The following is a 56,608-nucleotide window of genomic DNA, read 5'->3' as shown; positions in this document are numbered from 1 at the left end:
ACGTAGGCGAAGCCCGCCGCCTCGAGGAGCCCGAGGAGCGCACCGTCCTCACCGCTCGCCCCGTGCACCGCGGGCCAGACGACGTCGGGACGCTTCTGCAGGAGCGTCGAGAGGAGGCCGGCGTCCGGTTCGTGCAGGGAGACGCGGTGGCCCATCGCGGAGAGACGATCCGCCACGCGACGGCCCGACCGCAGGGAGACGTCGCGCTCGTGGCTGATGCCACCGCTGATGACGACGATGTCGAGTGTACGGTCGAGCACAGAGAAATCGGTCATGACCAGGGCTTTCTTATCGAAGGAGCGGTGTCAGGAGACGTTCGGCGGCAGGACGGCGTCACGCTTGCTCGCGTCGGCGTTGCTCAGCCGGCCCGTGCCCGCGAAGGTCGACAGCAGATCGAGCTCTCCGTTGATGACCGTGGCGAGGCGGCGGATGCCGTCACCGATGCGCTCCGGCGTTGGGTAGCAGAACGAGAGGCGGATGTTCTGACGTCCGTCTCCGTTGCCGTAGAACGCGGTACCCGGCGTGTACGCGACGAGCTCCTTCACTGCGCGCGGCAGCATCGCCTTGGAGTCGAGCTCCTCGGGCAGCGTGACCCAGACGTAGAAGCCGCCGTTCGGGTTCGTCCAGCTGAGGCCGGGCAGATGGGTCTGCAGGCCCTTCAGCATCGCTTCCTTCCGCTCACGATAGACGCCGCGGAAGGTGTCGATCTGTCCGCGCCAGTCGGCCGTCTCGAGGTACTTCGAGATGACCAGCTGGCTGAAGGACGACGGACTGAGGACGGCCGCCTCGTTGGCGAGGATCAGCCGCTCGCGGATCGCGTGCGGAGCGAGAGCCCAGCCCACCCGGAAGCCGGGAGCGAGCGTCTTCGAGAACGTGCCGAGGTAGATCACTCCGTCCTCCTCCAGCGAGCGCATCGCCTTCGGCGGGACGTCCTCGAAGTAGAGGAGGCCGTACGGGTTGTCCTCGAGCACGAGGATTCCCTCGGACTTGCAGATCTCGAGGATCTCGACGCGGCGCTCCCAGCTGAGGGTCACGCCCGCGGGATTGTGGAAGGTGGGGATCGTGTACAGGAACTTGATCGTCTTGCCGGCGGCGCGCACGCGGGCGATGTGCTCGCGGAGGGCGGCGGGGATGAGCCCGTGCTCGTCCATCGGGACGTGCTCGACCTCGGCCTGGTACGACCGGAAGATGACCATCGCGGTGACGTAGCTGGGGCCCTCGGAGAGGACGACGTCCCCCGGGTCCAGGAACAGCTTCGAAACGAGCTCCAGGGCGTGCTGAGAGCCCGTGGTGACCACGATGTCGTCCGCGCTGGCGGAGATGCCCTCGAGGGCCATGACGTCGAGGATCTGCTCGCGCAGGACGGGGACGCCCTGGCCCGACCCGTACTGCAGCGCGACGGGCCCCTGCTCCCGCATCACGGTGTCGATGGCGCCGGTCACCAGGTCCTGGGGGAGCGCGGACACGAACGGCATGCCGCCGGCGAGCGAGACCACTTCGGGGCGTGACGCGACGGCGAACAGGGCTCGAACCTCGCTGGCGGCCAGACCGGCCGTGCGCTCCGCATAGGAGTTGTACCAGGGGTCGAGGTTGGTGCCGCGGTTGGTCACGATGGTTCCGCTTCGCTCGGTGGACAGGGTCTCTCCGGCCAGAGCCGGGTGGATCCACAGTACCGGCCGGTCCTGTGCTGCGGCGGGGCGGTCGGGCGCCACCGCAGGGAGCGTGGCCTGCGTCCCAGCGGGGCTGTTTCACGTGAAACAGCCCCGGGAACGAGGAGAGCCCCCGTCACGACGTGACAGGGGCTCTCGGAGACCGCAGAGGGCGGTCAGGGGTGTGAACTCAGAGGAACGCGGCCAGGTCGGCCTCGAGGGCCGGCTTCGGCTTGGCGCCGATGACGGTCTTCACGACCTCGCCCTTCTGGTAGACCTTCATCGCCGGGATCGACGTGATCTGGTACTTCGCAGCGGTCTGCGGGTTCTCGTCGACGTTCAGCTTGACGATCTCGATCTTGTCGCCGTGCTCGGCCGAGATCTGGTCGAGGATCGGTGCGACCATGCGGCAGGGGCCGCACCACTCGGCCCAGAAGTCGACCAGGACGGTCTTCTCGGAGTCGAGGACGTCGGACTGGAACGATGCGTCGGTGACGCTCTTCGCGGTGGACATGGTGTTCTCTCCTTCACGAGTCGGCGGGCTGCCGGCTCCGATGTGCGATGACCGGACGGTCAGCGGGTGATGAGCTCGGCCCGGGGTGAGCCTTCGGTGTGGGCGGTGCCATCGGCGAGCGAAGCGAGGTAGTGCTCCGCGTCGAGGGCGGCGACCGTTCCGGATGCCGCGGCGGTGACGGCCTGACGGTAGGTCGGGTCGATCACGTCGCCCGCGGCGAAGACGCCGGGAACGGAGGTCTGGGAGGAGCGGCCGACCACCGAGATGGTGCCCTCGGTGGTGAGGTCGAGCTTGCCGTGCACGACGTGCGTGCGCGGGTCGTTGCCGATCGCGATGAACAGGCCGTCGAGGTCGAGGTGGGACTCGGTGCCGTCGACCGTGTCGCGCAGCTTCACGCCGTCCACGTGGTTCTCGCCGGTGATGCCGGTGACCTCGGCGTTCCAGATGAACTCGATCCTGTCGTTGTCGAAGGCGCGCTTCTGCATGACCTTCGAGGCGCGGAGCGAGTCCTTGCGGTGGATCACGTAGACCTTCGCGGCGTGCTTGGTGAGGAAGGTCGCCTCCTCCATGGCGGAGTCGCCTCCGCCGACGACGGCGATTGTCTTGCCCTTGAAGAAGAAGCCGTCGCAGGTGGCGCACCACGAGACACCGTGTCCCGATAGGCGGTCCTCGTCGTGGAGGCCCAGCTTGCGGTAGGCGGATCCGGTCGCGACGACGACGGTCTTCGCCTCGATGCTCTCGCCGGAGCCGAGGTGGACGGTCTTGATCTCACCCTCGAGATCGAGGGAGGTGACGTCGTCGTAGAAGGTCTCGGCGCCGAACTTCTCGGCCTGCGCCTGCATCGAGGTCATCAGCTCGGGGCCGAGGACGCCGTCGGGGAAGCCGGGGAAGTTCTCGACGTCCGTCGTGTTCATCAGGTCGCCGCCGATCTCGACCGACGAGGCCACGACCACCGGGTGCAGCTCGGCGCGCGCCGCGTAGATGGCGGCGGTCCAGCCGGCGGGGCCGGATCCGATGATGACGATGTCGCGCACGGCAACTCCTCGGGGTCTGTACGAGCGGTGACGGGTGGGGCGGGAGCCGAGCACCCGGAGCCGGTCGCTCGAATCGTTCCGCGGCTCCGTGGGCTACAACACATCCTAGGCGGGCACTATTCCGCGGGCCCGGGAGTGCCGGTCGTGCCACGCGCCGCTCGATGCAGCAGCCCAGGAAATGCACTCTGACCAGGCGTTTACCGGAGCAGCATCAGCGGCCCAGTCGGCGGAGCACCGGAGCGAGGACGGCGCGCAGCTCCGGCACCCGGAGGAACCAGAGGACCGCGAAGTAGACGAGCGCCATCACGGTGCCGATCGCGGCCATCGAGAGCAGCGGCTCCACGTAGTTCGAGACGGCGAAACCGCCCGCGCGCGTGCCGCCGAGGGCGACCAGGACGCCGTAGCCGGCGGCGGCGGAGGGCACCGCGGCGAGGACGAACTGCGCGAGCCTGACGAGGATCCGCCTGCCTCCGCGGCCGCCGAGCCGGCGGCGCAGGAGGAGGGCCGCCACGAGGGCCTGCACGCAGATGCCGAGCGAGGTCGCAGCGGCGATGCCGACGGCGGTGCGGTCGGCGGGGAGCCGGAGCACGATCAGGTACCCGGCGACCGCCACGACGACCTGCACCAGGGTGAACAGGAACGGCCGCGCTCCGTCGCTCAGGGCGTAGAACGCGCGCTGCATGATGGCGATCGAGGAGAACAGCGGCAGGGCGATCACGTAGGCCATGGCGATCGCTCCGATGGCCTTCGCGTCCGCGAACGAGTCGGTGAAGACGGAGCCGAACGGCACCGCGACCACGACGATCGCGGCGGCGGCGAAGACGAGCATCATCAGCACCAGGCGGAGCGAGGTGGAGACGTCCGAGCGGAACTCCTTCATCTCCCCCCGCGCGGTGTGGCCGCTCATCTTGGTGAAGTACGCCATGGCGATCGAGATCGCGATGACCGAGTGGGGCAGCATGAAGATCAGCCACGCCTTCTGCAGCGCCGCGGCCGAGGGCCCCTCGCCGGACGCGGTGGAGGAGACCTGGCTCTCGACGATGCCGGCGACGATGGTCAGCAGCACCGTGGCGAACGACCACAGCGACATCCGCCCGGCCGTGCCGAGACCGACGCCCCGGAAGCGGAAGTCGGGGCGGTAGCTGAGGCCGACCCTCCGCCAGAAGAGCATCAGGAACAGCGACTGGACGACGATGCCCAGTGTCGCGCTCCCGCCGAGGAGGGTGACCATCGCCGGGGACCACGAGTCGACCGGACGGTTCCCCTCCGGATCGGCGCCGAACAGCACCATGAAGGCGACGAGCCCGGCGATCACCACGACGTTGTTCAGCACGGGCGCCCAGGTGAAGGGGCCGAACGAGCCGCGGGCGTTGAGCACCTCGCCGAGGATCGTGAAGAGGCCGTAGAAGAAGACCTGCGGCAGGCACCAGAACGCGAAGGCGACGGCCAGCTGGTACTGCTCCGGTCCGTAGCCGGGCGCGTAGAGGCGCACGAGCAGGGGAGCGAGGACCGTGGCGGCGATCGTGGTCACCAGGAGCAGGCCGAGCGCCAGGGTCAGCAGGCGGTTGATGTAGCCGCGGCCGCCGTCGGCGTCGAGGCCCGCCCGCACGATCTGCGGGACGAGGACGGCGTTCAGAGCGCCGCCCGCGATGATCGAGTAGATCGTGTTGGGCAGCAGGTTCGCCGTCGTGAAGGCGTCCGCGCCCGGCGCGACCGCGGCTCCGATCGTGTTCGCCATGACGATCGACATGATGAAGCCGAGGATCCGCGAGACCATCGTGCCGGAGGCGAGGACGGCGCTCGCGCGTCCGAGGGAGAAGCTAGCCACGCGGGTCCGATCGCTGGTCGTCGAGATCGGGCTGGACCTCGAGCACGGCGTTCGGGTCCTCCTCGTCCTCAGGGGTGTCGCCTCGACGGCGACGGCGGATGTTGCGGAGGATGCCGGCTCCGAAGACGACGACGAGCGCGATCCCGATGACCAGGGTGCCGACGGTCTCCCAGTCGGCGCGGACGCTGGTCGTCATGCCCGTGGGGGTGCCGATGGGGACGCCCTGCGCCGAGGTCAGCTGCAGGCCGAGGCTCGTCTCGCCGTTGCCGACCCGGGCCTTCACGGGGATGAGGACGCGGCCCTGCGAGCGGGCGTCGATCTCGGTGGTCTCGATCGCCTCCTCGTCGATGTCGAGGACGGCGTTCGAGGTCGAGGCCTGGATGCGGACGGCGATCGGCCAGGGGAGCTCGTTGCGGACGTACACGGGGATGCTCGAGTCGCGGGAGACCTGCAGGATGCTGCCGGTCGCGTCGATCGACACCAGCGAGAGCGTCCGGTCGGCCTCGGTCATGGCCACGCCGACGGCGTCGCCCCAGCCGCTGCCGTCTCCGCGCCAGGTCACCGAGAGCAGCGCCAGCACGTCGTTGCGGCTCTTGCCCGACAGCAGCTCCGGCTCCTGCAGCACGGAGGAGAACGCCTCGACCTCGGAGCCGGCGTCGAGCAGGTCGCGCACCCGGTCGAGCCGCGACTCCGACTCCGGCGAGTCGACGACGCTCGCGCCCTCGGTCGCGGGGACGGCGAGGGCGGTGGAGAGGGCGACTCCGCGGGCCCAGGGCAGCGACTCGATCGCGTCGAGGGTCTCGGAGAGGCGCGCGGCGCCGATCGCCGAGCCGCGACCGAGGGTGAGCACGACGTCCGGCGCGGTCCCCTCCTCCTGCACCTCGGCGAGATCGGTGGCGATCTCGGACATGCGGGCGCGCCACTCGGTGTCGTCGGTGGCAGTCGCGGCCGCGTCGAACGCCTCGGTGAGGCGCGAGTCGGCCACGACCAGGTCCGAGTCGCCGACGGTGGCGCGCGAGGTCGTGGTCACCTCCTCCGGCAGCAGGAGACCGGATGAGGGGACGACCGTGCGGTTCATGCCGCTGGCCGCGTAGACGTCGAGGTCCGACCCCCGGAGAGTGCCCTCGTCGGGCCAGGCGACGCTGCCGAGGGAGGTGCTCCAGTCGGAGGCGAGCAGCGACTCGGTGCTCGGACGCGCCGGCAGGTCCTCGGCCGGCTGGTCGGAGTCGACGGCGACCGTGGGCGCCGGGCTGGCGGTGCCGGGGACCGCGGCGAAGCGGGTGTCGTCGATCGCGTACTCGAAGGAGGTGGGAGAGAGGAGGACGGAGAGCCCGGCCTGCGCCTGGGCCGAGACGTCGGCGTCGGCGTACGGCAGGGCGAAGCGCTCGTTCGGCACGGACTGCAGCCGGTCGAGCCAGTCGAGGGCCGACTCCGGAGCGGCGCTGCCGAGGATCCGGATCGAAGCGAGGATGCGCGGGTCGACCCCGATCGTGACGCCCTTCCCCGCGACCGCGTCGAGCTGCCGGGTGAGGGTCCCCGTGCCGTCGGTGTAGTCGGCGAGGGCCTCGGCCGAGAGCAGGCCGTCGGCCGTGTCCGGGACGGTGAGCGGGACGAGGACGCTGACGCCGGTCTCGCGCTCCGGGGCCACCGCGTCGTCGGTCAGCTCGACGGCGGTGCGAGCGGTCGAGACGACACCACCCGGACCGGTGACCGTGACGAGGACGGCGTGGGTGCCGAGCGCGGTCCGGTCGTTGGAGAAGGGGATCTGGTCGACCGGCACGGTGAGGCCGGCCTCGGCGGTGCTGGAGGGCAGCAGGCGCAGCTGGGCGGTCGCACGGACCGGGTCGGTGTCGTTGTCGGCCTCGGCGTCGAGCCAGTCGTGCAGCTCCGCGCGGGTGTCGAGGGTGGCGTAGGAGAGGGCGACCGTCACGTCGGCGCTGTCGATCGCCTCGGTGGTGCCGTTGCGCACGGCGATCGAGAGCTCGAGGTCCTGGCCGGGCCGCAGGACGCCGTCACTGCCGGCCCCGGCGGTCGTGGTGACGGTGCCGGGAGCGGGCGTCGAGGTCGCCGTCGCGGCGGCGACCGGGGCCGCGAGGGCGGGGGAGGCCACGCCGGTCAGGCCGAGCGCGAGAGCGGCGGCACCTGCCGAGCGGAGCAGGAGGAGGGCCGCCCGCGAGCGGCGGGAGCGGAGGGAGGGGTCGCGCCGATGCATCGGACTCACTCGGCCTCCATGCGGGTGATTCTACGGGCAGCCCTCCTCGGGGCAGGCGGTGCGTCCGCTGTGCAGGCGGTTCCCCCCCGTAACCCCCTGGCACGGTCACCCGCTGCCGGGACACCCCCCGCCACTAGGATCGTGCGAATGCACAGCGTCCAGACCGCTCTCGAGACCCTCCGCGCGCTCGCGGGGACGCCCACGGTGACGCGGCTGGCGGAGGCGTTCGCAGCCCAGGGCCACGAGCTCGCGCTGGTCGGCGGCCCGGTCCGCGACGCCTTCCTCGGCCACGGCGTGCACGACCTCGACTTCACCACCTCCGCACGCCCCGACGACATCGTGCGGATCGTCGCTCCGATCGCCGAGGCGCACTGGGACATCGGCCGGGCCTTCGGCACGATCGGCGCTCGCGTGGCCGGCGAGACGGTCGAGATCACGACCTACCGCAGCGACAGCTACGACGGGGTGAGCCGCAAGCCCGAGGTCGAGTTCGGCGACTCGCTCGAGGGCGACCTGGTGCGGCGCGACTTCACGGTCAACGCGATGGCGCTGCGGCTTCCGGAGGTCGTCCTCGTCGATCCCTCGGGAGGAGTGGAGGACCTGCTCGCCGGCCGGCTGCGCACCCCCTCCCCCGCCGACCTCTCCTTCGGCGACGATCCGCTCCGGATGCTCCGCGGCGCGCGCTTCACCTCGCAGCTCGGCTTCCGCACCACCGACGAGGTCGAGTGGGCGATGGCCGAGCTCGCCGGACGGATCGACGACGTCTCGGCGGAGCGCGTGCAGGAGGAGCTGCGGAAGCTCCTCGCGACCGCCACGCCCCGTGCCGGCCTGGAGCTGCTCGTCGACACCGGTCTGGCCGGTCGCTTCCTCCCGGAGCTGCCCGCGCTGCGCCTGGAGCAGGACGAGCACCACCACCACAAGGACGTCTACACCCACAGCCTCACCGTGCTGGAGCAGGCGATCGCGCTGGAGGAGTCGCGGCACCCCGGAGCCGCGCCCGACGTCGTGCTGCGGCTCGCCGCCCTCCTGCACGACATCGGGAAGCCGGCCACGCGGCGGCTCGAGCCGGGCGGAGCGGTGAGCTTCCACCACCACGACCTGGTCGGCTCCAAGCTCGCGATCAAGCGGATGCGCGCACTGAAGTTCGACAACCAGACGACGAAGGACGTGGCCCGCCTCATCGAGCTGCACCTGCGCTTCTTCGGGTACACGGACGGCGCGTGGACCGACTCCGCGGTGCGCCGCTACGTGACCGACGCCGGGCACCTGCTCGAGCGGCTGCACATCCTCACCCGCGCCGACGTGACCACGCGCAACCGCCGCAAGGCCGACCGGCTCGCGCACGCCTACGACGACCTCGAGGCGCGCATCGCGGAGCTCGCCGAGAAGGAGGAGCTCGCCTCCAAGCGCCCCGACCTCGACGGCACGCGGATCATGGAGATCCTCGGCCTCGCCCCGGGCCCCGAGGTCGGGCAGGCGTACCGGTTCCTGTTGGAGCTGCGGCTCGAGGAGGGTCCGCTCGGCGAGGAGGTCGCGACGCAGCGGCTCCGCGAGTGGTGGGCGTCGCGCTGAGGCGCTGAGCCGGGCCCCGTGCTCGCCTCGCCCTGCGCCCGGGATGGTGCGCCTCGAGCGGATCCGTCCGGCGCGTCGCGGCGGTCCTGTTGTAGTCTGTACAGGTTGTCCACGACCAGACGCACTCGCGTCCGCGGGAGTGGGCAGATGCTACATACCCTCCTGTCACGGAAATACCGTGGCCGTTCAGTCCGAAGGAGGTGGGTTAGTGACGCATCAGTACGAGATCATGGTCATCCTGGACCCCGAGATCGATGAGCGCACCGTCGCTCCGAGTCTCGACAAGTTCCTCAACGTCATCCGCACCGATGGTGGATCCATCGACAAGGTCGACGTCTGGGGCCGCCGTCGTCTGGCGTACGAGATCAACAAGAAGTCCGAGGGCATCTACGCCGTCGTCGACTTCACGTCGACCTCCGCCGCAGCGAACGAGCTCGACCGTCAGCTGAAGCTGTCCGAGGCCGTCATGCGCACCAAGGTGCTGCGGGCCGAAGAGGGCATCGCCCAGGTCGCGGCCGCCGCGAAGCTCGCCGACGAGAAGGCCGCCCGCAAGGCCGCCAAGGCCTCGGCCGCTCCCAAGGCGTAGCGCTCATGGCCGGCGAGACGATCATCACCGTGGTGGGGAACCTCACCGCCGACCCCGAGCTGCGCTACACGCAGGGCGGGCTCGCGGTCGCGAACTTCACCATCGCCTCCACGCCGCGCACCTTCGACCGTCAGGCGAACGACTGGAAGGACGGCGAAGCGCTGTTCCTCCGCGCCTCCGTCTGGCGCGAGTTCGCCGAGAACGTCGCAGGAACGCTGACCAAGGGCAGCCGCGTCATCGCGACCGGCCGCCTGAAGCAGCGCTCCTACGAGACGAAGGAAGGCGAGAAGCGCACCAGCATCGAGCTCGAGATCGACGAGATCGGGCCCTCGCTGCGCTACGCGACCGCGCAGGTCACGCGCGCCTCCGGTGGAGGCGGACGCGGCCAGGCCGGTGGCGGCCAGGGCAACGGCGGTCAGATCGGCGGCGGCCAGGGCGGCTTCGGCAGCGGCGGTCAGGGGGGCTCCGGCAACGCCGGCGGCAACCGTGGCGGTCAGGCCGAGGAGCCGTGGGCGCCGAGCGCTCCCGCCGGTGGCGACGTGTGGAGCACGCCGGGCAGCTACAACGACGAGACGCCGTTCTGAGCCTCGGCTCGGACGCTCTCCTCACCTGAATCACGCCTCCCCCGCACCGCGATCGCTCGCGGCGGGGCAGGGGCGAACCAGAATCTAAGGAAACCACTATGGCTGGAAAGAGCAGCGGCGACCGCCGCAAGCCGATCCGCGGCAAGGGCGCGAAGAACGCGGCCCCCGCGAAGTCGGTCCGCGTGGGTGTCATCGACTACAAGGACGTCGCGACCCTCCGCAAGTTCATCTCGGAGCGCGGGAAGATCCGCGCCCGTCGTATCACCGGCGTCTCCGTTCAGGAGCAGCGCCTCATCGCCCGTGCCGTCAAGAACGCCCGCGAGATGGCGCTCCTGCCCTACGCCGGCAGCGGAAGGTAGGTAACGGTATGTCCAAGGTCATCCTGACCCACGAGGTCGACGGACTCGGCTCGGCCGGCGACGTCGTCGACGTGAAGAACGGGTTCGCCCGCAACTACCTCATCCCGCAGGGCTTCGGCGTCGCGTGGACCCGCGGTGGCGAGAAGCAGGTCGAGCAGATCAAGTCGGCGCGAGCCGCTCGTGAGCACAAGACCATCGAAGAGGCCCAGCACACCAAGCAGGTCCTCGAGGCCAACCGCGTGAAGCTGACGGTCAAGGCCGGCAAGGACGGCCGCCTGTTCGGCTCGGTGAAGACCTCCGATATCGCGAACGCGGTGGCGGCGGCCGGATTTGGCGAGCTCGACAAGCGCAAGATCGTCATCTCGAACGCGATCAAGCACGTCGGCGAGCACGAGGCCGTGGTGCGTCTGCGTGACGACATCCAGGCCACTGTGAAGCTGCAGGTGGTCGCGGCCAAGTAAGGCCGCGAGAACGCCGCGGAGGGCGGTGCGACGGGACTTCCGAGTCCCTCGCACCGCCCTTCGTCGTTCCCGTTCTCCACAGCTCCATCCACATACACCCTTCAGCGGGACCAACCTTCACTGTGGTCTTGAGACTCGTTTCCCCACACACCTGTGGAAAGCGGTGAATGCCTGGTCAGAGGCCAGAAAAAACTTGCTGAGAGCCGCTGATCCCACAGGGTTGTCCACATGTTGCCCACAGTGGGCCCGGCGTTTCCCCTCGGTTCTGCACAGCTCTCTCCACAGGGCGGTTTGCGTGCCGCGGGCGGCGGTCCGTAGGGTGGCGCAGCGCCCCGCGAGGGGTGCGGGCAGGCGCCCGTGCGCCGCTGTCGGAGGTCGCTGGTAGACCGGATCCCGGCACCGGCTCGACCGGACGCGCAGCACCCGACAGGAGGAGGCGAAGGCATGACGATCGCGCACCTGGCGGTACCCGGCTCGGACGGACGGGACGGTCGCGGAGACCGCGGCGAGTCGCGCGGGAACGAGCGGACCCCTCCGCACGACCTCCTCGCCGAGCAGTCGGCGCTGGGCGGCATGCTGCTCTCGAAGGACGCGGTCGCCGACGTCGTCGAGAGCGTCAAGGGCACCGACTTCTACATCCCCAAGCACGAGATCGTCTTCGACGCGATCCTCGCCCTCTACTCGCACGGCGAGCCCACCGACGTCATCGCGGTCACCGACGAGCTCACGAAGCAGGGCGAGCTGCAGCGGGCCGGCGGCGCCGACTACCTGCACACGCTCACCTCGATGGTCCCCACCGCGGCCAACGCGGGCTACTACGCCTCCATCGTCGCCGAGCGCGCTCTGCTGCGCCGCCTCGTCGAGGCGGGCACCCGCATCGCGCAGATGGGCTACCAGGGCGAGGGCGAGGTGCTCGACCTCGTCAACACGGCGCAGGCCGAGATCTACAACGTCACCGGCTCCGAGACGGCGGAGGACTACGTCCCGCTGACCGACGCGGTGACCGTCGCGATCGACGAGATCGAGGCGGCCGCTCACAAGGACGGCAGCTTCACCGGCGTCCCCACCGGCTTCGCCGACCTCGACGACCTGACCAACGGCTTCCACGCCGGGCAGATGATCATCGTCGCCGCGCGCCCCGCGCTCGGAAAGTCGACGCTGGCGCTCGACTTCGCCCGCGCCGCCGCGATCAAGCACAACATGGCCACGATCTTCTTCTCCCTCGAGATGGGGCGCAGCGAGATCGCGATGCGCCTCCTCTCGGCCGAGGCGTCCGTGCCGCTGCAGCACATGCGCAAGGGCACGGTCGACCAGCGCGACTGGACGACCATCGCCTCCACCCGCGGCCGGATCAACGACGCGCCGCTCTACATCGACGACTCGCCCAACATGACCCTCGTCGAGATCCGGGCGAAGTGCCGCCGGCTCAAGCAGCGGGTCGGGCTCAAGATGGTCGTCATCGACTACCTGCAGCTGATGACCTCCGGCAAGAAGGTCGAGAGCCGCCAGCAGGAGGTCTCGGAGTTCTCGCGTGCCCTCAAGCTCCTCGCGAAGGAGCTGCAGGTGCCGGTCATCGCGCTCTCGCAGCTGAACCGAGGCCCCGAGCAGCGCGCCGACAAGCTCCCCGCCATCTCGGACCTCCGCGAGTCCGGCTCGATCGAGCAGGACGCCGACATGGTGATCCTCCTGCACCGCGAGAGCGCCTACGAGAAGGACAACCCGCGCGCGGGCGAGGCCGACCTCATCGTCGCCAAGCACCGCAACGGCCCGACCCGCACGGTGACCGTGGGCTTCCACGGCCACTTCTCGCGCTTCGCCGACATCCCGGCGGTCTGACGTGTGCTACCGACAGGGGCGAATCCCGGTCATGATCTTCCCGATTTGACCTACTCAGTGCGAGGTGCATGTAAGGGCACCGAGGCAAGACCGAACTGCGGCTGGAACCGTACTGTTCAGCGTGCCGTGCAATAGCATCGATGACGGCAGACTGCTTCCGATCGCGTCCGAATACAATCGGCGTCGGATCGATCTCGGCCACTCCCCACACTTGCCGGTGAGCCAATTGCCGAAGCGCTCTCCTTGCATCGAAATTGTCGGCGCTCCTCAGCGGGGATGCCATCATCGGACACGCCGCCTCACCGGAACAGCAGGTGAACGCCAGCCGCGCCGTGCTCTGAACGGATCCGAACCGGTTGTCGAGAATCCGAGATGTCGCGTCACTCGATCAATAGGTCAAGGGCGCTCCTGGCAACATCGATGAACTTCGATCGATAGAGCTCCAGTGGGTCACCGGGTTGTTCGGATACGCCCAGGGCAACCACGGAATAGACGGCGAGCTGCACTTCGCAGACTCGTCGAATCAAACCAAACATGTACGGTGCTTTGTTTCTAGGCGCGAAAATTGGCGCGACGACCGACGGCGCGAACGACGACATACAACCGTGCATGTATGTTTGGTTCATGGTATTCGGAGTGCTCGTCCTCGTGTTCGCTGCTGCTGCCGTCGTCGCAGCCGTCGAATGCGCCGCCCGAGGGCGACTCGGCCCGAACAACCTGGTCGGGATCAGAGCAGCCTCGGTCATGGCTTCCGATGAAGCCTGGCAGCGGGGCCATCAGGCAGCCCGACCCTGCGTGTGGATCGGCGCATTCTTGGCAGTCACGGGGGGCTCGCTCAGCCTCGTGGTCGACCCCACGCACTCGAACGCGTTCGTGCTCGCAGGCCTGTCGGCGTTTCTGATCTTCGTGCTGCTCGGAAGCGCGATCGCCGTGCGCGCGGCACGCCAGGTCCCCCCGCCGGGCGTCGACGACGACCGGCGAGCAGCGCCCCTCCCCTAGCGTCCAGCACGATGCACTCCGGGAGAGCACCATCCCTGTCGATCCGGTGACACCTTGGCTGATCTACGGCACGGGCTCGGTTGCAGCGGAACTCGCGATGCAGGCAAGGCGCCGGGGCATGCCGTTCCTCCTCGCCGGGCGCGACGGCGCGAGTCTCGACATGCTGGCTGACCGGTACGGCGTCGCGAGGATGCAGCTCGACCTCCGGCAGCGTGCGAGCTCCCTGACGCAACACCTCGACGGCGTCAGCGGGGTGATCAACGCAGCCGGACCATAGTCCTCCACCGCGCAGCCGCTCATGGAGGCCAGCGCGGAAGGTTGCGTCTCCCACGCTGACCTGTCGAATGAGGGCCGCACACACGAGTACGCGTGGAAACGGGATGCCCACTGGCGAGAATGCGGCATCGCCGTGGTACCCGGCGCGGGGTTCGGCACGTATCTGGCCGAAGTGCTCGCCGAGCATGCGCTCCGAACGATAGACCAGCCGCAGAAAGTCAGCCTGACGAGCCTCGCGAGTGGCAGGACTTCGAAGTCACCAGGCGTCACAGCTTCGTCGCAGGCAGTTCTCGCTTCAGGAAGCTGGCGCTTCCGGTCCGGGACGCTGGTCAGGCTGAGAGGTGGAAGAGCAGGTGAGACCTCTGAGACGAGCTCTCACCTGACACTGCACACCGGCGACCTGTTCGCTCTGCGGAGGACGACGGCGGCGACCGACATCCAGGTGTTCGCCGAGCTCGGGTTGCCTCGCGGCCAGCTCCTCCTGCTACTCCCGCTCCTGCGAGTGCTGTCTTCGCTGCACGGAGTTCGCCCTCTCAGGCTTCCATCACATCGGCGAACGCGGCCTCGGATGCTCACGTCGACCGCGAGCACCATCATCAAGCCGCGTCTCCGAGTCACCGTGGAAGGCAGCGCCGGCGATCGTGCATCGTTCGTTCTGACTGCTGGGTCTGGAACAGCCTTTGCGGCTGCGATCTACCTGGAAGTACCGGCAGCCCTCGCAGCCGAGGCACGGTCCGGGTGCATGACGCCGCTCGAGATCCTGGGATCGAATCCGGCGAGACACCTTCCAGGCGTGCACATATCACCAGACCGATCAGAAGATCCGAAGGGACGAGATGCACCACTTTGATGGGCGGCCTTTAAAGGAGATACTCGGCAAGGAGTCCGGCCGATACTTCGGTTCGGGTCATCGACACATCAGGCATACCGTCAGCCAGGTGGCCGAACACGTCGACGGTGACAGGATCCGACTTTCGGCGGTTAAGTAGGCGATCTATCCGCCCCGCTGGTCGCTGGACGCGGCAGGAGATCCCCGCGAGGTGCATCTCAGTTCTATCGATGCGATCAGCCTGGCGCTGAAGACCATCAGCCTGTGTGAGAACACGAATCGCGGCGCTTGGTGGGAAGGGCCGTTCGATGTCACAGGGTTCTCAGTCGTCGCCGGACGTGTGGCGACGACTGATGTGGGCTCTGTCCCCATCGGCATCACGACCGATCACGGCGGACCGCTCGTCAGCACCAAGTCATTGCGGGCTTGTATCGGCGGACTGAACGTCGACTTGGAGTGCGCCCCGAGCCGAGCCCGACCGGGCGCAGCCGAGGCGGCACCCGGCCTCACCCATGCGGCAGCAGGCGACTCGATCCAGATGTCGTCCCACGTCGATCGCGTGGACCTCGTCGATGGACACCTCGAGACGTCCCATTCCGTCACATCATCCCAGGCAGGGTACTCAGCCGCCCCGCCCCGCCTTGACGCCGTCGATGAACTCGTCATGTTCGGTCAGTTGGCGCAAGTCCTCATCTACGCCGTCAATGACACCAGCCGCTCCGCTGTACCGAACCTCTGGCTCAGGCGCGCCTCCGTCTCTCGGACGCCCGCTCCGTCCGGCGGCCAGGCTCGATTCTCCGCTCGCACGTCCGTGCGCAGGAACGCCGAGGTCGTCATCGGCGGCCGAACCCTCCGCGACGTGAGGTTGGTCTCGACATCCGAGCACGGTGCGAGCGCCAGCGCGGCGTTCGGCTACTCAGCGTGAACCCTCCCGAACGGGGACCAGACGGCAGAGACGCTGAACCATGGGCCGATAGAGTGGCTTTGGGATCAGTCGGAGGTGCGCGTGGCACAACAGGAACGCGGGATCGCCACACGAGAGGCGATTGTTCTCGGTGGGGCGAAGGTGTTTGCGCGCCTGCACTACTCGACCGCTCGCGTCGCCGATATCCTAGAAGCAGCATCCGTCACGCAGGGTGGTTTCTACTTTCATTTCCGCAGGGGCAAGATCGAGGTGGCGGAGGAGATCATCCGCCGCCAGGACCAGGGCTTCATCCTCCTCCGGGATTCGATTCTGGAGTCGGGCGACGACGGCCTCGCTTCACTGCTCACGCTGTCCCGGTCCCTCGCGAGAGCAGTGCAGCACGATCCAACGGCGCAAGCAGGCCTGCGTCTCGTCGCACAAGCCTCATCTGAATTCCCCGGCGTTGCGAAGTTGCCGGATCGAGTCTGGCTCGACGCGATAGCGTTGTTTCTCGAACAGGCACGAGCTGAAGGCAATCTTCGCGCCGAGGTCGATATCCCGACTGCCGCTCGAGCCGTCGTCTATATGTTCACCGGCGCGCAGACGAGCTCGTTCGTCTCGAACGGTTGGCGACACCTGGAGGCGAGCCTCGAGGCGACACATTGGTTCTCCATGCAAGCGCTCGCCACGCCGGAGTACCTGGCGACCACGAAGAACGCCCTCTAGTGCTTCGCCCGCAGGCATGCATGCGAAACAGCCGCACCGACATCGCCCTGACGCCTCGCTTGTTGCGGCTTTTCCGGCAGCCAGCCCGTTCGAGCAGGCCGCGCAGGGCGGCAGCTCCGACGCCGACCGCGACGCCGAGGAAGGCTTCGTGGAGACTGAACCCGAAGTCTGTGCCAACCCGACCTCGTATGGCCGCCGGGCACTTCCTGCGCGGCGAGGGGCCACCGAATGACCCCATCGAGGCCTCAGATCCGCGGAATCACGCGGGCAGGTTCGGAGCGACACGTTGTGCTGGAAACTGCGGCGACACTTACGTGGGAAACCCGCTGATCCAGGGGGCCTGCGGCGACATTTCGCGGGCGCGTTCACAGACGTGAAGGGCGCCGCTGCCGTCCCCGAGCCCGTCGACGTCCCGCTGGGCGGCGGGTCGATCCGCCTGGGCCAGTTCCTCAAGTTCGCGGGGATCCTCTCGGGCGGCGAGGCCAAGGAGGCGGTCGCCGAGGGGATGGTGACCGTCAACGGCGAAGTCGATCTGCGCCGCGGGCGCCAGCTCGTCGTCGGCGACGTCGTCGGGTTCGACCGGAACCGCTTCCGCGTCTGCGAGTGAGCGCGGCCGCGCCTCGGCGGGTGCGATCGGCCGAGACGCCGCGGAACGGATGAGACGCCGCTCAGAGGCGGGCGCGTCGGCGTGTTGAGCGGTGGCTCGGCGCACACTGGCTCCTGGACACCCCGGGACGACAGGAGACGCGCGTGCAGCTCGGCATTCACTTCATGAACTTCACTCTGCCCGGGGGGAGTGCGCAGATCGCGCCGATCCTCGGAGCGACCGCGCGGACGGCCGAGGACGTCGGCTGCGCCTGGTTCACGCTGATGGACCACTACTTCCAGATGGAGCACTTCGCGACGAGCGAGGATCCGATGCTCGAGGGATACACCTCGCTCGGCTTCGTCGCCGGCCGGACGGAGCGGATGCGGCTGGGGCTCCTCGTCACCGGCGTGACGTACCGCCATCCAGGACTGCTCGCGAAGATCGTCACCACCCTCGACGTGCTCTCCGGCGGGCGCGCGATGCTCGGCATCGGCGCCGCCTGGTACGAGCGCGAGCACCTCGGGCTCGGCGTGCCGTACCCGCCGCTGAAGGAGCGGTTCGAGCGGCTGGAGGAGACGCTGCGGATCTGCCGTCAGATGTGGAGCGACGACGACGGGCCGTTCGAGGGGATGCACTACCGGCTCGCCGAGACGCTGAACCACCCGGCGCCGATCCAGCAGCCCGGCCCGCCCATCCTCATCGGCGGCGGCGGCGAGAGGAAGACGCTGCGGCTGGTCGCGCAGTACGGCGACGCCTGCAACCTGTTCGGCACCGGCGCGGACGACGTGGCGCACAAGCTCGACGTGCTGAAGCGGCACTGCGACGACCTCGGGCGCGACTACGCGACGATCACGAAGACCATCACCGGGGGCGGCGATCCGATCGGCGACCCCGACGGCTTCGTCCGCGCGATGGAGGAGTACGCGGCGCTGGGGATCGACCACGTGCAGCTGGCCCCGGCCGGGCCGGATCCGGAGGGGTACGTCGCCCGGCTGGGCGAGGGCGTGATCGAGCGGGTGGCGGCTCTCGGCTGAGGGCTCCGGGACGCACGGCACTCCGACCGGTTCGGGTGCCGCGGGCGGCACCGCTGATCCGCTCCGCCGGCCGGGTCCGCCGTCACCGGCGCGAGGACTCCAGTGGCGGGCATGTCCCGGGTCGGGGGACGCCGTCGGCGGATCCTGCCCCCCGTCAGGGTCGCGGCGTAGACACGGGCGAGGAGCGCGACCTACGGTCCGAGCCTCCCACCTCGGGTTATTGAGCTCACGCTGACGTGGGCAGATCGCTGGCCTCGTTCCGCACGTGTCCTCTCGCACCTCGCTCCGCCGTCATCGGCAGAACCGCAGAAGAGGGGCGATCGGGACGGGTGTCGTCCTCGCCGTCGTGGGCGCCGCGCTCTTCGCCGGCGTCTCGGCGCAGGCGGCCACGGCTCCGGACCTCGGCACGGCGGAGGACTACTCGGTCCTGGCCGCGTCGACCGTGACGAACACGGGGTCGAGCGTCCTGGACCAGAGCGTCGGGGTCAGCCCGCTGACCGCCGTCACCGGGTTCCCGCCCGGACGGACGGACGGAGTGACCCACCGCGGAGACGCGGAGGCGGCTCAGGCCCAGGCCGACGTGGGCACCGCCTACGGACAGCTCGCCTCGCGGGCGACGACCGCGCAGATCGGCGCCGAGATCGGCGGCAGCACGCTGAAGCCCGGGGTCTACACCGCGGCCGGACCGGTCGGAGTGACGGGGACGCTCACGCTCGACGCCGAGGGCGTCAACGAGGCGGTCTTCGTGATCCGCGCCGCGTCGACGCTGACGACGGCCTCGTCGAGCACGGTGGCCCTGATCAACGGAGCGCAGGCCTGCAACGTCTACTGGCAGATCGGCAGCTCCGCGACGCTCGGCACCGACTCGGACTTCGTGGGCTCCGTGCTCGCCTCGGCCTCGATCACGGTGACGACGGGCGTCTCCGTCGAGGGCCGCGCACTGGCCCGCACGGGAGCGGTCACGCTCGATTCCAACGACTTCACCGAGCCGGGCTGCGAGCCCTCCGACGGCGGACCGTCGCCGACGGCTACGCCGACCATCACGCCGACCGTGACGCCGACGATCACGCCGACCGTGACGCCCACGGTCACGCCGACCGTGACGCCCACGGTCACGCCGACCGTGACGCCCACGGTCACGCCGACCGTGACCCCGACCATCACGCCGACGGTGACCCCTACCGTCACGCCGACCGTGACGCCGACGGTCACGCCGACCGCGACTCCCACCGTCACCCCGACGGTGACTCCGACCGTCACTCCGACGGTGACGCCGACGGTGACTCCCACCGTCACTCCGACGGTGACTCCCACCGTCACTCCGACGGTGACTCCCACCGTCACTCCGACGGTGACTCCGACGGTCACGCCCACCGTCACTCCGACGGTGACTCCGACGATCGCGCCCACCGCGGCTCCGACGGTCACGCCGACGACCACGCCGACGGTGACCCCGACCGTGGCTCCGACGGCGACTCCCACCACCACTCCGACGGTGACCCCCACCACCACGCCGACCGCGACGCCCACGGCCTCGCCGACTCCGACCGCGACCACAGCGCCGCGACCGGCGCCCTCCCACGCCGCGGTCGTTCCCGTGTCCGGGTCGAACGGTCCCCGCGGTCCGGCTCTCGCCTCGACCGGAGTGGACGCCGCAGCTACGGCGACCGCCGGAGTGCTGGGCCTGCTCGCCCTCGTCGGCGGCGGTCTGATGCTCCTCACCCTCCGACGCCGCGGTGAGCGCACCGGCAGCTGATCACCGCCAGGCCGTGCGCCGGACTCCCGAGGGGTCCGGCGCACGTCTGCGCCCACGATCGCGCTCCGCCCGTCTCTCGGGTGTCCTCGCCGATGCGCGCAGGCCCGCTCGTGCGTCGAGACGCCGCTCCGAGTGTCGGGACACCGCTGAGCAGGCGGTGTCTCGGATGCGGGGCGGTGTCTGGGAGGGAGGCGGGTGCGCGTCCGGGTGAGCACGCACTGCTCCTGACACGGGAGTACCCCGGTGCCGTCGGGCCCGCTCGTGCGTCGAGACGCCGCTCCGATCGCCGGGACATCGCGGTAGGGGCAGTGTCTCGGGGCGGAAGGCGGCATGCGAGGAGTGCGCGACCGCTCTGCTCGGAACGCGCGCGTCCGCTCGATGCCGGGGTCCGCTCCGCCCGGCCGTCAGACCCCGGCCAGCTCGGCTCGGAGGGGCGGGTCCGCGCCGATGCGGGAGGCGGTGACTCCCGCCGCCCGGGCCGCCCACCGGCCCGCCGCGAGGAGGGAGTCCTCGTCGAGAGCGGTGGTCCCGCTGTCGAGGAGGGCGTCGATCAGCCCGGCCATCGCCGTGTCGCCGGCGCCGATGGTGTCCGCGACGGCGATGCGGGAGGCGGGGACGACGACCCGGGCCCGGCGGGACGCGAGGACCATGCCCTCGCCGCCCCGCGTGACGACCGCCAGCGAAGGGCCGGCGGCCAGGAGGCGGTCGAGGACGGCGTCGACGGAGTCGCCGGGGTGGAGCCACTCGGCGTCCTCGTCGCTCAGCTTCACCAGATCGCAGCGCCGGAGGAGCCGCTCGAGGACGCGGTGGACCTCAGCGCGCGCAGGGAGCACCTCGGGCCGGATGTTGGGGTCGAGGCTGACGGAGGTCCTGGGCGGCAGACGGTCGAGCAGGTCCGCGACCGCGTCTGCGCCGGGATGCAGGAAGGCGGCGATCGACCCGGTGTGGAGGTGCACGGCTCCGTCGGGATCGATGCGGTCCGGGTCCCAGCTGAGGTCGAACTCGTACCGGGCCGACCCGTCGGCGCCGATGACCGCCGCCGCGGTCGACGTGGTGCCGCGCGCGGGCGCCGACACCGCGACTCCGGACTCCTCCAGGTGCGCCCGGGCCCGGCGTCCGCGCTCGTCGTCGCCCAGGGCGGTGGCGAAGCGGACGGAGCGGCCGAGCCGGGAGAGGGCGACGGCGACGGTCGCGGGCGAGCCGCCGACGTGCTCCGACCGGCTCCCGTCCCGCTCGACGACGTCGACGACGGTCTCGCCGACGACGAGGACGCGAGAGCCGGAGTCCGAGCCGGGGCCGCTGCCGGAGCCCGCGCCGGGCCCGCTCACTCCGCCGCCGCGCGGACCTGCAGCGTCGTGAACGGCGCCGACGGGAAGACGAGCTGGGTGAGGGTGCTGAGACCCCCGCCGAGGAACACCTCGACCACCGAGGCGTCGACGACGATGCGGACCGGTATCCGCCCCGACTCGTCCGGCCCGGGCAGCGGAGCCCAGTCGACCGAGGGGAAGGACGCCGCGAAGTCCACCGCGCCGCTGCGCGTGCGGTCGCAGGTCAGCACTCCCTCGTCGCCGTCGACCGTGAGCACCACTTCGTCGTCGGTCGTGCCGGTGAGCAGGCGCAGCTCGGTGCGGTCGCCGGGGAGGCGGGACACGTCGACGTCGAAGACGCGGACGTCGCGGGACGCCGGCCCGGTCGGGAGGACCGCCCGCTGCGCGAGGCGGAGACGGCCGTCGGCCCCGCGGACGAGGTCGAGCTCGCGCACGAGCGACATCGACGAGCGCCACGGGCCGGTGGGCGTCTCGTTCGCGTAGTCCCAGTTGCTGGCCCACGCGATCGTGAGGCGGCGGCCCTCGGGGGCGTCGTTGAAGGAGACGGCCGCGTAGTAGTCCCGGCCGTAGTCGAGCCAGTCGTAGTCGGCGGGGTCCTCGGACGAGCTGATCCGGTCGGCGGTGAACTCGGCTCCGTCGAAGTCGCCGAGGAAGTACTGGCTGCCGGAGCCGCCGGCGATGCCGCCCGGGTTGAGGCTCACGATCATCATCCAGCGGACCTCGTCGGTGCCGCGCACGCGCAGCGGGAAGAGGTCCGGGCACTCCCAGACGCCGCCCGTGGCATGGGCGGGGCCGAAGTGGGAGCGCCGGGTCCACGCGATCAGGTCGGGCGAGGTGTAGACCGCGACGCGGCGGTCGACCGCCTCGACGGCGACCATCACCCAGTGGCCGTCGTCCCCGCCGAACCAGAAGACCTTCGGATCGCGGAACTCCGCGGAGCCGATGTCGAGGACGGGGTTGCCCGCGTACCGGGTCCAGGTGGCGCCGTCGTCGACGCTGTAGGCCAGTGCCTGGGCCTGCGAGGCCCCGGTGCCGTCCGGGAGGGCGTCGCGGGCGGCCGTGTAGACCGCGACGAGGGCCGTCTCGCCGGGGCCGGCGAAGCCCGCCGTGTTCCGGACGTCGGCGACCGCGCTGCCGGAGAAGGCCATCTCGCCGTCGAGGACGGGGATCGCGACGGGCTGCTCGCTCCACGACACCAGATCGGTCGAGGTCGCGTGGCCCCAGGACATGTTGCCCCAGGTGCTGCCGGTCGGGTTGTTCTGGAAGAACAGATGGTAGGTGCCGTTGTGGAAGAGGAGCCCGTTCGGGTCGTTCAGCCAGGTGGATCGGGCGGTGAAGTGGGCGGACGGACGCCAGGCGTCGGTCGTCGTGGTGATGGTCACAAGGGCTCCTGAGGAGAGGGGTTCGGTGCGGCCGGACGAGGGGCGCGGGCGGCTGCCGCCCGCGCCCCCGGGGACTACTCGCCGCCGTTCTGGAAGCGGTCGTAGGCCTGCTGGTACGTCGCGGTCACGTCGGAGGCGCCCATCGACTCCAGCTGCGAGACGTAGGAGTCCCACTCGCTGTCGACGGTCCCGTTGACGATCCAGGCGGCGAACTTCTCCTTCACCAGGGTGTTGATGTCGGTCAGCGCGTACGAGACGCGGTCGAGCTCGTCGTTCGAGAGCATCACCGGCGGGTAGGCGTCGTTCGCCTTGTAGGGGAGGTAGTACTCGTTCACCAGGTCCTGGCGCTCCTTCGCGCGCGGCTCGGGGGCCACGACGGTCTCGAAGTCCTTCTCGGTGGTGATCTTCGGGCCGCCCGGGGCGACCTTCTGGCGGCGCTCGCCCTCGGCCTCGCCGGCGGCGGCGGGGATCTGCACGAGGAGGCCGGTGGCCTCGTCCTTCTGGAGGGTCACGCCGAGGGGTCCCCAGCTGCTCTGGGCGCTCATCTCGGGGTCGAAGAGGCGGTCGGCCCAGCGCATCGTGGCGGCGGGGTGCTCGTTGGAGCGGGTGATCGCCATCGCGCCGCGGTTGATCTCCTGGTTGCTGGTGACGCTGGCGCGCTTCTCGCCGTCGACGCCCTCGAGCACGCCGAGGATCGCGTAGTCGCCGAGGCGGTCCTCGCCGACCATCTCCTACGCCTCCCACCAGAAGAAGGAGCCGAGGACCGGGGTGTCGGCCTTGCCCTTGGAGAGGAAGGCGACGTCGTCCTGCGAGAACGACTCGGGGTCGATGAGCCCGTCGGCGTACCAGTCGGAGAGCGCCTCGACGCCCTGCTTGTAGCCGTCGGTGTCGGCCGTGAACTGCACCTTCCCGTCGACCACGATGCGGTGGTCGTTGTTCTCCGGCTGCCCGCCGAGCGCCGCGATCAGGTCGTGCGGGTTGCCGCAGAACGAGTCGGTGCGGAAGGACAGCGGGATCTCGTCGGCCTTGCCGTTGCCGTTGGGGTCGCCGGTTCTGAAGGCCTCGAGCGCGGCCCGGTACTCCTCGATCGTCGTCGGCATCGGGAGGCCGAGCGCGTCGAGCCAGGCGGTGTTGATGAAGAGGAAGTTCGGGTACTGGAGGATCCCGAGCTCCTCGACCGAGGGCAGCGTGTAGATGTGGCCGTCCGAGGCGGTGAGCGCGGCGCGGATGTCGGGCCGGTCCTCGAGGATCGCGGAGAGGGTCGGCGCGTGCTCCTCGATCAGGTCCTCGAGCGGGAGGAGCGTGCCGTTCTCGCCGTACTGCACGATCTCGGCGTCGGTGAGGCCCGAGTTGAACAGCACGTTCGGCACGTCGTCGCTGGCGAGGAGGAGGTTCTTCTTCTCGGCGTAGACCTGCTCGGGGAGGTTCTTCCAGTCGATCGAGATGTTGGTGTCCTCCTCCCACTGCTGCACGAGCTGCATCGAGGAGTAGTCGGGGGACAGGGCGGACTTGGTGCCGCCGAAGGTCAGCGACAGCGTGTCGTCGACGATCGGCAGGCCGGTCTCGTTGAAGCCGACCTCGCTCGAGCGGTCCTGGACGGGGTCGTTCCCGCCGCCGGTCGTGCAGCCGGCCAGGAGCAGTCCGCCGGAGAGGGCGAGTGCGGTGGTGGTGAAGAAACTGCGGTGTCTCATCGTTCGTGTTCCTCTTGTCGAAAGGGTGGTGCGGGAGGGGTGGAGGGTCAGCTCTTCACGGCGCCGAGAAGGGCGCCCTTGGTGAAGTGCTTCTGCATGAAGGGCAGGACGATCAAGAGGGGGATCGTCGAGACGACGATCATTCCGTACTTGATCAGCTCGCCCAGGCGCTGGGCGGCGGCGTAGGAGTCCATCGCTCCGGAGCCGCCTGCGGAGGTGACCTCGGACTGGATCAGGACGTTGCGCAGCACCAGCTGGAGCGGGTACTTGCTCTCGTCGTCGAGGTAGATCAGGGCGTCGAAGAAGGCGTTCCAGTTGGCCACGAGGTGGATCATGATCATGAGGAAGATCAGCGGCTTCGACAGCGGCAGGACGATGCTGAAGAAGAAGCGGAAGTCGCTCGCGCCGTCCATCTGAGCGGCGTCGCGCAGCTCGCCCGGCACGTTGTTCTCGAAGAAGGCGCGGGCGATGATCAGGTTCCAGACCCCGACCGCGCCGGGCAGGACCACGGCCCAGATCGTGTCCAGCATCCCGAGGTCGCGCACCACCAGGTAGCGGGCGATCAGGCCTCCGTCGATGAACATCGTGAGGATGAAGATCAGGAGGAAGACGGTCCGCCCGTAGAGGTCCTTCCTCGACAGGGCGTAGGCCGCGCAGAGGATCGTGCTGACGCTGATCGCGGTGCCGACGACCGTGTACAGGACCGAGTTGCCGAAGCCCTGCCAGATCGCGCCGTCCGAGAAGATGCGCCCGTAGCCCTCGAGCGTGAAGCCGGCCGGCCAGAGCCAGACGTTCCCGTTGAGGATCTGCGACGGCTCGCTGAACGAGGCGATCACGATGAAGTACATCGGGTAGACGATCGCGACGATCGCCAGGAGCAGGACGGCGATCGCGATCGCGTTGAACACGGGGTCCGCGTACCGTCCGGTGCGCTTCGCCGGGGCGGTGCGGCGAGGGGGAGTCGGTGCCGACGGCTCGCGGACGGCGCGGTCGGGGTGGATGGTCTGTGTCATGGCGTCGTCACCAGAGGCTCGATTGGCCCGCACGGCGGGCGACCTGGTTGAAGGTCGCCAGCAGGACGAGGTTGATCAGGGAGTTGAAGAGGCCGATGGCGGCCGAGTAGCTGAACTGCGCCTGCTGCAGCCCCGCCTTGTAGACGTAGGTCTGGATCACCTCGGAGGTCGGGAGGTTGAGGTCGGTCTGCATGAGCAGGACCTTCTCGAATCCGAGGTTGAAGAGATTGCCGATCGCCAGGATGAACAGGATCGTGATCACCGGCAGGATGCCCGGGATGTCGATGTGGCGGATCCGCTGCCACTTGCTCGCTCCGTCGACGCGGGCGGCCTCGTGCAGAGCCGGGTCGATCGCGGTGAGGGCGGCGAGGTAGACGATCATCGAGAATCCGGCGTTCTGCCAGATGTCGGAGCCGATGTAGAGGGGCCGGAACCAGTCCGGCGAGCCCATGAAGAACACCGGCTCTCCCCCGAGGGCGACGATCGCGCTGTTCACGATCCCGGACCGCGGCGAGAAGAGCAGGTGGATCATGCCCACGACCACGACGACCGAGATGAAGGACGGCGAGTAGAGCACCGTCTGCGTGAACTTCTTGAACCGCTCGCTCTGCAGCTGGTTGACGATCAGCGCGAGCACGATCGGCACCGGGAAGGCGATGAGCAGCCCCAGGGCGTTCACCGTCAGGGTGTTCTCGATCAGGCGCCCGAACTGGAACGACGAGACGAAGCGGGTGAAGTTGTCCAGGCCCACCCACGGGCTGCCCGAGAAGCCGAGCGACGGGTTGTAGTCGCGGAAGGCGATCTGGGCGCCGTACATCGGCCAGTACTTGAACAGCGCCACGAAGACGAGCGCCGGGGTCAGTAGTACGTATAACTGCCAGGAGCGCAGGGCGCGCCTCGCAGCGGAGCCGAGGCGCTGCCTCGGGCTCAGGAGGCGCCGTGGCCGGGGGATCCCGGGGGCGGACTTCATCGTCGTCATGCGCGCACCTCTGCACTCGTCACCGATCCGCGGAGGACCAGTGAGCAATGGATGGGATGGGGTCGGGGCTCCTCGCGCGGTTCCGCGAGGAGGAGGGAGACGGCGTCGCGGGCCATGCGCTCGTGGGGGAGCGCGACGGTCGTGAGGCCGGGGTCGAGGTAGGAGGCGAGGGTCTCCTGGTCGTCGAAGCCGACGATGGAGCAGTCCTCGGGCACGCGGAGGCCGCGCGCCTCGAGAGCCCGGTAGGCGCCCCAGGCGGTGCGGTCGTTGCCGCAGAAGATCGCGGTGGGGGGATCGGCCTCGTCGAGGAGCTCCGCGGTGAGGGCGAGGCCGTCCTCGACGGTGCCGCCGGAGCCGTGCCGGACGAGGCGGGGGTCCACGGTGAGGCCCGCCTCCTCGAGGGCGCGGCGGTAGCCCGCCCGCCGTCCGACACCCGCGGGGAGGTCGCTGTCGGCGGGCTGGATGTCGATGTAGGCGATGCGGCGGTGGCCGGCGCCGGTCAGCTGGCGGGTGGCGGTGTACCCGCCCTCCTCCTCGTCCGGGAAGACGCTCGAGAAGCGCCCGCCGGCGGACTGCGCGTTCACGACCACGGTGGGCACGTCGCCCAGCGCCTCCGGCACCTCGACGACGCGGTGGTACATCGAGGCGTAGATGACGCCGAGCACGCGGTACGACAGCATTATGTCGATCGCCGACTCCTCGAGGGCGCGCTCGCCGAAGGTGTCGACGCTGAGGATGATGTGGCCGCTCTCCCAGGCCCGCATCTGCGCGCCCTTCAGCAGGCGGCCGGCGAAGGGGGAGCTGGCGACCTCGTCCGAGACGAAGCCGATCATCCCCGACTGCCCGCTGCGGAGCGACTTCGCGAAGGCGTTGGTGCGATAGCCAAGATCCTCGACCGCCTCCATCACGCGGGCTCGGGTGGCCTCGGTGACGCGGTTGCCGGGAGCGTTGTTGAGCACGAGGGACACGGTGGCCTGGGAGACGCCGGCGCGCTCCGCGACCTGCCTCATCGTCGCCGTTCGTCCGGCCATGACCCACCTCCTCGTGGTCTCGGTTATTCGTATAACTGGAAAGTACACATCCGAGAGCGCGGCGTCAACATACGATTCCGCGAGCCCCGGTCGGCACGTCGCGTGAACGCAGGAGTCGTCGTTCTGGAGCTCGAGTGCGACGACGTCCGCGTTCTCGCGGAGGGCGGCGTCAGCCGGAGGACTCCCGCGGCACGAGGCGGACGGGCATGGCCTGCACGCCCGCGGTCGGACGTCCGTGGATCGCGTTCGAGAGCTCCTCCGCGGCGGCGCGGCCGAGCGTGTCGAGCATCATGTCGATGCTCGAGAGCGGCGGGCGGGCGGCCTCGACGAGGAGGTCCCAGTTGTCGAAGCCGACGACGGCCACGTCCTGCGGCACCCGCCGGCCGGTCTCGCGCAGGTGGTCGAGGGTGCCGCGGGCGATCTGGTCGCTCGCGCAGATGATCGCGTCGAGGTCCGGATGCGCGCGCAGCAGCGTCTCTGCGCACTGGCGGCCCCAGCTCTCGGACCACTGCCCGAAGAGGACGCCGCCGCCGACCAGCGGGAGCCCCGCCTCCGTCAGCGCCTGCTCGACGCCCCGGGCGCGGTCGTGCGCGGCGGTGTAGCTCGGCTCGCCGTTGACGAGGGCGATCCTCGTCCGTCCGCGCTCGATCAGGTGGCGGGCGGCGAGGACGCCGGCCTGCACGTTGTCGGGCGTGAAGGAGGAGTCGCGCGGATCCTCCGAGGGCGCATAGGCGTAGACGACCGGCACCGGGATGGTGCGGGTGATCGAAGGGCGCGGGTTCGTCGTCCGGCCGAGCACCACGATCCCGTCGACGCGCTTGGCGAGCAGGTTCTTGATGTGGTGCTGCTCGCGGATCGAGTCGCCGCGGGCGTCGCAGAGGAGCACCGACGTCGATCCGGCGCCGAACGCGTCCTCGGCGCCGAGCAGCACGGGGAGCACGAAACGGTTGTCGAGGTCGTTCGTGAGCATCCCGATGGTGCCCGTGCGCCGGGAGTTGAGGGCCTGCGCGAACGGGTTCGGGGTGAAGGAGAGGGCCTCGGCGGCGTCCAGCACGCGCTGGCGGGTCTCGGCGCGCACCTGGTCGCGGCCGTTGAGCGCCTTGGAGGCTGTGGCGATCGAGACGCCGGCGGCGGCCGCCACGTCGGTGAGCGTGATGGTGCCGGTGGGCTTGCGTGGTGGCACCGCGCCTCCGTTCCGGGCCCGGCGGGCCGCCGCGTCGATCCTCGCACGACTCCGGCGAAAAACCGAAAAGACCGAAAAGGTCGCATCTCTTGACGCGCTGACCGCCCCTGCCTAGGTTTACCCGACAGAAAGTAGTTTCGGCCCGGCGCAGACGATCGGGACGACTGCCGAGGAATCCGTCAACGACGAAGGGATCATCCGTGAAGACGAGGAAGCACGCTCGGGGCCTCGCCGCCGCCGTCCTGCTGGGGACGGCCGCCGCCGCACTGACCGGCTGCGCGAGCGGCTCCGGGGGAGACTCCGGCTCCGCCGCGGGAGGCAGCTACACGTTCTGGGACCCGTACCCCCAGTTCGACGAGTCGTCCGACTGGGCGAAGCTCATCGACTCCTGCGGGACCGAGGCCGGCGTCACCGTCGAGCGCACCGGCTACGACACCACCGACCTGACCAACAAGGCGCTGCTCGCCGGTCAGCAGGGCAACTCGCCCGACCTCCTGCTCGTCGACAACCCCGTTGTCTCGACGCTCGCGGAGTCGGGCATCCTGACCACGACCGCCGAGTCCGGGCTCTCCACCGAGGGGATCGACGCGAACATCCTCGCGGCCGGCCAGACCGGCAGCGACACCTTCGGCGTGCCGATCGGCGCCAACACGCTCGCGCTGTACTACAACAAGGCCGTGCTCGAGAAGGCCGGCGTGGACGCCGCCTCCATCACCGACTGGGCCGGGCTGACCGACGCGCTCGAGAAGGTCACCGCCTCCGGCGGCAAGGGCATCACGTTCTCCGGCATCGGCACGGAGGAGGGGACCTTCCAGTTCCTGCCGTGGTTCTGGGGCTCCGGCGCCGAGCTGACCGACCTCGACTCGCCCGCCGCGGTCGACGCCGTCTCGCTCTGGAGCGACTGGCTCGAGAAGGGCTACGCGCCCAACTCCGTGATCGGCAACACGCAGACCACGAGCTGGCAGGAGTTCGAGACCGGCGAGTACGCGTTCGGCGAGAACGGCACCTGGCAGCTGGCCAACGCGAAGGCCTCGGGCATCGACTACGGCGTCCTGACCATCCCGTCGAAGGACGGCGGAGCGGCCCCCGCACCGACGGGAGGCGAGTTCCTCACCCTCCCGGTGCAGTCGGACACGGCGCGCTACGAGACCTCGAAGAAGATCGCCGAGTGCCTGACCTCGACGGAGAGCCTGGTCACGACCGACAACACGCTCTCGTACATCGCGCCGACGGCCGAGGCGCAGCAGGAGCAGGTCGCCGGCAACGCCGACCTCGAGCCGTGGGTCACCGCCGTGCAGGCCGCGAAGGGCCGCACCTCGGACGACCTCGGCACGAAGTACCCGAAGATCTCGGAGCAGCTGTGGGGCGCGGTGCAGACCGTGCTCAGCGGCTCGCAGTCTCCCGAGGACGCCCTGAAGGCCGCCCAGTCGGCCGCCGAATCCGCCACGAAGTAGGACGACCGGGGGCTCCCGCTCCCCGAACGAGGTCCCTCCGGCCGGTGCTCCGCGCACCGGCCGGAGGGACGGGAGAGACCATGACCACTGCCACCGAGACCGCCCGCCTCCTGCGGCGCGGCACCGAGCCGCCGGCCCCGCCCGCCCCGGCCGCCGAGAGCCGTCGGCGCCGCCGGCGCCCCGAAGGCGGCCGCCTGGTCGCGTGGGCGTTCCTCGCCCCGCTCGTCGCCTACCTGCTCGTCTTCTACGCGTTCCCGCTCTACCGCAACCTCGAGCTGAGCCTGAAGGACTACACGGTCCGCTCGTTCGTGCAGGGGAACGCGCCCTTCGTCTGGTTCGACAACTACGTCCAGGTGTTCCAGGACGCGACCTTCGGCCCGGCGCTGCTGCACACGGCGGTCTTCACCGGCGTCTCGCTCCTCTTCCAGTTCACGCTGGGGCTGGCGCTCGCCGTGTTCTTCTACCGCCGCTTCCCGCTCGCGAGCACGCTCCGGGCGCTGTTCCTGGTGCCGTGGCTCCTGCCGCTGATCGTCTCGGCCTCGACCTGGTCGTGGATGCTCAACAGCGACTCCGGCATCGTGAACGCGTTCCTGGAGTCGTTCGGGATCGGCCAGATCAACTGGCTCACCTCGCCGACCACCTCGCTGATCGCGGTCCTGATCGCGAACATCTGGATCGGCATCCCGTTCAACCTGGTGATCCTCTACTCCGGCCTGCAGAACATCTCGCAGGACCTCTACGAGGCGGCCTCGCTCGACGGCGCGACCGGCGCCCAGCAGTTCTGGCGGATCACGCTGCCGCTGCTGCGGCCGGTGTCGGCGATCACGATCCTGCTCGGCCTCGTCTACACGCTGAAGGTGTTCGACATCATCTGGATCATGACGAAGGGCGGCCCCGCCGACTCCTCGACCACGCTCGCCACCTGGACGTACCAGCTCGGCTTCGGCTCGATGCTGCCCGATTTCGGACCGGCCGCGGCCGTCGGCAACCTGCTGATCATCCTGGCCCTCGTCTTCGGTCTCGTGTACATCCGGGTCCAGCGGAAGCAGGCCGACTCGTGACCGCCCGACGCCCCTGGTACCTGACGGTGGTCGGGATCGCCCTCACGGCGGTCATGCTGTTCCCCGTCTACTGGATGATCAACGTCTCCCTCACTCCGACCGGCTCGATGCGGAAGGATCCGCCGGACTGGTTCCCGTTCTCTCCCACGTTCACCGGCTACCAGGCGGTGCTGAGCGAGCAGCTGCCCTACCTGGGCACCAGCCTCGTCGTCGGCCTCGGCACGGTGCTGCTGACCGTGGCGATCGCCGCTCCCGCCGCCTACTCGCTGGCGAAGCTGCGGCCCCGCGGCGGGCAGGCCCTCTCGTTCGTGCTGCTGATCGCGCAGATGATCCCGGCGATCATCATGGCGATGGGCTTCTACGCCATCTACCTCAACCTGGGGCTGCTCAACTCGATCCCGGGCCTGATCGTGGCCGACTCCACCATCGCGGTGCCGTTCGGCGTGCTGATCTTCACGGCCTTCATGTCGGGGATCCCCGACGAGCTCACCCAGGCGGCCCGGATGGACGGAGCGAGCGCCTGGCGCACCTTCACCTCGGTGATCATGCCGATCAGCCGCAACTCCGTCGTCACCGTCTCGCTGTTCGCGTTCCTCTGGGCCTGGTCGGACTTCATCTTCGCCTCGACGCTCGACAGCGGAGGGAAGCTCCAGCCGATCACCCTCGGCATCTACAAGTACATCGGCAACAACAACCAGGAGTGGAACTCGATCATGGCGACCGCCGTGGTCGCCTCGCTCCCGGCAGCCGTCCTCCTCGTCGTCGCCCAGCGGTACGTCTCGGCGGGAGTCACCGCCGGCGCCGTCAAGGACTGACCCGTCCCTCCAAGGAGACACCGTGACCCTCACCGCCCCCACCGCCACCGCCCTCGGCGGCCCGGTCGCCCCCTCGCGGAGCGTGCTCCGGCCGCTCCGCCAGGACGAGATCAGCCTCACCGGCGGCTTCTGGAAGCACTACCAGGACCTCAACTCCTCCGCCGTCATCGAGCACTGCCGCTCGTGGATCGAGCGCGTCGGCTGGGCCGGCAACTTCGACCGCGCGGCCGACGGCTCGATCTCGTCCGCCGAGGGCGGCGACGCGCACGCGGGCATCGAGTTCGTGGACTCCGAGGTCTACAAGCTCCTCGAGGCCATGGCCTGGGAACTCGGCCGGAGCGACGACACCGGGCTGCAGGAGCGGTACGACGACCTCGTCGCGCGGGTCGCCTCCGCCCAGGACCCGGACGGCTACCTGCACACGAGCTTCGGCCGGCCCGGCCAGCGTGCGCGCTACTCCGACCTGGAGTGGGGCCACGAGCTGTACAGCTTCGGGCACCTGATCCAGGCCGCCGTGGCGCGGCTCCGCACCGGGCACGACGACCTCCTGCCGCAGGTCGCCCGACGGCTCGCCGACCACGTGCACCGCGAGTTCGGGCCCGAGGGGAGGGTCGCCGTGTGCGGCCACCCCGAGATCGAGCCGGCGCTCGCCGAGCTGGCGCGGGCGACGGGGGAGGAGCGCTACCTCGAGCTGGCCCGCCTCTTCGTGGAGCGGCGCGGGACGGGGACGCTGAAGCCGATCGCGTTCGGCGCCGAGTACTTCCAGGACGACGTGCCCGTGCGCGACGCGGAGGTGCTGCGCGGCCACGCGGTGCGGGCCCTCTACCTCGCCTCCGGGGCTCTCGATGTCGCGGTCGAGACCGGCGACGCCGAGCTGGAGGAGGCGGTCCGCCGCCAGTGGGAGGCGACCGTCGAGCGGCGCACCTACGTCACGGGCGGGATGGGCTCGCACCACCAGGACGAGGCGTTCGGCGCCGACTACGAGCTGCCGCCGGACCGCGCCTACGCCGAGACCTGCGCGGCGATCGGCTCCACGATGCTCAGCTGGCGGCTCCTGCTCGGCTCGAACGAGCACCGCTACGCGGACCTGATGGAGCGGACGCTGCTGAACGCGGTGCTCCCCGCCACCCGCGACGACGGCCGCGCCTTCTTCTACACGAACACGCTGCAGCAGCGCGTCGACGGAGTGGCGCCGGACGAGTCGCGCGAGACCGACCGCGCGCAGTCCAGCCTCCGCGCGCCCTGGTTCTGGGTCTCGTGCTGCCCGACCAACACCGCCCGCACCCTCGCGAGCGTCGAACTCGGCTTCGCGACCGCCACCGACGACGGGGTGCAGCTCCACCAGTACGGCGCGTACGAGGTGCGCACCGGAGGCGTCGCGCTGCGCGTCGAGACGGAGTACCCGGCCGACGGCGAGATCGTCGTGCGGATCCTCGAGGACGCGGAGTTCGCGTTGACGCTGCGGGTGCCGCCGTTCGCGCGGGGCTCGGCGCTGCTCGACGGCGAGCCGGTCTCGACGCCGACCGTCACCGTCCGCCGGGCGTTCTCCGCCGGCGACACCGTGCGGCTCTCGCTGCCGATGACGGCCCGCTTCGTCGCCCCGCATCCCCGGATCGACGCGGTGCGCGGCCAGGTCGCCCTCGAGCGCGGGCCGTTCGTGCTGGCGATCGAGTCGCTCGACCTGCCCGAGGGCCTGGACACCGAGCACATCGCGGTCGACGCCTCGGTGCCGCCCGTCGTGACGGCGGAGGGAGCGCGCGTGTCCCTCGTGGCGCGGGAGGCGGCTCCCGGCTGGCCCTACGGTTCCGTGCCGGTGGAGGAGGGGCGCTGCTTCGAGGCGGAGTTCCGGCCGTACCACCGCTGGGCGAACCGCGGACCGTCGACGATGCGGATCTGGACGCCGACGGCCTGACGGGCGCCGCTCGCGAGAACGCAGAAGTCGTCGCACTCGAGTGTGAGTGCGACGACGCCTGCGTAGTGGCTGCCGTTGCGGCGCCGTGCGCTCAGATCCAGCCGCGCTCGCGGGCCTCGATCACCGCGCGCTGCCGGGTGTCGACGTCGAGCTTGCGGAGGATCGACGAGACGTGGTTGCGAACGGTGCCGGAGGAGAGGTGCAGCGCCGCGCCGATCTCGCCGATCGTCTCGCCGCGGGAGCCGGCGCTGAGCACGTCGAGCTCGCGGTCGGTCAGCGGGCTGCGCGTGCTCGCCAGGGCGTCGGCGGCGATCTCCGGATCGACGTAGCGGCGTCCGCTCGCGACCTGGCGGATCACCTCGGCGACGTCCTCGACCCGGCGCGACTTCGGCAGGAAGCCGCTGACGCCCGCTCCGAGCGCTCGCCGCAGGACCCCCGGCCGCGCGTGCCGGGTGACGACCACGACCCGCGTCGCCGAGACCCGGCGCAGCCGCTCCGCCGCCTCGATCCCGTCGAGCCCGGGCATCTCGACGTCGAACAGGCACACGTCGGGCTGCAGGCGCAGCGCCTCCGCGACCGCCTGCTCGCCGTCGCGGCACTCGCCCACGATCTCGAGGTCCTCCTCGAGGCGGAGGAGCGCGGCCAGCGCCGTGCGGATCATGTCCTCGTCGTCGGCGATCAGCACCCGGATCACGAGTCGATCCCCACCGGCAGGCGCGCGTCCAGCTCGAAGGAGCGGCGGACCGCCCCGGCGCGCAGCGTCCCGCCCGCGCGCTCGACCCGCTCCGCCATGCCGAGGACGCCCGAGCCGGTCCCGTCCGCCTCCTCCGCGTCCGGTGCCAGGTCGTTCACCGCCTCGAACCGCCACTCGTCCCGCTCCCGCGCGAGCCGCAGCCGCGCGCTGGAGCCGCCGCCGTGCTTGAGGATGTTGGTCGTCGTCTCGCGGACCACCGGCCCGAGCGTCTCGGCCGGCGCGTGAGCCGCCGCCGGGTCGACCTCGAGCTCGACGCGGAGCCCGGCCGAGCGGAGCAGGTCGGCGGCGTTGGCCAGCTCGTCGGCGAGCGGGACGCTGCGGAAGCGCGTCGCCAGCTCGCGGGTGCCGGTGCGGGCGCCGTCGACCGAGCGCTGGGCGGCGCGCAGCTGCTCGAGAGCGGCCTCGGGGTCGCTGCCGAGGAGGCGCTCGGCGAGCTCGAGCTGCAGCGCGATGACCTGGAGGTGGTGGCCCTGGAGGTCGTGCACGTCGCCGGCGAGCAGCAGGCGCTCCTGCGCGGCGGCGAGCCGGCCCTCGGCGGCGCGCGCCCGGTCGAGCTCGCGGACGATGTCCCACCACCACAGCGCGCTGACGACCGTCAGGGGCAGCAGTGTCGCGAACAGCAGGAGGGTCGAGAGCGCGGCCGACGCGTCCGGCGCCGCGCGCGTCTGCTCGAGCACCGCCGCGACCGCGAGGACGATCGTGCAGAGCACCATCACCCGGAGCCGCACGCCGCTCTGCCAGGGCAGCACGGCGACCAGGGTCGCGGCGAGCGAGAGCCCGAGCGCGAGGCTCCCGGCGGCCGTGCCGGTGAGCGCGGCGGCCGCCACTCCGAGGCAGAAGACCAGGGTCGGCGCGGCCCGGAGGCGCACCGGGCCCTCGCGGTCGGCGCGCCGGTACGCGAGCGCGGTCGGCGAGAACACCGCGACCCAGGCGGCCGCGCCCAGGAAGTAGGCGGCCTTCCGCCACTCCTCGGCCTCGGCGCTCAGCACCGCCACGGACCAGACGGCCAGGACGACCACCACGAAGGAGGCGGCCGACGCGAGGGTGTACCACCAGGTCACGGCGACGCCGCGGCCTGCGCGCACGGGCGGATCCGCCTCGGTCGTGTTCACCATGCGGCCCAGGCTACGACCATGACACTTGTCACCCCTCGGGCCGTCGATCCTCCCGGGACGCGGTGATCCGGCGGCACTGCCGCAGCGGGCGCGGACACGGTCGGATGGAGGAGTCCCGAGAGCCGGGGCCACGTACCGGAAGGCACGACCATGACGATCATCAGCGACGCGATCCTCGGATTCCAGGACCTGATCGGCCGCGTTCCCGAGCTCGTGCAGCCCCTCGTCGTCGCCGCGGCCGGGGCCGTCCCCTTCATCGAGGGCGAGGGAGCGGCGAGCATCGGGATCATCGGCGGCATCCACCCGGTCGTCGCCGGGCTTGCGGGGGCGATCGGCAACTTCGTCTGCGTGGCGCTGCTCGTGCTGCTGGGCACCGGCGTCCGCTCGGCGATCACGGGCCGCTCGGAGGCGAAGCGGACGACTCCGCGGCGCGAGAAGTTCCAGCGGGCCTTCACCCGCTACGGCGTCCCGGGCGTGAGCCTGCTGGGGCCGCTGCTGCTCCCGACGCACTTCACCGCGGTGATGCTGGCGGGCGCCGGAGTCGGCCGAGGGCGGATCCTGCTCTGGCAGGGCGTCGCGATCGCGCTGTGGACGACGGTGCTGACGGTGATCGTCGGGCTCGCGGTCTCGGGCGCGACGCAGGCGGGCTGAGCGGGCCGGACACGGTCCTGAAGCGTGGAACCCCGGTCGCGTAGAGGCGTTCGCGCCACCGGTCAGTGCCGGATGCGCCGTCCCGGTCCGCCGTCCGGATCCGCCGGGCCGGCGGACTGCAGGTGGGTGTGCAGGCGGATGAGGGTGTCGCGCAGCCGGGTCTTGACGGTGCCGAGCGGGATCGACAGCTCCTCCGCGATCTCGGAGTGGCTGTACCCGCGGACGTAGGCGAGGTAGAGGACGTCGTGGTGGATGGCGGCGAGCTGCCGGATCGCGCCGGCCGCGGGCGCCAGGGCCAGCCGGACGTCCGAGCGCTCCCACTCGTGATCGCGCGGCCGGTCGAGGACCGTGTACTGCAGCTCCCGGCGCCGCGCCGACCGGTCCGCCCGGGCGCGGTCCACGGCACGGCGGTGCGCGACCTGGGCCAGGAAGGCGAGCACGGGACGGCCCGGGTCGAGCGAGCGCGCGGTGCGCCAGAGCTCGAGGTAGACCTCCTGCGCGACCTCCTCGGCTGCGGCGCGGTCGTCGAGCACGGCGTCCGCGACGGAGACGACCCGGCCCGCGGTGAGCGAGTAGAGCTGCCGGAAGGCGGTCCGGTCGCCCGCGCAGACCCGCAGCAGCAGGGCCGCTGACCGCGCAGGGCCGTCCCCGGGCTCACGCCGCTTGCCCGTCATCGTCGACACAGGGCTCAGCCTGGCACCGCGGACGCGCTCCTCCCGGGGTCGTGCCCCGAGAGGTGGCCCCCATTAGAGGCTCACTTCTGCTCGCGTCCGCTGATGTGCGCCGCCCGACCCCCACTCTGCCCAGGGCCGGCCGTTCGCAACCGAGGCCCGGAGCGTCCGACAGTGGCCATCAGGCCGGTGCCGGGCCGCTCGACCTCGGTTGCGGACGGGCTCAGACGGCGACGCGCGCGTTCGACTGCGCGAGGAGAGCGACCGAGCGCAGGCGCGCCTCCGTCTGCAGCGACGCGTGGGCGACGATGACCTCGTCGGCGTCGGCGGAGCGGGCGAAGTCGGCGGCGTAGTCAGCCACCTGGTCGCCGGTGCCGACACCGGTGTAGGTGGTCATGCTCGCGACGTGGGCGCCGATCGGGGCGCTGAGCAGGGCGTCGAGCTCCTCATCGTCGAAGGTCTGGCCGACGGGGATCTGCCCGCTCTGGCGCAGCAGCATCATCAAACGGGCGCGCTTCATCTGCGCGAACTGTTCCTGCGCGTCCTCCTCGGTGTCGGAGGCGATGGCGTTCATCCCGGCGATCACGTAGGGCGCGTCGAGCTGCTCGGAGGGGCGGAAGCCGCGGCGGTACTCCGCGACGGCCTGGTGCAGCGCGTCCGGAGCGAAGTGCGAGGCGAACGCGTACGGCAGGCCCAGCGCGGCGGCCAGCTGCGCGCCGAAGAGCGAGGAGCCGAGGATGTAGAGGGGGACGCGGGTGCCGGCACCGGGCGTCGCGCTCACTCCGGGGATGCGGGACTCGCCGGCGAGGAAGGCCTGCAGCTCCAGCACGTCCTGCGGGAAGCGCTCGGAGGAGTCGGGGTCGCGGCGGAGCGCGCGGAAGGTCGCCTGGTCGCTGCCAGGGGCGCGGCCGAGTCCGAGGTCGATCCGGCCCGGGTGCAGCGTCTCGAGGGTGCCGAACTGCTCGGCGATGGTGAGCGGGGAGTGGTTCGGCAGCATGACGCCGCCGGAGCCGAGGCGGATCGTGGAGGTCTGCGAGGCGACGTGCGCGATGAGCACCGAGGTCGCGCTGGAGGCGATGCTCGCCATGTTGTGGTGCTCGGCGTACCAGACGCGGCGGTAGCCGTTCCGCTCGGCCTCCTGGGCCAGGGCGACGGAGGCGGCGAAGCTGTCGCGAGCGGTCTCACCGGGGGCGATGGGGGCGAGGTCGAGGATGGAGAGGGGAACGCTCATGGTGAGGGCAACGCCCGCGACGGCTCCGGTGTTCCCGTCGCGGGCGCCGTCCTCACGCCTCGGGGATGTCGCGGCCGTACGCCTCCAGCGTCACGGCCTCGGGCTCCGGTCCGCCGCGCACGCCGGCCTCGAGGGCGTCGATCCGGGCGAGCTCCGAGCCGGAGAGCGCGAAGTCGAACACGTCGATGTTCTCGGCGATGCGCTCGGGGCGGGTCGACTTCGGGATGACCTGGCGGCCCTCCTGCAGGTGCCAGCGCAGCATCACCTGCGCGGCCGTCTTCCCGTACTTGGCGCCGAGCTCGAGGAGCACCGGGTCGTCGAAGCTGCGGCGCGGGGAGTCGCGGTAGGCGGTGATGCCGCCGATCGGCGACCAGGCCTGGGTGAGGATGTCGTTCTCGCAGCCGAACCGCTCGACCCGCCGCTGCTGGAAGTACGGGTGCACCTCGAGCTGGTTCACCGCGGGGACGACGTCGGTCTCGGCGAGCAGGCGGGTGAGGTGCTCGACCATGAAGTTGCTCACGCCGATCGCCCGCACCCTCCCGTCGGCGAGCAGCCGTTCGAGCGCCCGGTAGGCGTCGAGGGTGCGGTCGAAGGCCTCGGGCAGGGCCTGGTGCAGGATCAGCAGGTCGATCCGCTCGACGCCGAGCTTGCCCGCGCTCTTGTCGAAGGCGTGCAGCGTCTCGTCGTAGCCGTAGTCGCTGATCCACACCTTCGTCTCGAGGAAGACGTCGTCGCGGCCGGCGATCGCCTCGCCCACCTCGCGCTCGTTGCCGTAGGCCGCCGCCGTGTCGATGTGCCGGTACCCCGCGTCGAGCGCGGCGGCGACGGCGGCGCGGGTCTCGTCGGGCGGAGTCTGGAAGACGCCGAGTCCGAGGGCGGGGATCTCGACACCGTTGTGGAGAGTGAACGTGTTCATGAGCCCACGCTACGTCCGCAGACGCCGAGTCGCCCGAGAAGCCGCGCGCGACTCCTCAGGCGACCCCGTCGCTCCGGCCCTGCTCAGCCGTCGATCGGCAGCAGGATCCCCTTCACCGTCTCGTCCGTGGCGAGGAACTCCTGCACGGCCGGATCCTGGAAGGCCTGGACGAGCTTCTTCACGTTCTCGGTGTCGCGGTACTTCGAGCCGATGGTGAGCTGCCCGGCGAAGTCGTCGGGGGCCTGCGGGGCGAAGATCTGCTGCTCGATCGGGATGCCGGCGGCGAGGTAGTACTCGGTGTAGCCGACGGCTGCGTCGAGGTCCGGCAGCGCGCGCGACTGGGCGGCGAAGTCGAGCAGGGTGAACTGCAGGTTCTTCGGGTTCTCGGCGATGTCGTCCTGGGTCGCGGTGCCCGGCTCCGTGCCCGGCTTCAGCGTGATCAGGCCGGCGTTCTGCAGCAGCCAGAGGCCCTGCGCCTCGTTGGCGGGATCGGAGTAGAGCGAGACCGTGCCGCCGTCGGGGATCTGGGAGACGTCGGAGTACTTGTCGCTCCAGAGCCCGAAGCCCCAGCGGAAGACGGGGGTGGCCGCCTCCTCCTCGAAGTCGGGGTTGGCCTCGAGCACCTGTCCCAGCCAGAGCTTGTGCTGGTAGACCGTGGCCGCGACCTCGCCCTCGCTCACCGCGCGGTTGATGGTGTTGCTGTCCGAGAGCCCCTTGAAGGCGACGGTGATGCCGTAGCGCGGCGCCACCTCCTTCGCGACGAAGTCGACCAGGGCCTGCTCGGAGGCATTGCCCTCGGCGGTCGCGACGTAGAGCGTCGCTCCCTCCTGCTCGTTGGCCGAGACGGCGGGGGAGAGGAGCGGGACGGCGATCGCGGAGGCGACGCCGACCACGACGACGGCCGCTCCGGCGATCCAGGGCCAGCGGCGCTTCTTCTTGAGATCGAATCCGAGGTCGTCGGGAGTGGACATGGCGGTGCCTTTCGAAGAGGGGGTGCGCGGGCGCGCGGGAGGGGCGCCCGAGGGCGCAGGAGGAGGAGTGGTGGTTCTAGACGGCGGCCGCGACCCGCGGCGCTCGCCGCGAGCGGGAGGCGCCGGGCGTGGTCGCGCGGACGAGGGCGTCGCCGGTGAGCTGCACGGTCGCGACGGTGGCGACCAGGATCACGATGGTGGCGAGCATGACGGTGGTGTCGAAGCGCTGGTAGCCGTAGGTCACCGCGACGTAGCCGATGCCGCCGGCGCCGATCGTGCCGGCGATCGCCGAGTACTCGATCATCGCGATCGTGTTGATCGTCAGGCCGCCGATGATCTGCGGCACCGCCTCGCTCAGCTGGGCGGTCCGCACCACCTGCAGCCGCGACGCTCCGGAGGCGCGGGCGACGCGGGTGAGCGAGAGCGGCACGCTGCGCAGCGCGTTCTCGACGATCCGGGTGAAGAAGGCGATCCCCGCGATCGACATCGGCACGACGGCGGCCGCGATCCCGATGTTGGTGCCGGTGATCAGGCGCGTGAACGGCATGATCGACGCCATCAGGATGAGGAACGGCAGCGAGCGGCCGACGCTAATCACGGCGCTGAGCACCTGGTGCGCGGCCCGGTTCTCGGCCAGCCCGCCCGGAGCGAGGTTGTGCACGAGAGCGCCCAGCGGCACGCCGACCAGCACCACGATCGCCATGACGATGCCGACCATGATCAGCGTCTCGCCGAGCGCCGGCAGCACCAGCGCGGGGATCTGCTCGAGCGGGACCTTGTTGTCGAGGTGGAGGATCATGCCGCCACCTCCTCGGCGAGGACGCGCACGCCGGCGGGCCGGACCGACAGGCCGAGCTCGGCCGCCGCACGGGTGAGCCGCGCCTCGTCGACCGGGCCGAGCCCGATCGTCGCGTGGCCGACCGCCTGCCCGTCCACCGTCTCGATCGCCGCGCCGAGCAGCGAGACGGGGCCGACCGCCTCCGCGAGCCGGGTGACCCAGTCGGTCGGCACTCCGGAGCGGGAGTAGCCCACTACCCATTCGCCCAGACCCGGGCCGGGCGCGACGGAGGGGCGCACCGGGTTGAGGGCGAGGCCGAGCGGGGACGCGGGGTCGCGCAGCAGGTCGACGAGGCGCCCCGACTCCACGATGCGGCCGTGGTCGAGGCGGGCGACGGAGTCGGCCACCTGGCGCACCGTCTCCATCTCGTGGGTGATGAAGAGGATCGAGAGGCCCAGGTCGTCGCGCAGCTCCTTCAGGAGCGTGGTGATCGCGGTGGTCGAGGCGGGGTCGAGGCCCGAGGTCGCCTCGTCGGAGAGCAGCACCGAGGGGCGGAGGGCGAGCGCGCGGGCGATGCCGACGCGCTGGCGCTGACCACCGGAGAGCTGGTGCGGGTAGTAGCGGGCGCGGTCCGAGAGGCCGACGCGCTCGAGCAGCTCCGCGACGCGGTGCTTCGTCTCGGCGGCGGTGACGCCGAGGTACTCCAACGGCAGGGCCACGTTCTGCTCGGCCGTGCGGCGGCTGAAGAGTCCGTCGGACTGGAAGACGGTGCCGATGCGGCGGCGGGCGACGCGCAGCCGCTCCTCCGAGAGCTGCGAGAGCGCCTCCCCGTTGACGACGACCGTGCCCGAGGTGGGCCGCTCGAGGAGGTTCACGCAGGCGGCGAGCGTGCTCTTGCCCGCACCGCTCGGGCCGACGACGGCGAAGATCTCGCCGGTCGCGACCGAGAAGTCGAGGCGGTCGAGCACGGTCGCCGGACCGTACGACTTGCTGAGCTGCTCGAGCCGGATCATCGCGTTCCTTCGGACGGGTCGGGCGGCCGCGGCCTCTCCGCGTCGTCCCGGACACGATGATGGAGCACCGCGGGCCCGCCCGTCCCGGCCCGCGTCGCCCGGCGTAACCCTTCGTCGCCGGGCGTAACAGTGCGCGGGGCGGAGGGGGTCGCGGCCGCGAGACGCGACAGGACCGCCGCGGCCGGCAGCACGCGGGCTACCGTGACCGGATGCAGCCGAAGTGGGAGTCGACGACCATCGAGCGCGCCTTCGACGAGGGGTGGTCGGACGAGCCGATGGGGACGAAGGAGAAGTTCTGGCTCGTCGCCGACGGCGATCTGTGGCTCTTCAAGTTCGCCCGCCAGCGAGGAGACGAGACCCGCGGTGAGGACTGGGCGGAGTGGGTGTCGTTCCATCTCGCGCGGATGCTCGACGTCCCGTGCGCGGAGATCCGACCTGCGACGGTGGGCGGTCGGCGCGGAATCATGTCGAGGAACGTCATCGAGCGCGAGCAGATCCAGAGCCTCGAGATCGGGAACAGCCTGCTGCGCCACTCCGATCGCCACTACGACCACGCTCGGAGGCGGCCCAACGACCGCTACACCGTCGATGCGGTGAGACGTGCTCTCGACGGCGTCGACGCTCCTGCAGGCTTCGACGCCGTCGCCGGACTGAGCGGTTTCGACGTGTGGGCGGGCTACCTGCTGTTCGATGCCTGGGTAGCTGGACGGGATCGACACGACGAGAACTGGGCCGTCATCGCCGGACGCGGTCATCGGACCCTCTCGCCCTCGTTCGATCACGGCAACGCCCTCGGGTTCCAGGAGACCGAGGAGAAGCGCGCCGCCTGCCTCGCCGATGAGGCTCTCTTCGACCGGTGGGTGCGGAGAGGAAGGAGTCACCATTTCGCCGGGAGACCGCTGCTGGTCGACCTCGCAGCGGAGGCCCTCGCGGCGGCCTCTCCGGAGGCGCAGGCGTTCTGGCCTGCTCGGCTCCGAGCGGTCGATCCCTCTGCGGTCCGCGAGGTCCTCGCGGCGGTTCCTCCGACCCTGATGTCGGAGACGTGCGCTAGTTTCACGGAAGGACTGCTGGCAGCGACACGGAGGAGGATCCTCGATGACTCTCCTCGTTGATCGACCGGCGCCGCGTCCGACCCCTGGTGTCCGCGAGCTGCTGCTCGTCTGGCAGAACCCTCGTACTCGCCGGTTCCTCCGCGCGGCGGTGCTGTCCGTCGGGGTCGACGGCTTCCTCTTCCGGTACGAGCCGGCGGCTGTCGCCGACGAGGACTTCTTCCCGCTCGCGGAGTTCCCCCGTGTGGACGCGGAGTACCGGAGCTCGGCCCTTCCGCCGTTCTTCGCCAACAGGGTGATGTCGTCCGAGCGCGGCTCGTACGAGGAGTACCTGGGGTGGCTCGGTCTCGAGGCGGCGTCCCCCGACCTGCCCGTCGAGATCATGGTCCGGACCGGCGCGGCGCGAGCGACCGACACCTTCCATGTCGTGGAGAAGCCTCTCCGCACCGCGCAGACCCTCATCAGTCGTTTCTTCGTGTCGGGAGTCCGCCATCGGGCCGAGCTCCCGCTTCCGGTGCTGCCTCTCGAGCAGGGCGACGGGCTGGTCCTCGTGCCCGACGCCTCGAACCTCCGCAACCCGGAGGCCTACGAGGTGGCCTCGGTGTCCGGCGAGCGGATCGGATGGGTGCCGGACTGGCTGTGCGGTGAGGTCGCCGCGCTCGTGGCGTCCGGATGGGAGGTCGAGGCGGTCGCCGAGAAGGTGAACCCCGAGGCCCCGTCCCACGTCCAGGTGCTCTGCCGGATCACCGCGACCCTGCGTCACTGAACCCGCTCCCGCTCAGCTCGCGGCGGCCGCCGCGCGGGGGCTCTCGGCGCTCGCCTCGCGGTCGAAGCGCTCGCGGCTGAAGACCTGGTCGGCGGTCGTCAGGGCGAGGCCGATCACGCCGGCCAGCTCGCCCAGGTCCGACGTGTGGATGGTCAGGTGCCGCGTGGCGAGCGGGTGGGTGCGCAGGTAGACGCGCTCGCGCAGGCCCGACATCAGCACCTCGCCGCAGTCGCCGAGCTGGCCCGAGATCACGATGGTCCGCGGGTTGAGGATGTTGACGAGGTCGGCGACCGCCTCGCCGAGGACGCGGCCGGCCTGGCGCACCGCCTGGGTGGCGCGCATGTCGCCGCGGAGCACGCGGGCCGTGACGTCGGCGACGTGCTTGATCGAGGGGTCGTCGGCCGAGAGGTCGCGGACGAGGGCCCAGCCGCTCGCATACGCCTCCACGCAGCCGGCGTTGCCGCAGCGGCAGGGCAGCGGATCCGCGTCGACCGTGCCCGTGACCGCGCGGGTGTGGCCGATGTCGCCGGCCGCGCCGACGGCTCCGCGGATCGTCGCTCCGTTGAAGACGAGGCCCGAGCCGATGCCGGTGCCGAGCTTCAGGCTGATCAGGTTGTCGGAGCCGTGGTGGCGCGACTCGGCGAGGGCGCGGGCGTTCGCGTCGTTCTCGATGACTACCTGCACGCCCTCGTACGGCTCGGCGAAGTAGCCGGCGATGTCGAAGTCGTCCCAGCCGGTCATGATCGGCGGGTTGCGCACGCGCCCGGCGGCGAACTCGACCGGCCCCGGGACTCCGACGCCGATGCCGGCGACCGCGTCGCCCTGCTGCAGCCGCTCGAACGCGGCGATCACCAGCGAGAGCACGGCGTCCGGTCCCTCCCAGACGTCGACGACGCCGCTCTCGTGCCGGAGGGGGGTGCCGCGCAGGTCGCAGGCGGCGGCGACGAATCCGCTCGCCCCGATGTCGGCGGTGAGGAACACCGTGCCGACCAGGTTCATCGCGAACATGCTCGAGGGGCGCCCGCCGGTCGACTCGCCGCCGGTGGTGGGGGCGATCAGGCCGAGCTCCACGAGGGTCGCGAGGCGCTGGTTGACGGTGGAGCGGGAGAGCCCCGTCTGCTCCATCACCGCGTTGCGCGAGACCTCGCCCTGCTCGCGGAACAGCGCGAGGACGTCGGCCACGTGCGAACCGGCCTCGCCGGTGGAGTACCCCGTCATCGCTCCCCCTCTTGTCACGGTCAGCGTACATGCCTGCCGACGGGAAACCTGAAGTTCCCCGACTTTCGTATTGCGGTAACGCGAAAGCCCGGGTAGTTTTCACACACCGGCACGCAGTGGTGCCACTGATCCTCAAGGATGACGATGAACCGCACAGCACGCCGCCTCCTCCCGGTTCTCGCACCGGTCGGCGCCCTCGCACTCCTCCTCACCGGCTGCGCCTCGGGTGGCGACACGGCCGCCGGCGGCTCCGGATCGACCAAGGTCGCCGCGGTCATCAAGGGCCTCGACAACCCCTTCTTCCAGGCGATGGAGAACGGCATCGAGGACACCGCGAAGGACGACTCCGTGGACGTCTCGGTGCAGGCCGCCGCCGACATCGGCGACACCACCGGCCAGGCCGACAAGCTCACCACGGTCGCCGGCCAGGACTTCGGCTGCCTGATCGTCAACCCGATCAGCGGCACGAACCTGGTGCAGGCCCTCGCCTCCGCCACCGGCAAGACGATCGTCAACATCGACAGCCCGCTCGACCCCGACGCGGTCGAGGCCGCGAACCTCGACGTCACCACCTACATCGGCACCGACAACGAGGCCGCGGGCGGCAAGGCCGGCGACTTCCTCCTGCAGCAGCTGCCCGCCGGCTCCGAGGTCGCCGTCATCGGCGGAGTCTCGGGAGACGTCACCAGCGCCGCCCGCGTCGACGGCTTCACCGCCGCGATCGGCTCCGACCTCACCGTCGTCCAGGAGGCCGCGGCCGACTGGAAGCGCGAGGTCGCGCTGACCAAGGCGACCGACATCCTCGCCGCGAACCCCGACGTGAAGGCGTTCTTCGCCGCGAACGACGACATGGGCCTCGGCATCGTCAAGGCCGTCGAGAACGCGGGCCTCACCGGCTCCGTCCAGGTGGTCAGCGTCGACGGCAACGAGGACGCGCTGCAGTCGGTGAAGGACGGCGGCCTCACCGCCACCGTCGCCCAGTACCCCTACGCGATCGGCCAGCTCGGCGTGCAGGCGTGCGAGGCCGTCGGCGCCGGCGAGGAGATCCCCGCCGAGATCGAGTCGCCCACCGCGCTCGTGACCTCCGAGACCGCGGAGCAGGCCCTCGGCGCCTTCCCCCAGCCGTTCGAGGAGTTCGACAACCCGCTCGCCGCGCTCGTCCCCAGCAAGTAGGACCTCCCGCCCATGGCAACCCAGGAAGCGACCATGACCTCAGTCACCGCCCGACCCCCGGCCAGCGCCTCCCCGCTGCTGGCGAACCTCCGTCAGCTCAGCTTCTGGGCCGAGAACGCCGCACCGATCGGGCTCGTCGCCCTGGTGATCGTGTTCTCGATCGCGACGCCGACGTTCCTCAGCCTCGGCAACATCAAGGCGATGCTCGTCGCCGCCGCGATCCTGGTCATCCTCTCGATCGGCCAGTCCTTCGTCATCACCACCGGCGGCATCGACCTCTCGATCTCGGCGACGATGACCGTCGGAGCGGTCGGCTTCGGCATCGGCTGGAGCGCCGGCTGGGGCTTCTGGCTCTCGGCGCTCGCGGCCCTGCTCTTCGCGGGGCTGATCGGAGTGATCAACGGCTTCCTGATCGCGAAGGGCAAGGTCACCGACTTCATCGCGACACTGGGCACGCTCTCGGTGGCGACCGGCCTCGCGCTGATCGTCTCCGACGGCAAGCCGATCACGGTCGGCAGCCCCGAGCTGCTCCGCCTCACCACCGGCTCGATCGGGATCATCGGCTACCCGATCATCCTGGCCGCGGTCATCGGAGTCGTCGCCTGGGTCGTCATGTTCCGCACCCGCTTCGGCCTGCACGTGCAGGCGGTCGGCGGCAACGAGGAGAGCGCGGTCGCCAACGGCATCAAGGCAGGACGCGTGCGCATCGCGGTGTACATCATCGCCGCCGTCCTCGCCGGAGTCGGCTCGCTCCTCCTCGTCGCCCGCGTCGGCGCCGCGGAGCCGGCCATCAACACGCAGTACCTGCTCAACTCCATCGCGGCCGTCGTGCTCGGCGGAGTGAGCCTCACCGGCGGCAAGGCCAAGATCGTCGGCCCGATCATCGGAGCGTTCCTCCTGACCGCGCTGACCAACGGCCTGACCCTGCTCGGCGTCTCGCAGTTCTACCAGCCCCTCGCCGTCGGCCTGGTGGTCGTGCTCGCCGCCCTCATCACCCGCTACCAGAAGAAGTGAGCCCAGCCATGACCAGCGACATCCTGCTCGAAGCGCGGGACATCAAGAAGTCCTTCGGCGGCGTCCACGCTCTCAAGGGAGCGTCGATGTCGATGCGCCGCGGCGAGATCACCGCCCTGATCGGCGACAACGGCGCGGGCAAGTCCACCCTCGTCCGCTGCCTCTCCGGAGTGCACCCCGCCGACTCCGGCACCATCACCCTCGACGGCGACGTGGTGCACTTCACCACTCCGCTCGGCGCCCGGGACGGCGGCATCGAGACGGTGCACCAGACCCTCGCCCTGGTCGAGGACCTGACCGTGTGGCAGAACTTCTTCCTCGGCCGGGAGCTCACCAAGGGCGTGCCCGGGGTGCGATTCCTCGACCGGACGCAGATGAAGAAGACGGCCCAGGAGCTGCTCGGCGACCTCGCCGTGAACGTCCCGCCGGTCACCAGCAAGGTCCGCCGCCTCTCGGGCGGCCAGCGCCAGGCGGTCGCGATCGCCCGGGCCGCGGGCTGGGGCAGCAAGATCGTGATCATGGACGAGCCGACCGCGGCGCTCGGCGTTCAGGAGACGGCACGCGTCGAGAAGATCATCCTCAAGCTGCGCGACGCCGGAGTGGCCGTGCTGCTGATCAGCCACAACTTCGACCAGGTGATGCGCCTGAGCGACCAGGTGTGGGTGATGCGCGCGGGCCTCGCCGTCGCCGGCCGCCGCACCGCCGAGACCAGCGGCGACGAGCTCGTCTCGCTGATCACGGGCGCGAAGGCCGCCTGATGCACCCCGAGTTCCTGCACCGCGGGAGCACGGAGCGCTCGTCGCCGATCGGGGTCCACGCGGGCCTGCTCGTCGGCGACTGGACGCCGGAGTCGGGGCGCCGCGCGATCGGCGCCGCCGCCTCGATCGGCTTCGACCTGATCGAGATCCCGGCTCCCGCCGACCCCGACGCCTCCGCGTGGACCGCCGACCTGCTCGACGAGCACGGGATCGACGCGGTCGTCTCGCTCGCGCTGGACGCCGACTCCGACATCACCGACCAGGCCACGGCCGGCCGCGGCGAGGAGCGGCTCCTGGCGGCCGTGCGGTTCGCCGAGGCGATCGGCGCGCGGTACGTCGGCGGAGTCACCTACTCGGCCATGCGCAAGTACGAGCACGCGGCCGACGCGGCTGCCCGCTCGCGCTCGCTCGACGTGCTGCGGAGGGTCGCCGCGGCCGCCGCTCCCGCCGGCGTCGTCGTCGGAGCGGAGTACGTGAACCGCTACGAGAGCAGCCTGCTGAACACGGCCGCCCAGACCGCCGCGTTCCTCCGCGAGCTCGACGCGCCGAACGTGCTCCTGCATCTCGACACGTTCCACGCCCACCTCGAGGAGGTCGACCTCGCGAGCGCCGTCCGCGACGCCGGCGACCTGCTCGGCTACCTCCACGCCTCCGAGAACCACCGCGGAGAGCTGGGCACCGGGAGCACCGACTGGACCGGGCTCGCGGCGGCGCTCGCCGACTCCGGCTACCGCGGACCGCTGACCCTCGAGAGCTTCTCGCCCGCCGTCCAGCCCCCGGCCTCGGCCGAGGGCATGGGCCTCTGGCGCGAGCTCTGGCACGACCCCGTCGCCCTCGCGACCTCCGGCCACGCGTTCCTCGCGGACCTGCTCGACACCGACCCCGCGGCCCGACGCCGCCCCTGAACCTCTCGAACCAAGGAGCACCACCATGACCACGAACCCTCTCGGAGTGCACGCCCTCGTCTTCGCCGGCGGCACCACCCCCGACGAAGTGACCGCGACGATCGAGCAGACCAAGGCGGCCGGATTCGACCTGCTGGAGCTCTCGCTGCACGACGTGCAGAACCTCGACACCGCCTCCGCCCGCGCCGCACTCGAGGCGAACGACCTCGGCATCGTCTGCTCGCGCGGCCTCGCCTTCTCGGCCGACGTCTCCAGCGACGACCCGGAGGTGGTGGCCCGCGGCGCGAAGCTGCTCGCCGACTCCCTCGAGACCACCCACGCGCTCGGCGGCACCCACTTCACCGGCGCCCTCTACAGCGCGCTCGGGAAGTACAGCGCGCCCCTCTCGGCCGCGGGCCGCGCGAACGTCGTCTCGGTGCTGACCGACCTCGCCGCGGAGGCCGCGACGAAGGGCATGACCCTCGGCCTCGAGATCTGCAACCGCTACGAGACCAACGTCATCAACACCGCCGCGGACGCCCTGCGCCTCGCCGACGACATCGGCGCCGACAACGTCCTGATCCACCTGGACACGTACCACATGAACATCGAGGAGGACGACTTCTTCCGCCCGGTGCTGCTCGTCGGGGATCGTCTCGGGTATGTCCACATCGGCGAGAACCACCGCGGCTACCTCGGCAGCGGCCACCTCGACTTCACGACGTTCTTCCACGCCCTCGCCGCGATCGACTACCGCGGACCCATCACCTTCGAGTCGTTCTCGTCGGCCGTCGTCTCGCCGACCCTCTCGAACGACCTCGCCGTGTGGCGGAACCTCTGGAACGACGGCCCCGCGCTCGCCCGCCACGCCCACGGCTTCCTGGTGAACGCGCTGGAGAGCAGCCGTGGCGAGGCCTGAGACCGAGGTCGCGCCCGACGCGGCGCGGCCGGGCCTCGACGAGCTGGCCGGGCGCGCGCTCGCGCTGACCTCGCCGGGCCGCCGCGCGATCGTGGCGATCGCCGGCAGCCCCGGGGCAGGCAAGACCACGCTCGCCCGGGCCGTGGTCGCCCGCGCGAACGAGCTCGCGGGGGAGGGGACCGCCGCCTTCGTGCCGATGGACGGCTTCCACCTCGCCAACGCCACGCTCGACGAGCTCGGCCGCCACGACCGCAAGGGCGCCCTCGACACGTTCGACGGCTGGGGCTTCCTCGCCCTGGTGCGGAGGCTGCGCGCCGAGACCGACCACGTCGTCTACGCGCCCACCTTCGAGCGCACCGTCGACGAGGGAGTGGCCGGCGCGCTGGCCGTGCACCCCTCCGCGTCGCTCGTCGTGCTGGAGGGCAACTACCTCCTCGTCGACGAGGGCCCGTGGGCGCTGCTGCGCGCCGAGTTCGACGAGGCCTGGTTCTGCGCGACTCCCGAGACCGAGCGCTTCGAGCGCTTGGTCGACCGCCACGTCTCCTTCGGCCGCGCCCCCGAGGCGGCCTCCGCCTGGGCCTCCGAGGTCGACGGGCGGAACGCGCTGCTGATCGAGGCCACTCGCGACCGCGCCGACCTGATCGTGTCGGGGACGGCGGCGGGGGTGGTCTGACGCCGGACGGGCCGGGGGGCTGTCCGCTTCGGGGCGCGACGTGGGCTCTCGGGCGTGTCCGGCCGGTCGATCGGTGGGACGACGGAGGACCCGTCGCCCGGCGGATGCGGTCTCGAGGGGTCGGTGTCAGGCTCGAGGGATGGACGACTCGACACGGAACTCCTCGGAACAGCCCGCTCCCACCACCCCGCCGGCAGCTGCGCCCCCCGGAGCCGGGCAGCCGCCCCTCCCCGTCGCTCTCCTCCTCCTGCTGCGGCGGAGCGACGGGCGGCCCGCGGCTTCGTCGGGCGCTCTCGACACCGTCCTGGCCGCCTCCGTCCTCGCGGAGCTCTCCCTCCAGCGGCGCGTCGAGGTGGACGCCGGAGTCGTCGCCCTCGGGCCGGAGCGGTCCGCGCTCGGGGACGCCGTGCTCGACGGGGCCCTCGGGTGGATCGAAGCGGAGCGAGCACCGCGCAGCGTCTCCTGGTGGATCGCCCGCCTCACGCGGAGGGAGCTGCATGCCGCCCTCCTCGAGCGGGTCGCCGCCGTGGAGCCGGCGGAGGACGAGCGGCTGCGGATCCGGGTCGCCGAGGTCCTCGCGGCTCGGACGGCGCCCCTTCCGTCGGACGCGGCGCTCATCGGCCTGCTCGACGCGGCCGGAGCGCTCTCGCCGAGGCCCGGCATCCCGGACCGGCAGGCGATCCGGTCGCTCGCGGCGCAGCACTGGGCAGGGCCGGCGGCCGCCGCCGTCCTCGCGGGAACCGCCGCGAGCGTCACGGGAGCCGCGGTGATCGCCGCGACGACGACGGTCACGATCACCGGCATGTGATCCGACGCGTGCGACTCGCTGAAGCCGCGCGCCCCTATTCCGCCGGGTAGTCGGGCGCGACGAAGACGCAGAACGGGTGGCCGGCCGGATCGGCGAGGACGTGGAGCGCCTCCTCCGGGTCCTCGCTCCTGTCCTCGATCAGCTCGGCGCCGAGAGCGAGCGCCCGGGTCTTCTGCCGGTCGAGCTCGTCGGCGTCCGCGACCATGAAGTCGAGGTGCACCTGCTGCGGGACGGGCCCCTCCGGCCAGGTCGCGCGCGGCAGGGCGGCCACCCGCTGGAACGTGAGCTTCGCGCCGTCGGCGGTGACGATCGCGACCCACTCCGCCCCGTCGTCCGAGCCGTCCGCGGGCGGCTCGTCGCCGGGCCGGTACTCGCCGCCGAGCAGGGCGAGGTAGAAGGCGGAGAGGGCGCGGGCGTCCTCCGTGTCGAGGACGACCTGGCGCAGGCGCATGCGGGCAGGGTACCGCCGGACGAGCACTGGAGGGGGATCACGTGCTGTGCGGGACGGCTGCGGCGGGCCGTGCGTCGTGGGTCGCGGCCCGACGTCGGCTGAGAAGGGGGGTCCCTGCCCCGACACGGCAGGCCGCGTCTCAGCGGAGGTTGTCCAGCTCTCTCGCTCCCGACCGCGCCGCCCTGCCACTCCGCGCCCGCTTCCTCAACCCCTCCCGGCTCCCGGCCTCGCGCCAGGGCCCGGCGCGTACTGTGGCGGCTGACTCACGACGGCTACGAGGGAGACACCATGACGGAGCAGATCGGAATCCCCGAGGCCGCGGCGCTGGGGAGCGAGCGGCGGAGCATCGCGATCCTCGGAGCGGGCGGCGACCTCACCGAGCGGCTGCTGCTGCCGGGCCTGGGCCGGGTGGCCGAGCTCGCGCGCGACCTCGAGCTCACGCTGATCGGCGCGGCGCGCACGCCCCAGACCGACGAGGAGTGGCAGGGCCTCGTCCGCCGCAGCCTCGAGGCGGCCGGAGTCGCCGCGCACACGGTCGAGGCCCTCGCGTCACGGGCGCGCTTCGTCGCCACCGACGCCTCCGACCCGGAGCAGCTGAAGGCCCTCCTCGACGCCTGCCCGTCGACTCCGGTGCTCTACGTCGCCCTGCCGCCGGCGATGGGGCACAAGGTCGCCGCCTCGCTCGCCGAGCTCGACCTCCCCGAGGAGCTGGTCGTCGCCATCGAGAAGCCGTTCGGCGAGGACCTCGACGACGCGATCGCCCTCAACGCGGCGTTCTCGAAGGTCCTCCCCGAGAGCCGCCTCTGGCGCATCGACCACTTCCTCGGCAACGCGACCGTGCTGGGGATGCTGGGCCTGCGCTTCGGCAACAGCATGCTCGAGGCGAGCTGGAGCGCCGAGTGGATCGAGAAGGTCGAGATCGTCTACGACGAGACGCTCGGCATCGAGGGCCGCGCGGCCTTCTACGAGAAGACCGGCGCGCTGCGCGACATGCTGCAGAGCCACCTCCTGATGGTGCTCGCGCTGACCACGATGGAGCGCCCCGACGAGGTCGCGCCCGACGAGGTCCACGCGCGCATGGCCGAGGTGCTCGGCGCCGTGCGGCTCTGGCGCGACGACCCCTCCTCCGCCCGCCGCGCCCGCTACACCGAGGGCCGCGTCGACGGCCGCTTCTTCCCCTCCTACGTCGACGAGCCCGACGTCGACCCCGAGACCGGCACCGAGACCCTCGCGCAGCTGCTGCTCCAGGTCGACACCCCGCGCTGGGCGGGCGTCCCCTTCGTCCTCCGCTCCGGCAAGGCGATAGGCGACCCGCGCCGAGAGGTGGCGATCCACTTCCGCGCCGCCACGCCCCCGCGCGGCCTGCAGGCGGCCGAGGGCGACGCCGGGTCGGTCCTCCGGATCGGTCTCAAGGGCGGCGACGTCAGCCTCGACCTGGTCGTGAACAGCGCCGACGAGCTGACCGATCTCGAGCGCACCACCCTGACGGCGCAGCCCGGCGCGGCCACGCTCGACCCCTACGCGCAGGTCCTCGCCGGGATCCTGCAGGGCGACACCCTGCTCTCGGTCCCGGGCGACGTGGCCGAGCAGTGCTGGCGCATCATCACTCCGGTGCTCTCCGCCTGGGCCGCGGGCGACGCTCCGCTGGACGAGTACGAGGCAGGGAGCGCGGGGCCCGAGGGCTGGTGAGCTCGCGGTGAGGCGGGCGGGCTGAAGCGCGAGAGCTGAAGCGTCGGCGTGAGGCCGTGTCGGCTCCGCCGGCGCCGGACACGTTGCCGCCCGCCCGGCTCCGGTCGCTCCGCTGCTGCCCGCTCCGCTGCTGTCCGTCCCGCGTCGGCACCCCCGCCCGTTGACCCTCCCGCCGGGGGAGACGGGATGCTGGAGGCATGGTGGGCATCGGGGAGTACGCAGGCATCACGGGTCTGAGCGTGAAGGCGCTCCGGCACTACGACGAGAAGGGCGTGCTGGTCCCGGCGGAGGTCGACGAGCGGTCGTCGTACCGCCGGTACGCCGACACGCAGGTCCGGGCCGGAGTCGTGATCAGCGCCCTCCGGAGCGCGGGGGTGCCCCTGCCCGAGGTCGCGTCGGCGACTCGAGCCGGCACCGCGGCGGAGGCGCTGCGGGCGCATCGGGAGCGCGTGCTCGCGGAGCGGGAGCAGGAGGACCGGGCGTTCGAGGCCGCCGAGGTGGCGCTGCGGGCGCTCGCCGTGCCGGTCGAGGTCGCCGAGCGGACGATGCCGGCGCAGCCGTACGTCGGCCAGGTCCTCACGATCGCGCTGGACGAGGCCGACGGGCCGGGCGACGACGAGGCGAACGAGATCTTCGGCGCGCTCGCCACCCGAGTGCACGCGGCAGGGCTCGGGCCGACGGGACGTTTCTGGACGGCGCTCCGGGCGGGCGAGCCGGGTTCGGCGGAGCTCGTCTGCTGCTGGCCGACGTCGGCGGAGGCGGAGGGCGACCTCGCCGATCTCGCCGCGATCCTCCCGGCGCGCACCGAGCTGGTCGCCACCTGGCGCCCCCGCGACGGGGAGGAACTGCCCGAGGGGACCCTGCATCCGGCGATCGTCGCGCTCTTCGACGCCGCCGGAGACCGCGGCCTGCGGCTCGACGGGGTCGAGGTGCGGCAGACGGTGCTGGGGGAGGGGCCGGAGGACGTGGCGGTCGAGGTGTCGCTGACCGTCGCGGGGTGAGCGGAGGGCGGGGCGCGGGGGCGACCGCAGTCGCCCCCGCCTCCCGGTCCCGGTGCTGCTCAGTAGGCGAACTGCCACATGTAGCGGCGCCCCTCCAGCGCGTAGCCCCGGACCGCGGCCCAGTGGGCGGCGAGCCGGGAGACCAGCGTCGAGTACACGAGCGGTGCGACGAAGGCGCGCTGGGGCGCCGCGATGCCGGGCAGCTCGAGGTCGCGGGAGTCGACGTAGTGGGTCGTCCCGCTGTACTGGTCGAGGAAGCTCCGGGCGCGCTCGCCCATCGGCCGCGTCGCGTCCTCGGCGAGGAAGACGAGGCTCTGCGTCTCGCCGTCGAAGACCTCGAAGGGGCCCTGGAAGAACTCGTCCGCGTTGATCGTCGCGGCGTGCATCCACTGCATCTCCTGCAGGTAGCAGGTGGTGAAGGTCTGACCGGGGCCCATGAGCGACCCGGAGGTGACGAGGTAGGTCACAGGGACGTCCTTCATCGCGGCGGCCAGCTCCTCGGCCCTCGGCTCGAAGGCGGCGACCGTGGCGACCATTGCGGACGGCAGGGCGCGCAGCGCCTCGAGCCGATCCGTCACGTCCACCCCGTCGCGGCGCAGGACCGCGAGCGCGAGCAGCTGCAGCACGAGCTGCGTGCCCTGACCGGTCTGCGCGACGAAGGCGGTGTCGAGGGCGAGCGCGAGCGGTCCCTCCTGCTTGAGGGTCACTCCGACCACGGCGGCGCCGCGCTCCTGCGCCCACTCGCCGGCCCGCACGGTCTCGGGGGTCTCGCCGGTGCCCGAGAGCACGACGACGAGGGCGCCGGGGCCGACCGAGGCGGGCGCGCGGAAGAAGAACTCGTCCGAGTTGTAGGAGGCGGCGGGCGTGATCGCGGCCGTGTCGAGCAGGTACTGAGCGGCCTGGACGCCCATCAGCGAGCCGCCCGCGCCGACCAGGAAGACGCGGTCGACCGCGGGGAGGGAGGCGACGTGGTCGTCGATCCGGCTCCACAGCGACAGAGCGTGCTCCATCGAGGGGGCGATGTCGTCGGGGACGGGGGCGACGGGGCCCGGTCCGAGGTAGGTGCCGTCGGTCATCGGAGTTCTCCTTCTGCGAGGGGGTGGGTCTGGTGGTCGAGGGCGGCGGCCGCGGGCGGGCCGGCCTCCTCGGTGATCTCGATCGGCGCTCCGTAGCCGAAGGCGCCGTGCTCGGTGCAGGTGAACGCGGCCGAGATCGAGGCTGCGGCCATGAGGTCGTCCAGCTCCTCGCCGCGCAGCAGCCCGATGAGCGTGCGCGCGATGAACGAGTCGCCGGCGCCGAGCGTGTCCACGACGCGAGTGGCGACCGGGGTGCTGACGGCCCGGTGGACTCCGTCGGAGAGCACGGCTCCGCGCTCGCCGCGGGTGACGAGGGCCCAGGAGGCGCCGGCATCGAGGGCGCCGGCGAGCAGATCCTCGATCTCGTCGTCGCTCCGGCCTCCTCCCGAGAACGAGGCGAGGAAGCAGTGCTCCGCGACCTCGGCGACGGACGCCCGGTCGAACTCGGAGGAGAAGTCGTACGACACGCGCGTCCGCTCGGCGAACGCGCCGAGGTGCTCGTCGAGGAAGCTCGAGGCGCCGACGTGCAGAGCGTCGAAGCCCGTGATCGTGTCGAGGTCGTCGGCCGAGGGGGTGAAGAGCGAGACGCCCTTCCCCGAGTCGAGGAAGACGCGGTCTCCGTCGATCAGGCCGATCCGGCAGTAGGCGGTCCAGCCCTCCTCCTGGCGCAGGCGCGACACGTCGACGCCCTCGGCGGCGAGGGAGGAGCGGAGGAGGCGGCCGGCGGCGTCGTCGGACACGGCGCCGATGTAGGCGGTCGGGACACCCTCGCGAGCGGCGTAGACCGACACGTTCACGCAGTTGCCGCCGGGGTACATCACGCCGTCCGCGGTGTAGCAGTCGACGACGTTGTCGCCGACGGCCACGATCCGGGGATCGGCGAGCGGGAGCGGGCGCATCAGGCCGTCACCGCGCTGAACCGCGACGAGCGGAACGGCCGCAGCAGTGGGCTCGGCTCGCCGGAGAGGATCTCGAGGGCGATCAGCTCCCCGACGATGAGCCCGAGCGTCGCGCCGCTGTGAGTGAAGACGGCATGCAGACCGGGGATCTCCTCGACGGCTCCGAGCACCGGCTCGCCGTCGCCCGGGATCGGCTTCGGGCCGGCCCCGAACGAGTCGAGCTCGAGCCGCGGGTTGCCCGCGAGCACGGCCGACGCCTCCTCGAGGAGAGTGGCGACGGTCTCGTCGCGCACGTGCCAGGTGCCGTCGGGGTCGACGACGACCTCGCGCTCCGACCATCCGGAGTCGAGGACGAGGGTCCCGTGCGGGGTGGGCCGCACGGCGACGCGGGGGGTGTTGAGCACGGCCCGCAGCTCGACCTCGATCGGCTTCGTCGTCACGAGCAGCGAGATCGGCGTCTGCTCGGGGAGGTGGATACCGAGCTCCGCGAGCTCGCGCGGCACCCAGGGTCCCGTGGCGAGGACGACCTCGTC

56 protein-coding genes (2 of these 56 only partly in view) are annotated in these 56,608 nt (G+C 71.1%); 29 read left to right on the top strand and 27 right to left on the bottom strand.

What is annotated here, in order from left to right; translation table 11 throughout:
* The 6 genes from C5C54_RS07220 to C5C54_RS07195 form a co-directional block, all read right to left on the bottom strand.
* Positions 1–275, bottom strand: partial view of an ATP-grasp domain-containing protein gene (locus C5C54_RS07220; RefSeq protein ID WP_104288052.1) — the beginning only. 688 nt of this gene lie to the left of the window's left edge; only the first 275 of its 963 coding nucleotides appear in the window; the start codon lies at positions 273–275; its stop codon lies off the left edge, out of view.
* Positions 276–305: 30 nt separating this feature from the next.
* Positions 306–1,652 (bottom strand): PLP-dependent aminotransferase family protein, encoded by a 1,347-nt coding sequence (locus C5C54_RS07215; protein ID WP_374953281.1) that lies wholly within the window; start codon positions 1,650–1,652, stop codon positions 306–308.
* Between the two features lie 187 nt (positions 1,653–1,839).
* Positions 1,840–2,163, bottom strand: a complete 324-nt coding sequence (trxA, locus tag C5C54_RS07210; protein ID WP_104222687.1) for a thioredoxin — start codon at positions 2,161–2,163, stop codon at positions 1,840–1,842.
* 59 nt (positions 2,164–2,222) lie between these two features.
* Complete coding sequence (gene trxB, locus C5C54_RS07205; protein ID WP_104260879.1) at positions 2,223–3,197, bottom strand: thioredoxin-disulfide reductase; 975 nt, start codon at positions 3,195–3,197, stop codon at positions 2,223–2,225.
* A 211-nt stretch (positions 3,198–3,408) separates the two neighbouring features.
* The gene (murJ, locus tag C5C54_RS07200) at positions 3,409–5,025 is read right to left on the bottom strand and encodes a murein biosynthesis integral membrane protein MurJ (RefSeq protein WP_258063253.1); all 1,617 of its coding nucleotides are present in this window, start codon (positions 5,023–5,025) and stop codon (positions 3,409–3,411) included.
* Entirely contained in the window at positions 5,018–7,237 is a 2,220-nt protein-coding gene (locus C5C54_RS07195) for a DUF6049 family protein (RefSeq protein ID WP_104262572.1), read from the bottom strand. Before C5C54_RS07195 ends, murJ begins: the two co-directional genes overlap by 8 nt.
* A gap of 147 nt (positions 7,238–7,384) precedes the next feature.
* Here C5C54_RS07195 and C5C54_RS07190 point away from each other — a divergent pair, with 147 nt between their 5' ends.
* From C5C54_RS07190 to C5C54_RS18270, 13 genes are all read left to right on the top strand, one after another.
* Positions 7,385–8,809: a CCA tRNA nucleotidyltransferase gene (locus C5C54_RS07190; protein WP_104262571.1), complete on the top strand. Its 1,425-nt coding sequence runs from the start codon at positions 7,385–7,387 to the stop codon at positions 8,807–8,809.
* A gap of 208 nt (positions 8,810–9,017) precedes the next feature.
* Complete coding sequence (gene rpsF, locus C5C54_RS07185) at positions 9,018–9,395, top strand: 30S ribosomal protein S6 (protein ID WP_068207796.1); 378 nt, start codon at positions 9,018–9,020, stop codon at positions 9,393–9,395.
* 5 nt (positions 9,396–9,400) lie between these two features.
* The gene (locus C5C54_RS07180; protein ID WP_104268810.1) at positions 9,401–9,979 is read left to right on the top strand and encodes a single-stranded DNA-binding protein; all 579 of its coding nucleotides are present in this window, start codon (positions 9,401–9,403) and stop codon (positions 9,977–9,979) included.
* A 98-nt stretch (positions 9,980–10,077) separates the two neighbouring features.
* Positions 10,078–10,338: a 30S ribosomal protein S18 gene (rpsR, locus tag C5C54_RS07175; RefSeq protein WP_055784551.1), complete on the top strand. Its 261-nt coding sequence runs from the start codon at positions 10,078–10,080 to the stop codon at positions 10,336–10,338.
* Positions 10,339–10,346: 8 nt separating this feature from the next.
* A complete protein-coding gene (gene rplI, locus C5C54_RS07170) occupies positions 10,347–10,799 on the top strand; it encodes a 50S ribosomal protein L9 (RefSeq protein ID WP_104222692.1) in 453 nt (150 codons plus the stop codon).
* Between the two features lie 444 nt (positions 10,800–11,243).
* Entirely contained in the window at positions 11,244–12,635 is a 1,392-nt protein-coding gene (gene dnaB, locus C5C54_RS07165; protein WP_104225797.1) for a replicative DNA helicase, read from the top strand.
* Positions 12,636–13,259: 624 nt separating this feature from the next.
* A complete protein-coding gene (locus C5C54_RS07160; RefSeq protein ID WP_181127859.1) occupies positions 13,260–13,634 on the top strand; it encodes an SdpI family protein in 375 nt (124 codons plus the stop codon).
* 46 nt (positions 13,635–13,680) lie between these two features.
* Positions 13,681–13,911, top strand: a complete 231-nt coding sequence (locus tag C5C54_RS07155) for a hypothetical protein (protein ID WP_146078803.1) — start codon at positions 13,681–13,683, stop codon at positions 13,909–13,911.
* A gap of 1,039 nt (positions 13,912–14,950) precedes the next feature.
* Positions 14,951–15,664 carry an AvrD family protein gene (locus tag C5C54_RS07150; protein ID WP_104288051.1) on the top strand — a complete coding sequence of 238 codons (714 nt, stop codon included), beginning with the start codon at positions 14,951–14,953 and terminating at the stop codon, positions 15,662–15,664.
* An 81-nt stretch (positions 15,665–15,745) separates the two neighbouring features.
* The gene (locus tag C5C54_RS07145) at positions 15,746–16,369 is read left to right on the top strand and encodes a TetR family transcriptional regulator (RefSeq protein ID WP_104288050.1); all 624 of its coding nucleotides are present in this window, start codon (positions 15,746–15,748) and stop codon (positions 16,367–16,369) included.
* A 373-nt stretch (positions 16,370–16,742) separates the two neighbouring features.
* Complete coding sequence (locus C5C54_RS07140) at positions 16,743–16,976, top strand: RNA-binding S4 domain-containing protein (RefSeq protein ID WP_104281893.1); 234 nt, start codon at positions 16,743–16,745, stop codon at positions 16,974–16,976.
* A 143-nt stretch (positions 16,977–17,119) separates the two neighbouring features.
* Positions 17,120–17,992 carry an LLM class F420-dependent oxidoreductase gene (locus C5C54_RS07135; protein WP_258063252.1) on the top strand — a complete coding sequence of 291 codons (873 nt, stop codon included), beginning with the start codon at positions 17,120–17,122 and terminating at the stop codon, positions 17,990–17,992.
* Positions 17,993–18,257: 265 nt separating this feature from the next.
* Positions 18,258–19,748 (top strand): ice-binding family protein, encoded by a 1,491-nt coding sequence (locus C5C54_RS18270; protein ID WP_258063251.1) that lies wholly within the window; start codon positions 18,258–18,260, stop codon positions 19,746–19,748.
* Between the two features lie 404 nt (positions 19,749–20,152).
* Here C5C54_RS18270 and C5C54_RS07125 read toward each other — a convergent pair whose 3' ends face one another.
* The 8 genes from C5C54_RS07125 to C5C54_RS07095 form a co-directional block, all read right to left on the bottom strand.
* Entirely contained in the window at positions 20,153–21,076 is a 924-nt protein-coding gene (locus C5C54_RS07125; protein WP_104288048.1) for a PfkB family carbohydrate kinase, read from the bottom strand.
* The gene (locus tag C5C54_RS07120; protein WP_104288047.1) at positions 21,073–22,458 is read right to left on the bottom strand and encodes a glycoside hydrolase family 32 protein; all 1,386 of its coding nucleotides are present in this window, start codon (positions 22,456–22,458) and stop codon (positions 21,073–21,075) included. Before C5C54_RS07120 ends, C5C54_RS07125 begins: the two co-directional genes overlap by 4 nt.
* A gap of 74 nt (positions 22,459–22,532) precedes the next feature.
* Positions 22,533–23,186: a hypothetical protein gene (locus C5C54_RS18265; protein ID WP_258063250.1), complete on the bottom strand. Its 654-nt coding sequence runs from the start codon at positions 23,184–23,186 to the stop codon at positions 22,533–22,535.
* A 3-nt stretch (positions 23,187–23,189) separates the two neighbouring features.
* Entirely contained in the window at positions 23,190–24,149 is a 960-nt protein-coding gene (locus tag C5C54_RS18260; RefSeq protein WP_258063249.1) for an extracellular solute-binding protein, read from the bottom strand.
* Between the two features lie 47 nt (positions 24,150–24,196).
* On the bottom strand, positions 24,197–25,162 hold the full coding sequence (locus C5C54_RS07110; RefSeq protein ID WP_104288046.1) for a carbohydrate ABC transporter permease: 966 nt from the start codon (positions 25,160–25,162) through the stop codon (positions 24,197–24,199).
* A gap of 7 nt (positions 25,163–25,169) precedes the next feature.
* On the bottom strand, positions 25,170–26,141 hold the full coding sequence (locus C5C54_RS07105) for a sugar ABC transporter permease (RefSeq protein ID WP_244229528.1): 972 nt from the start codon (positions 26,139–26,141) through the stop codon (positions 25,170–25,172).
* Entirely contained in the window at positions 26,138–27,172 is a 1,035-nt protein-coding gene (locus tag C5C54_RS07100; protein ID WP_104288045.1) for a LacI family DNA-binding transcriptional regulator, read from the bottom strand. Before C5C54_RS07100 ends, C5C54_RS07105 begins: the two co-directional genes overlap by 4 nt.
* A gap of 169 nt (positions 27,173–27,341) precedes the next feature.
* Positions 27,342–28,355, bottom strand: coding sequence for a LacI family DNA-binding transcriptional regulator (locus tag C5C54_RS07095; protein WP_104225800.1), 1,014 nt, complete (start codon positions 28,353–28,355; stop codon positions 27,342–27,344).
* 200 nt (positions 28,356–28,555) lie between these two features.
* Here C5C54_RS07095 and C5C54_RS07090 point away from each other — a divergent pair, with 200 nt between their 5' ends.
* The 4 genes from C5C54_RS07090 to C5C54_RS07075 all read left to right on the top strand — a co-directional run bounded on the left by C5C54_RS07090 (position 28,556) and on the right by C5C54_RS07075 (position 33,597).
* Positions 28,556–29,809 (top strand): extracellular solute-binding protein, encoded by a 1,254-nt coding sequence (locus C5C54_RS07090; protein WP_104225801.1) that lies wholly within the window; start codon positions 28,556–28,558, stop codon positions 29,807–29,809.
* An 80-nt stretch (positions 29,810–29,889) separates the two neighbouring features.
* Entirely contained in the window at positions 29,890–30,870 is a 981-nt protein-coding gene (locus tag C5C54_RS07085; protein WP_104247032.1) for a carbohydrate ABC transporter permease, read from the top strand.
* Positions 30,867–31,685, top strand: coding sequence for a carbohydrate ABC transporter permease (locus C5C54_RS07080; RefSeq protein ID WP_104222699.1), 819 nt, complete (start codon positions 30,867–30,869; stop codon positions 31,683–31,685). The genes C5C54_RS07085 and C5C54_RS07080 overlap by 4 nt, the downstream gene beginning before the upstream one ends.
* A gap of 22 nt (positions 31,686–31,707) precedes the next feature.
* Positions 31,708–33,597 (top strand): glycoside hydrolase family 127 protein, encoded by a 1,890-nt coding sequence (locus C5C54_RS07075; protein ID WP_104288044.1) that lies wholly within the window; start codon positions 31,708–31,710, stop codon positions 33,595–33,597.
* A 91-nt stretch (positions 33,598–33,688) separates the two neighbouring features.
* On the opposite strand, the gene C5C54_RS07070 is transcribed toward C5C54_RS07075, so the two are convergent.
* Positions 33,689–34,291: a response regulator transcription factor gene (locus tag C5C54_RS07070; RefSeq protein ID WP_104222701.1), complete on the bottom strand. Its 603-nt coding sequence runs from the start codon at positions 34,289–34,291 to the stop codon at positions 33,689–33,691.
* Entirely contained in the window at positions 34,288–35,466 is a 1,179-nt protein-coding gene (locus C5C54_RS07065; protein ID WP_104288043.1) for a sensor histidine kinase, read from the bottom strand. The genes C5C54_RS07070 and C5C54_RS07065 overlap by 4 nt, the downstream gene beginning before the upstream one ends.
* A 150-nt stretch (positions 35,467–35,616) precedes the next feature.
* On the opposite strand from C5C54_RS07065, the gene C5C54_RS07060 reads away from it, so the two are divergent.
* A complete protein-coding gene (locus C5C54_RS07060; protein ID WP_104225805.1) occupies positions 35,617–36,117 on the top strand; it encodes a small multidrug efflux protein in 501 nt (166 codons plus the stop codon).
* A 62-nt stretch (positions 36,118–36,179) separates the two neighbouring features.
* On the opposite strand, the gene C5C54_RS07055 is transcribed toward C5C54_RS07060, so the two are convergent.
* From C5C54_RS07055 to C5C54_RS07030, 6 genes are all read right to left on the bottom strand, one after another.
* On the bottom strand, positions 36,180–36,791 hold the full coding sequence (locus C5C54_RS07055) for a sigma-70 family RNA polymerase sigma factor (RefSeq protein ID WP_258063255.1): 612 nt from the start codon (positions 36,789–36,791) through the stop codon (positions 36,180–36,182).
* A gap of 220 nt (positions 36,792–37,011) precedes the next feature.
* The gene (locus C5C54_RS07050; protein ID WP_104247036.1) at positions 37,012–38,019 is read right to left on the bottom strand and encodes an LLM class flavin-dependent oxidoreductase; all 1,008 of its coding nucleotides are present in this window, start codon (positions 38,017–38,019) and stop codon (positions 37,012–37,014) included.
* Positions 38,020–38,071: 52 nt separating this feature from the next.
* Positions 38,072–38,935, bottom strand: coding sequence for an aldo/keto reductase (locus C5C54_RS07045; RefSeq protein ID WP_104222706.1), 864 nt, complete (start codon positions 38,933–38,935; stop codon positions 38,072–38,074).
* Positions 38,936–39,018: 83 nt separating this feature from the next.
* On the bottom strand, positions 39,019–39,906 hold the full coding sequence (locus C5C54_RS07040; protein WP_104257783.1) for a MetQ/NlpA family ABC transporter substrate-binding protein: 888 nt from the start codon (positions 39,904–39,906) through the stop codon (positions 39,019–39,021).
* A 76-nt stretch (positions 39,907–39,982) separates the two neighbouring features.
* Complete coding sequence (locus C5C54_RS07035; protein WP_104222708.1) at positions 39,983–40,705, bottom strand: methionine ABC transporter permease; 723 nt, start codon at positions 40,703–40,705, stop codon at positions 39,983–39,985.
* A complete protein-coding gene (locus tag C5C54_RS07030) occupies positions 40,702–41,697 on the bottom strand; it encodes a methionine ABC transporter ATP-binding protein (RefSeq protein WP_104262564.1) in 996 nt (331 codons plus the stop codon). The genes C5C54_RS07035 and C5C54_RS07030 overlap by 4 nt, the downstream gene beginning before the upstream one ends.
* A gap of 209 nt (positions 41,698–41,906) precedes the next feature.
* Here C5C54_RS07030 and C5C54_RS07025 point away from each other — a divergent pair, with 209 nt between their 5' ends.
* Complete coding sequence (locus C5C54_RS07025; protein ID WP_104222710.1) at positions 41,907–42,809, top strand: hypothetical protein; 903 nt, start codon at positions 41,907–41,909, stop codon at positions 42,807–42,809.
* Positions 42,793–43,512: a hypothetical protein gene (locus C5C54_RS07020; protein WP_146078800.1), complete on the top strand. Its 720-nt coding sequence runs from the start codon at positions 42,793–42,795 to the stop codon at positions 43,510–43,512. The genes C5C54_RS07025 and C5C54_RS07020 overlap by 17 nt, the downstream gene beginning before the upstream one ends.
* Positions 43,513–43,524: 12 nt before the next feature.
* On the opposite strand, the gene C5C54_RS07015 is transcribed toward C5C54_RS07020, so the two are convergent.
* Positions 43,525–44,730 carry an ROK family transcriptional regulator gene (locus C5C54_RS07015; protein ID WP_104225808.1) on the bottom strand — a complete coding sequence of 402 codons (1,206 nt, stop codon included), beginning with the start codon at positions 44,728–44,730 and terminating at the stop codon, positions 43,525–43,527.
* A gap of 144 nt (positions 44,731–44,874) precedes the next feature.
* Here C5C54_RS07015 and C5C54_RS07010 point away from each other — a divergent pair, with 144 nt between their 5' ends.
* The 7 genes from C5C54_RS07010 to C5C54_RS06980 all read left to right on the top strand — a co-directional run bounded on the left by C5C54_RS07010 (position 44,875) and on the right by C5C54_RS06980 (position 50,959).
* The gene (locus C5C54_RS07010) at positions 44,875–45,903 is read left to right on the top strand and encodes a substrate-binding domain-containing protein (protein WP_104222713.1); all 1,029 of its coding nucleotides are present in this window, start codon (positions 44,875–44,877) and stop codon (positions 45,901–45,903) included.
* Positions 45,904–45,936: 33 nt separating this feature from the next.
* Positions 45,937–46,917 (top strand): ABC transporter permease, encoded by a 981-nt coding sequence (locus tag C5C54_RS07005; protein WP_104222714.1) that lies wholly within the window; start codon positions 45,937–45,939, stop codon positions 46,915–46,917.
* Between the two features lie 8 nt (positions 46,918–46,925).
* A complete protein-coding gene (locus tag C5C54_RS07000) occupies positions 46,926–47,675 on the top strand; it encodes an ATP-binding cassette domain-containing protein (protein ID WP_104222715.1) in 750 nt (249 codons plus the stop codon).
* Positions 47,675–48,580, top strand: coding sequence for a sugar phosphate isomerase/epimerase (locus C5C54_RS06995; RefSeq protein WP_104247041.1), 906 nt, complete (start codon positions 47,675–47,677; stop codon positions 48,578–48,580). The genes C5C54_RS07000 and C5C54_RS06995 overlap by 1 nt, the downstream gene beginning before the upstream one ends.
* A gap of 25 nt (positions 48,581–48,605) precedes the next feature.
* The gene (locus C5C54_RS06990; RefSeq protein ID WP_104222717.1) at positions 48,606–49,478 is read left to right on the top strand and encodes a sugar phosphate isomerase/epimerase; all 873 of its coding nucleotides are present in this window, start codon (positions 48,606–48,608) and stop codon (positions 49,476–49,478) included.
* Positions 49,465–50,151, top strand: coding sequence for a nucleoside/nucleotide kinase family protein (locus tag C5C54_RS06985; protein ID WP_104288041.1), 687 nt, complete (start codon positions 49,465–49,467; stop codon positions 50,149–50,151). The genes C5C54_RS06990 and C5C54_RS06985 overlap by 14 nt, the downstream gene beginning before the upstream one ends.
* Before the next feature lie 139 nt (positions 50,152–50,290).
* Positions 50,291–50,959 carry a GPP34 family phosphoprotein gene (locus C5C54_RS06980; RefSeq protein ID WP_104288040.1) on the top strand — a complete coding sequence of 223 codons (669 nt, stop codon included), beginning with the start codon at positions 50,291–50,293 and terminating at the stop codon, positions 50,957–50,959.
* Between the two features lie 34 nt (positions 50,960–50,993).
* On the opposite strand, the gene C5C54_RS06975 is transcribed toward C5C54_RS06980, so the two are convergent.
* Entirely contained in the window at positions 50,994–51,410 is a 417-nt protein-coding gene (locus C5C54_RS06975) for a VOC family protein (RefSeq protein WP_104288057.1), read from the bottom strand.
* A 288-nt stretch (positions 51,411–51,698) separates the two neighbouring features.
* On the opposite strand from C5C54_RS06975, the gene C5C54_RS06970 reads away from it, so the two are divergent.
* Entirely contained in the window at positions 51,699–53,099 is a 1,401-nt protein-coding gene (locus C5C54_RS06970) for a glucose-6-phosphate dehydrogenase (RefSeq protein WP_104288039.1), read from the top strand.
* 197 nt (positions 53,100–53,296) lie between these two features.
* Positions 53,297–54,100 carry a MerR family transcriptional regulator gene (locus tag C5C54_RS06965; protein WP_104288038.1) on the top strand — a complete coding sequence of 268 codons (804 nt, stop codon included), beginning with the start codon at positions 53,297–53,299 and terminating at the stop codon, positions 54,098–54,100.
* A 59-nt stretch (positions 54,101–54,159) separates the two neighbouring features.
* Here C5C54_RS06965 and C5C54_RS06960 read toward each other — a convergent pair whose 3' ends face one another.
* The 3 genes in view from C5C54_RS06960 to C5C54_RS06950 are tightly spaced (each overlapping or abutting the next) and all read right to left on the bottom strand, a layout consistent with a single transcriptional unit that may run on beyond the window.
* Positions 54,160–55,176, bottom strand: coding sequence for an SIS domain-containing protein (locus C5C54_RS06960; RefSeq protein ID WP_104288037.1), 1,017 nt, complete (start codon positions 55,174–55,176; stop codon positions 54,160–54,162).
* Positions 55,173–56,075, bottom strand: coding sequence for a PfkB family carbohydrate kinase (locus tag C5C54_RS06955; RefSeq protein WP_104288036.1), 903 nt, complete (start codon positions 56,073–56,075; stop codon positions 55,173–55,175). The genes C5C54_RS06960 and C5C54_RS06955 overlap by 4 nt, the downstream gene beginning before the upstream one ends.
* Positions 56,075–56,608, bottom strand: partial view of an FAD-binding oxidoreductase gene (locus C5C54_RS06950; RefSeq protein WP_104288035.1) — the 3' portion only. The gene runs 603 nt beyond the window's last position; the window shows 534 of its 1,137 coding nt (coding positions 604–1,137); its start codon lies beyond the right edge, outside the window; the stop codon is at positions 56,075–56,077. Before C5C54_RS06950 ends, C5C54_RS06955 begins: the two co-directional genes overlap by 1 nt.

Origin of the sequence: Rathayibacter sp. AY1F2 (assembly GCF_002930885.1) — a bacterium.
Classification (GTDB): Bacteria; Actinomycetota; Actinomycetes; order Actinomycetales; family Microbacteriaceae; genus Rathayibacter.
This window is presented reverse-complemented; position numbering and strand designations above follow the sequence as displayed.

Coding starts and splice junctions, on each gene's coding strand:
- trxA (WP_104222687.1), bottom strand. CDS start 2,163: ATGTCCACCGCGAAGAGCGTCACCGACGCATCGTTCCAGTCCGACGTC.
- C5C54_RS07195 (WP_104262572.1), bottom strand. CDS start 7,237: ATGCATCGGCGCGACCCCTCCCTCCGCTCCCGCCGCTCGCGGGCGGCC.
- C5C54_RS07190 (WP_104262571.1), top strand. CDS start 7,385: ATGCACAGCGTCCAGACCGCTCTCGAGACCCTCCGCGCGCTCGCGGGG.
- C5C54_RS07180 (WP_104268810.1), top strand. CDS start 9,401: ATGGCCGGCGAGACGATCATCACCGTGGTGGGGAACCTCACCGCCGAC.
- rpsR (WP_055784551.1), top strand. CDS start 10,078: ATGGCTGGAAAGAGCAGCGGCGACCGCCGCAAGCCGATCCGCGGCAAG.
- rplI (WP_104222692.1), top strand. CDS start 10,347: ATGTCCAAGGTCATCCTGACCCACGAGGTCGACGGACTCGGCTCGGCC.
- dnaB (WP_104225797.1), top strand. CDS start 11,244: ATGACGATCGCGCACCTGGCGGTACCCGGCTCGGACGGACGGGACGGT.
- C5C54_RS07160 (WP_181127859.1), top strand. CDS start 13,260: ATGGTATTCGGAGTGCTCGTCCTCGTGTTCGCTGCTGCTGCCGTCGTC.
- C5C54_RS18265 (WP_258063250.1), bottom strand. CDS start 23,186: ATGGTCGGCGAGGACCGCCTCGGCGACTACGCGATCCTCGGCGTGCTC.
- C5C54_RS18260 (WP_258063249.1), bottom strand. CDS start 24,149: ATGAGACACCGCAGTTTCTTCACCACCACCGCACTCGCCCTCTCCGGC.
- C5C54_RS07110 (WP_104288046.1), bottom strand. CDS start 25,162: ATGACACAGACCATCCACCCCGACCGCGCCGTCCGCGAGCCGTCGGCA.
- C5C54_RS07105 (WP_244229528.1), bottom strand. CDS start 26,141: ATGACGACGATGAAGTCCGCCCCCGGGATCCCCCGGCCACGGCGCCTC.
- C5C54_RS07100 (WP_104288045.1), bottom strand. CDS start 27,172: ATGGCCGGACGAACGGCGACGATGAGGCAGGTCGCGGAGCGCGCCGGC.
- C5C54_RS07085 (WP_104247032.1), top strand. CDS start 29,890: ATGACCACTGCCACCGAGACCGCCCGCCTCCTGCGGCGCGGCACCGAG.
- C5C54_RS07065 (WP_104288043.1), bottom strand. CDS start 35,466: ATGGTGAACACGACCGAGGCGGATCCGCCCGTGCGCGCAGGCCGCGGC.
- C5C54_RS07060 (WP_104225805.1), top strand. CDS start 35,617: ATGACGATCATCAGCGACGCGATCCTCGGATTCCAGGACCTGATCGGC.
- C5C54_RS07055 (WP_258063255.1), bottom strand. CDS start 36,791: ATGACGGGCAAGCGGCGTGAGCCCGGGGACGGCCCTGCGCGGTCAGCG.
- C5C54_RS07050 (WP_104247036.1), bottom strand. CDS start 38,019: ATGAGCGTTCCCCTCTCCATCCTCGACCTCGCCCCCATCGCCCCCGGT.
- C5C54_RS07045 (WP_104222706.1), bottom strand. CDS start 38,935: ATGAACACGTTCACTCTCCACAACGGTGTCGAGATCCCCGCCCTCGGA.
- C5C54_RS07040 (WP_104257783.1), bottom strand. CDS start 39,906: ATGTCCACTCCCGACGACCTCGGATTCGATCTCAAGAAGAAGCGCCGC.
- C5C54_RS07035 (WP_104222708.1), bottom strand. CDS start 40,705: ATGATCCTCCACCTCGACAACAAGGTCCCGCTCGAGCAGATCCCCGCG.
- C5C54_RS07030 (WP_104262564.1), bottom strand. CDS start 41,697: ATGATCCGGCTCGAGCAGCTCAGCAAGTCGTACGGTCCGGCGACCGTG.
- C5C54_RS07025 (WP_104222710.1), top strand. CDS start 41,907: ATGCAGCCGAAGTGGGAGTCGACGACCATCGAGCGCGCCTTCGACGAG.
- C5C54_RS07020 (WP_146078800.1), top strand. CDS start 42,793: ATGACTCTCCTCGTTGATCGACCGGCGCCGCGTCCGACCCCTGGTGTC.
- C5C54_RS07015 (WP_104225808.1), bottom strand. CDS start 44,730: ATGACGGGGTACTCCACCGGCGAGGCCGGTTCGCACGTGGCCGACGTC.
- C5C54_RS07010 (WP_104222713.1), top strand. CDS start 44,875: ATGAACCGCACAGCACGCCGCCTCCTCCCGGTTCTCGCACCGGTCGGC.
- C5C54_RS07005 (WP_104222714.1), top strand. CDS start 45,937: ATGACCTCAGTCACCGCCCGACCCCCGGCCAGCGCCTCCCCGCTGCTG.
- C5C54_RS07000 (WP_104222715.1), top strand. CDS start 46,926: ATGACCAGCGACATCCTGCTCGAAGCGCGGGACATCAAGAAGTCCTTC.
- C5C54_RS06995 (WP_104247041.1), top strand. CDS start 47,675: ATGCACCCCGAGTTCCTGCACCGCGGGAGCACGGAGCGCTCGTCGCCG.
- C5C54_RS06990 (WP_104222717.1), top strand. CDS start 48,606: ATGACCACGAACCCTCTCGGAGTGCACGCCCTCGTCTTCGCCGGCGGC.
- C5C54_RS06980 (WP_104288040.1), top strand. CDS start 50,291: ATGGACGACTCGACACGGAACTCCTCGGAACAGCCCGCTCCCACCACC.
- C5C54_RS06975 (WP_104288057.1), bottom strand. CDS start 51,410: ATGCGCCTGCGCCAGGTCGTCCTCGACACGGAGGACGCCCGCGCCCTC.
- C5C54_RS06970 (WP_104288039.1), top strand. CDS start 51,699: ATGACGGAGCAGATCGGAATCCCCGAGGCCGCGGCGCTGGGGAGCGAG.
- C5C54_RS06965 (WP_104288038.1), top strand. CDS start 53,297: ATGGTGGGCATCGGGGAGTACGCAGGCATCACGGGTCTGAGCGTGAAG.
- C5C54_RS06960 (WP_104288037.1), bottom strand. CDS start 55,176: ATGACCGACGGCACCTACCTCGGACCGGGCCCCGTCGCCCCCGTCCCC.
- C5C54_RS06955 (WP_104288036.1), bottom strand. CDS start 56,075: ATGCGCCCGCTCCCGCTCGCCGATCCCCGGATCGTGGCCGTCGGCGAC.